Here is a 52448-nt window from a genome sequence, read left to right as displayed (position 1 = left end):
ATCCCGCGCGTCAGATCCCCGCGCGCGATCGCGTCCAGCACTCCGGCCACGTCGCTCAGCCCCGCCGACATGATGTCGAGCAGCCGGTTCAGTCCCTCGCTCAGCTGACGGAAGAAGCCCTCCTTGCCCGACAGATCCAGCCGCGACGCGAAATCTCCAACCGCCGCCCCCTCGACCAGACCCGCGATCTCGCGCTCCGCCGTCACCTCCGCCGTGCGATCCTCCCACTGGGTGACGCGGCCGCGATAGATCCCCATGTCGTCGGACACCGGGCTCGCTGTCAGACGCAGGCTGCGGCCACAGAATTGCATGTCGAAATCGCGGGTCGAGGTAAGTTTTTCCCGATAGGCCGCCGCGACCTCCTGATCCTCGAAATAATCGGCGAGCGCCGATCCAATCATGCGCTCGAGATTGAAGCTCGGCGAACGACGCTGGATCTCGGGGGTCATGTCGCGCCACAATGCCTCGGCCGCCCGGTTGAGATAGAATAATTGGTTCAGTTCGTTGGAGAGCGTGACCGGAAGCGAGACGCTGTCGAGCCCCGTGCGGATGGTCATGTTCTCCAAGGCGATCCGCTTGGTCTCCTGCATGTCGAAATCCAGTCGCGCCTGGACGGATTTGAGAGACATGAGCATGTTGCCCAGCTCATCCCGATTGGGTGCAACGATGGATGTGCTGTAGTTGCCCTCGGCCAGCGCCTCGAGATGGCTGGAGGTCTGTTTCAGGGGACGCGCGATCTTGCGCACCAGCCAGGTGCCGAGTACCGCCGCGCAGAGGACGGCGAGCGCGGAGAAGAGAAGCACCTGCAGCCGAGCCGCATGCGCGGCCGTCTCCATCGATTTGCGCTCCTCCTCGAACATCCCCTTGACCCGCCGCGCCGAGTCCGTAATGAGGATCTTGTAGGAGCCCCAGGCCGGGTTGCTCTCGACATTGTAGATCCGCTTGGCCTCCACCAGGTCCCCGGCGGCCAGGGCCTCCAGGATCCGATCGCGAATGGCGCGATTCTGCTCGAACCCCTGGGAGATGGCTTCGAGTGCATCCAGCGCTTTGGAGTCGTCTTTCGAGAGCGCCTGGGCCTTCAGCAAGGCGACACGGAACTCGGCATCGGACGACTCCAGATTCTCGCGCGCCTGGACAACCTCTGGCTCCAGAAGCACATAGCGCATCGCGGCGACCATCTGCAGACCATTCGCATACATGTCATTGAATGCCTGGTCCAAGACCAGGGTCTTCTCGGTCATATGGGCCGTGCGGTCGGTCGTCCGTTGCAGGCTCAGCAGAGACATGGCCAGCGCCAGGATGAAAAGGAGCGAAATGAGGACCAGCCCCCCGGGCAAGGCGCGGGTGATATAGAGATCGTTGATCCGCGACAGCAGCCTGGCATGAAGCGGTTTGATCGGTTTTCCGGCCCTCAAGCGGGCATAGACCGACTCGGCCTCGGCGATCTGGCCCCGCGTCGGTTTGCGCCGTACCGAGATGTAGCCGACGATCTGACCCTGCTCGCGTAGCGGCGAGACATTGGCCTCGACCCAGTAGTAATCGCCGTTCTTGCAGCGATTCTTGACCATCCCCGTCCAGGGGCGCCCCGACTTGACGGTTTGCCAGAGATCCTCGAACGCCGCGGAGGGCATATCCGGATGTCGTACGAGATTGTGCGGTGCGCCGATCAGTTCGGCCTCGGTGAAGCCGCTGATCTTGATGAAATCGAGATTGATCTGGGTGATCCGGCCTTTGAGGTCGGTGCGGGAGACGATCAGCTGATCGTCTTCCATCACATGCTCGATCTGGGTGACAGGCAGATTGGTTCGCATCTTCTTAGGGCTCTCGCAACGACCGGTTTTTGCGATTGGCGGAACGAGCATCACCCTAGGACGATGCCTCGGCAGCGGCCATGCCGCGACGCGTCCAAGATGAGGATCGCGTCTGCCAATCACCACCGAGTGGCATGGAAAATCTCACACGAATCGCGATCAATTTACAAAAACGCTCGGATACAAACCGGTGAGCGGGTCACATTTGCACCCTCTTCCCTATCCGCCTTGGTATCCATATCGGCGCGTCCGGCCGGATCGGCGCCTCGCCCTTGCCTCTGCGCCCCTAATTCTCAGGATCGAGGGTGTCCCCGTCCTGGAAACCGCGTCATGAAGCGTCCCGCATTGGCCAGTTGGCGGCGAAGCAGCGTCCAGTTCTCATCCCGGCGCGTATCGTCCCAGCCGAGCATCAGGCGTGTCCGCTGGGCACGATCCATCTGTTCCAGGATAGCCGCCCAGAGCGTATCGTCCACGTTGTAGATACGCCCCTCGGCGAGACACACGGGAATGACCGAGGCGATCGGCACCTCGAAATCGGCCGCGAATGCCGTCACCGCGGCCTGGATGCTCATCGCCTTGAGGTCGCCTGGATCGGTGAGATCGTATGGCGGCTGCCATTCGCGCAGCGGGCGCAGCCGATCGATGTGCGTCACCACCACCAGCATGGGTGGCGGCCGCCGATCGACACGGCTCGTCTGCGCCGTTCGCAAGGCGTCCAGGATCTGGCGCTCCGAATGGCGCTCCGGACTGTGCGCCGCGCTCACCCAGAGGATGATGTCGGCGGCGTTCGCCACCTCATGCAGGCTTTTGTAGGCCAGCCGCTCGGAGCCCGGGGTATCGTAGACGATGGCCAGTTCCTGTCCGTCGCGCTCCAGACGGTATGGCGTCAAGGCACGGTTGGGATCCGGTGTGAGGTCGATGGCCGCTCTGAGCCTGCCGAAGAGCGCGCCGATGAGCGTGGATTTTCCCGAGCTCGAGCAGCCGAGGAAGAGGATGCGCAATGGACAGGGACTGGTGTGAAGAGGCCGGGGCATCGAGGGCGGCGAAGTCGGGACAGGCTCCTCGGCCGGAGCCGTCTCGATCGGCCGCAACGACTGCTGGACCTGGAGAGGGATCCTCGCTGGCGGCGTCCGGCGAGGCTCGACATGGCCGCGGCCCTGCTCTTCCATCCATGCGTTCAGCCAGGATGCCGCCCCGGCGCAGAGCACGAGCATCCCGGCCCAGGGCCAGAACAGACCTGTCTTCAGCAGCCACAGCAAACCCAGCGGGACAAGGACGGCGACCGGCAGCACCCATAGGAGTAAAGGTACCGCACCCTGGCGTTCGACGTTCTTGAGGATCGAATCCAGGATCCCGATGACTCGACGCCGGCCGATAATCGGCATCCAGTCCTGGAGCACGCGCCTTGGATGCGTGCGGGGCTTGCGATAGAAAATCCTCATCTCCCAGACATCCTCGTGCACTCCATCCCATTGTAAGCCCTGCCTGGATCATACGCCTTGCAGCGATCACCACCAGGCCGAGCGTGGCATGATCGCGAAGGATTCCATCGGGGCATCGCGTTCCGGCACGGGTATGCGATAATCCGTGTTCGCATCCGGTGCCATTCAGTACCCAATCTATATCCCCAACTCCCGAAGGTCCTCTTCGCTATGCCCAGGTCGCGTCCAACAGGCTCCACCATCCTTCCAGCATCCGACCATCCAGGCAGGGGACTCGGCCGCAGGTTGTTGATGGTGCTTTTGCTCGCCCCATTGATTCTGACCGGCGCCGCCTGCGCCGGGAATCAGGAGCCCTCACAGGCACCCGTGATCTCGAACCGGCCGGCGACGATCAAGCAGAGCCCGACGACCACCGCGTGGGAGACGCCCGGGTATTGGGCCTCCAAGGCCGATTCGCGGTCGGCCGACGTTTGGGGCGAACTCGATCGCAATGCGCTTCATGTCCAGGTGGCAAGCGCCATCGTCGTCGACGAGAACGGCCGTCAGCTCTATGCCAAGAACGCCACCATGGTCACCCCGATCGCCTCGGTGACCAAGCTGATGACGGCCATGATCGTGCTCGACACCGGTGTATCGCTCGATCGCAGGATCACGATCGTCGATCAGGATCGGGATCGGCTCCGCAACAGTCGCTCGCGGCTGCGTATCGGGGAGGCGCGACTGAGCCGCGCGGATCTGATGCGGGCGGCCTTGGTCTCCTCTGACAATCGGGCGGCCCATGCCCTCGGCCGTACCACCTATCGTGGCGGCATGCCGGAATTCATCAAGGCGATGAACCGCAAGGCGCGGGCGCTGGGGATGCGCAATACCTATTTCGCGGACTGCAGCGGTCTGGACGCCCGCAATCGTTCCACGGCGGAGGATCTGGTCAAGATGGTCCGTGCCGCGGCGCGCTATTCCTTCATTCGCCAGGCCGCCGCGACGGGCGAAATGATGCTCTACCCCTTCTCCGGCCGGCCGCCGCTCACCTACCGCAATACGAATCCACTGGTACGCGATCCGGACTGGACCATCGAGGTCAGCAAGACGGGCTTCATCAACGAGGCGGGGCGCTGTCTGGTGATGCAGACCGTCATCAACGACCGCCGCGTCTATATCGTCCTGCTCCGCGGCTCGGGCCGGATGACGCCCTTCGGCGACTCCAAGCGGATACGCGACTGGCTATTGACCGCAACCCAGACGGTTTCGAGGTAATCATCCATGTATGCGGGCGAATTCTTCAACAGCATTTCACACCTCGTCGGCGCCTTCCTGGCATTGATCGGGGTCACCGTGATGGTCACGCTCGCAGGCACGGAAGGAGGAGCGCTCCGTATCACCAGCCTCACCATCTACGGTGTCACGCTTTTCCTGCTCTATCTCTTCTCGACCCTCTACCACAGCCTGCGAGGGCGGGCGAAACGGATCTTTCAGGTTCTGGATCACCACGCCATCTATCTGCTGATCGCCGGCACCTATACGCCCTTCACGCTGCTGGTCCTGAAGGGAGCGACCGGCTGGTGGATGTTCGGTGCCGTCTGGACCCTCGCGCTGATCGGCATCGTCATCGACTCCTTCCCCAAGAAAGGACCGCGATTCCTGTCTCTGGCCATCTATCTCGGCATGGGATGGCTGATCGTGTTCGCGCTCGATCCGCTGATCGGCGCCCTGTCCCCGGCCGGCTTCTGGGCCCTTCTCGCCGGCGGACTCTTCTACACGTTCGGCGTGATCTTCTACGTTCTCGACGACCGCTACCCATGGTGCCATGGGATCTGGCACCTCTTCGTGCTCGCCGGCAGCGTCAGCCATTATTTCACCATACTCCTCTTCATCTGACCGGATCGCCGCAATGGACACGACAGAATCGGGCATTGCCGATCTACAAATGCGCCAGACCTATCAAGAAGAGGATTTGGCGCAGCTCAACCTCAGCGTCCTGCGCCAGCAGCAGGAAATCGACGCATTGCGACAGGAACTGCAGCGCCTGAAGGAAATGATGGCCACGCTGGTTCAAAACGCCCCTGGAGCGCCGCCGGTCCAAGAACACCCTCCGCACTATTGACCCGATCCCATTCGGCTTTCCACTCCAATGAGCCCACGATCAAGCAGCTCGCCGCACTGGCGCAGATCCTGAATGCCTGGCAAGGCAGGGGCCAAGCAGACACCGGAGCGCGGCGACCGCGCCTTGCGCAAGCGCATTCATGGCCGCATTGTTTCACCGGCGACATCGAGCCAAGGAGCACCAGGATGAAGAACGGCCTCGCAAGGCTCCTGCCTGCAATCTGGCTGACCCATAGCGCACTGTTTGTCTCCGTTCAATCCCAAGCGAGCGATTCCGACTTCTCGCTCCACGGCTTCGGCACACTGGGCATCGCGCGCTCGACCGACGACTCGGCCGAATTGGTTCGGGACCTGTCGCAGCGCAATGGCCTGACCGAGCGCTGGAGCTTCGAGACGGACTCGCTGTTCGGCCTTCAGGCCAATCTGCAATTCCATCCCGAATTCGAAGGGGTCGTTCAGGCGGTCTCGCGCTACAACCCTCAAGGCGATTTCAAGCCGGAGCTCACCTGGGCCTTTCTCAGTTACACGCCCTCCCCCTACATCAGCCTGCGCACGGGGCGGCTCGGCAACGAGTTCTATATGCTCGCCGACTCGCGCCTGGTCAGCTATTCCTACGTCACGGTGCGACCGCCAATCGACTACTATGGGACTCTGCCTTTCTCTTACATCGACGGCATGGATGTGGCGCTGGTCACGCCCTTTGCCGGCGGACTCCTGAAGAGCAAGATCTACGCTGGTCTGAGCCGCGAGCAGTCTCCCTGGGAGGACCTGCAGCTCAATATGAGCGGATCGCTCTTGGTCGGCGGCTATCTCGACTTCGCCAAGGGGGCTTGGCAATTCAGGCTGGGGCACGCCGGTCTCAGATTCGACCAGGATCTGCCCGTGGAGGATTTCTACTCGGCATTGCCGCCGGAGACCGCCGACGAGCTGCGGATCGCGGGCAACTGGTCCAATTTCACCTCGCTCGGGGCCGTCTACGATTCGGGTCCCCTGCAGACCCAGCTCCTGCTCAGCAAGACCCTGAACGACCATGGGGCCTTTCAGGACACCTGGGCCGGCTATCTGATCGCGAGCTACCGGATGCGCGACTTCACGCCCTTCATCGGATTCTCGGCGACCAAATCCGCCCCCAAGGATCTCAAGCATCCGCTTCCCGGCTACAGCGACGCCTATCAATCCGAATTCTACAACGACCAACGCACCCTGTTTTTCGGCAGCCGCTGGGACTTCATGGAGAACATGTGCCTGAAGGCCCAGGTGGACCTGGTTCGCGGCAAGCCGGATTCCTACTTTCTGTATCGCTGGGAAGACAAGAGCGAATGGGACGGAAGCATGACGGTCTTCAGCCTCGCCCTGGATTTCGTCTTCTGATGATCGCGTCGAAATCCAATCCGCTCGTTCCGATGCTCTTCGTCGGCATCCTGATCGCCGCATCGCCCTCGATGTCCGAGGAGCTCCCGCTGGTCGTCGTCGTCAATGCGAGTACCGGGATCGAAACACTGACGCGCGATCAGGTCATCAATATCTTTCTCGGACGCTTTCGTCAGCTGCCGAACGGCGAAATCGCGATCCCGATCGATCAGCCCGCCGAACTCCCGATCAGAGAGCAATTCTATCGGCGCCTGGTGAATAAGAATCCTGCGGAGATTCGGGCCTATTGGGCACGCCTCATGTTCTCGGGCAAGACGACCCCACCGCATCAGGCAGACAGCGAGCAGGAGGTGCTCGAGACGCTGATGCGCGAGCCGGGCAGCATCAGCTACCTGATCGAGAACCGGCTCCAGGCCTCGCTCAAGGCCGTTTTCAGGCTCGAGCCCTGATCCATGCGCAAGCTCGGCTGGCATCGCAGCATACTGTTCCGTACGGCAGCGGTCCTGGTGCTTCTGTTCGTGCTGCTCAGCACCCTCGCCTTGACCCTGAGCTTCGAATACAACCTCGATCGCGCGAAGAAAGCCTCGGACGCCAGACTCGCTCAATTGCTGGATACGGTCGAAAGCACCGCCAGCGTCGCCTGCTTCGCCAACGACGATGTCCTTGCCGCAGAGCTGGCGAATGGTCTGCTCAAGAACACCGAGGTGCTGGCGGTCGACATCCTCGCCGGCGACCAGCCGCTGGCCTCCGGGCGCCGGAGCATGGAGACGCAAGCCTCCCGAATCCATGGGCCGCCCCTGGTTCGAGACGTCTATTCGCCCTTCAGTCCGGATCTGCGGGTCTGTCAGATCCGTCTGACCCCGAACCGGGCGCTGATCGAGCGCTCGATGGAGCAGGAACTGCGGTTCGCCACGCTCCAAACGGCGATCCAGCTGGCACTGGTCGCGATCGCGGTCGTCACCCTGGTGCTGCTGCAGGTGGTTCGGCCGATCAAGCAGATCTCGGACGGAATGCATCGCATGGATGCCACCCGGGGCGATCGTCTTCCGAGTCCGGTCGGGCATCGCCAATCCGAGATCGGCCTGCTGGTGGAGGACGTCAACCTGCTGGCCGACCATTTGGTACAGGCTCTGGACGATGAACGCGCCTTGCGCATCCAGCGCGAGATCGACGAGCGTCGCTATCACGCCATCTTTCAGAATGCCGAGACCGGGATCTTCATCATGGATGCCCAGGGTCTGCTGACCTCATGGAATCCCGCCTTCGAGCGGCTCATGCATCTCCCCGACGGGAGCGCGCCCAAGACGCACACCTCACTCCTGGATCTCGGCTGGAAGGACCCGCTCAGGCTGGCCGAGGCCGTGCTCGGATGTATCGACAAGACCCGCAGCTTTTCGACAGATCTCGCCTATGAGGGAGAGGACGGACGCGACATCTGGTTCAACATGGTCCTGACCCCGATCGGCGACGCCTCCTTCCAGGGCGTCATCCACGATGTCACCGGGCACAAGGAGGCCGAGGAATCGGCCAAACGCCTGGCGGTCACGGATCCGCTCACGGGCGTCGCCAACCGGCTCGGCCTCGAGCGGCGTCTCGCGGACCTGATCGAGGGCTGTCGACAGGAACAGGTTACCGGGTTCTCGCTGATCCTGATCGATGTCGACGACTTCAAGCGGATCAACGACGGCTTCGGGCTCCCTGTCGGCGACGAGGTGCTCAAGGAGGCGAGCAGGCGTCTATCGGCGTGCGTCAAGAGCTCCGACCTGATCGCCCGTCTGGGCGCCGACCAATTCGCGCTCGTCCTGCCCCGTCTCCAGCGCGGACTCGACATCGAATGCGTGGCCCGCCGGATCCGGGAGCGCCTCCAGCCGCATTTCATGGTCGCCGGATCGCCTATCATGCTGCGCGTCAGCCTAGGGATCGCCATCTATCCGCAGGACACCAAGGGGGGCATGGCCGATCTGCTCCATCACGCCGAGCTCGCCCTCACGCATGCCAAGGAGCTGGGCGGCAATTCGGTCCAGTTCTTCGACCCCTTGCTCGCGATCGCGATCGAGCAGAGACGCAAGCTGGAGAACGATCTGCGCAATGCGATCCGCGAGGACGAATTCGTGCTCTACTATCAGCCGATCGTCGACCTGGTCGCGGGCGATCTGGTCGGCGCCGAGGCCCTGATCCGCTGGCGTCATCCCGAGCGCGGCCTGGTGCCGCCAGACGACTTCATCCCGCTCGCCGAGGAAAGCGAGCTCATCAACGAGATCGGGCTCTGGGCGCTGGATGTGGCCGTGAAGCGTCTGGCCTTGTGGCGCGAGGCGGGGAACCGCCTCTATCTCTCGCTCAACGTCTCGGCGCGGCAGATTCCGGACGGCCTGCCACCCAAGGTGATTCTCGATGCCACCCGGCGTCACGGCATCGAGCCCGGCACGCTGGCGCTCGAGATCACCGAGGGCGTCCTGCTGGCCGATCTGGGCGACGCGGCCCGGTGGCTGAGCGAGATCCGCGCGCTGGGATTCCCGGTCTATCTGGACGACTTCGGAACCGGCTATTCGTCCCTGTCCTATCTGAAGCGCTTCGCCGTCGACCGGCTCAAGGTGGACAAGAGCTTCGTACGCGACATCGCCCACAACATCAGCGACCGGGCGCTGGTCGAGGCGGTCGTCGCGATGGCGAAGAGCCTCGGCATCGAGGTGGTCGCCGAGGGTGTCGAGGACCCGGAGCATATCCAGCTGCTGCGCGGCATGGGCTGTCGATATGCTCAGGGCTACTACTTCTCGCGTCCGCTGCCGGTCGAGGACTTCTGCGCCATGTGCGAGCGGATTCCGCTGATGCTGCGGAACGCCGAGCGGTGAGGATTCCGCCTAACCCCGACGTTTCGGCCTGCCCCATTTGGAGCGCGGCTCGCTCCCGGGTTCGAGATCGGGCATAGGCATCCGGGGCCGCGCGATCGGACGCCGATCCGCCGATCGGCCGGGTTGCGACAGACCGGCCAGGTCCATCAGAGTCGCTCGCTCCTCTTCGGTCAAGGGGCGCCAGTTGCCTGGAAAATGCCGTCGTCCCAGCTCGACATTGCCGTAGCGAACCCGGATCAGCCGGCTCACGGTGCAGCCGGCGGCCTCCCACAGACGGCGGACCTCGCGGTTGCGTCCCTCGCGCAGCACCACATGGAACCAATGGTTGGCCCCCGATCCGCCCCGATCCACGATGGAATCGAACCTGGCCGGGCCGTCCTCCAGCTCGATCTCCTCGGTCAGACGCGTCAGGGTCTCGGGCGACACCTCGCCCAGGATGCGCACCGCATACTCGCGCTCGACCTCGCGCGAAGGATGCATCAGCCGATTGGCCAGATCGCCGTCGGTGGTGAAGAGGATCAGGCCGGAGGTGTTGATGTCCAGCCTGCCGACCGCGATCCAGCGGCCCTCCTTGGGGCGCGGCAGGCGCCGGAAGACGGTCGGACGCTCCTCCGGGTCGCGCCGGGTGACCACTTCGCCCTCGGGCTTGTGATAGGCGATGATCTGGCGCAGGTCCTCGCGCGGCCGTCTCACCCGGATCTCGCGTCCATCGACCCGAATACGGTCGGCCGAGGTCGCCCGATCGCCCAGCTTGGCGATCTCGCCATTGACTCGGACCCGCCCCTCGCTGATCCAGGCATCGATCTCGCGGCGCGATCCCATCCCGGCCTCGGCGAGCAATTTCTGAAGCCGCACCGGCTCCTCGGTCGTATTGAATCGCCCTGAGCGGCGTTGATTCTTCATATCGGGATCCTGGGGACGAATCGATTGGTTCGACAACCGATTGGGTTGGATGAAAGCCGTTGGCTAGTCGTTGGCGGCCGGTCGCTGATGGCCGATTGCCGGAAACCTGTCCTCCACGGGCGTCTCCAGCGCGAGTTGGTCGTCGAGCAGGACCTCGGGGTCGCGGATCTCGGCCAGCGGCGGCAGGTCGTTGAGCGAACGCAGGCCGAAATAGTCGAGGAACTTGCGGGTAGTCGCATAGAGCGCCGGCCGGCCGGGCACGTCGCGATGCCCGACCACTCGGACCCACTCTCGCTCGGTCAGGGTCTTGACGATGTTGGTGCTCACCGCGACGCCGCGGATCTCCTCGATCTCGCCACGGGTGATCGGCTGACGGTAGGCGATCAGGGACAGGGTCTCCAGCAGGGCGCGCGAATAGCGCGGAGCCTTCTCGTCCCAGAGCCGCGCCACCCAGGGGGCTACCATGGATCGCACCTGGACCCGGAAGCCCCCGGCCACCTCGGCGATCTCGATGCCGCGATCGGCATAATCCAGCTGCAGCTCGCGGACTGCCCCCGTCACCTCGGCGCGGTCGGGCCGCTCATCCTCGGGGAAGAGCGCCAGGATCTGATCGAGCGTCAGCGGACCGCCGGCGGCGATGAGCGCGGCCTCGACGATGAGCTTAAGCGACGGCGATGTCATCGGACTCCTGATTGGATTCGCGCAAACGCACGTGGATCGGGGCGAAGGGTTCGTTCTGGACCAGCTCCAGCACGCTCGACTTGGTCAGCTCAAGCGTGGCCAGGAAGGTGACCACCACCCCGGCCCGTCCTTCGGCGACATCGAAGAGCGCCGTGAACTCGGTGAAGCTGCGGCCGCGCAGACGCTCCATGACCTGGGACATGCGCTCGCGCAGCGACAGCGACTCCTTCTCGACCCTATGGCTGGTGAAGAGCTGGGCACGGGCCAGCACGCCGCGCAGGGCAACCAGCAGCTCGCGCAGGTCCACATCGGGGGGCGTGCGCTGGAGGAAGCCCGGCGGAATCCCGGCATGCACCGGGAAATGGTCGCGCTCCAGACGCGGCAAGGCGTCAAGATCCTCGGCCGCCTGCTTGAAGCGTTCGTATTCCTGGAGCCGGCGAATCAGCTCGGCGCGCGGATCGCCGCCCTCATCGTCCTCCGACTCGACGCGCGGCAGCAGCATGCGCGACTTGATCTCGGCCAGCATGGCGGCCATGACCAGATATTCGGCGGCCAGATCCAGACGCAGCTCGCGCATCAGTTCCACATACTCCATGTACTGATCCGTGATCTCGGCGATCGGGATGTCGAGGATATCCAGATTCTGGCGCTTGATCAGATAGAGCAGCAGGTCGAGCGGTCCCTCGAAGGCGTCTAGGAACACCTCCAGCGCGTCCGGCGGAATGTAGAGATCCTGCGGCAGCGTCAAGAGCGGTGCCCCCTGCACGACGGCGAACGGCATCTCCTGCTGGAGCCCCGCGGAGGCGGTCTCCAGCGCCATCGCCCCATCCTCCTGCGAGGATGGGTTCTCGCGCTCCTCGCTCGGCCGTCGCGGGCGCGACGGCCGAGCGAGGGTCTCGGTCTCTTCCTCCCTGTGTTCCATCCCCGCGGGCTGCTCTCCTTGCGAACGGACGATCGCCGGACCGGACCGGGCGGTCCTGGTCAGGCCATCACCAGCGACATGGCATGACGGACCTCTTCGATGGTCTCGCGCGCCACGTCGCGGGCCTTCTCGCAGCCCTCGTTGAGCACGCTGCGCACCAGATCCGGCTGCGCCTCGTACTCCTGGGCGCGCTGCTGGATCGGAACCAGCTCGGCCAGCACGCCCTCGATGACCGGCTGCTTGCACTCCAGACAACCGATGCCGGCCGAGCGGCAGCCTTCCTGTACCCAGTCGCGCACCTGATCGTTCGAATAGACCTGATGGAACTGCCACACCGGACATTTCTCGGGATCGCCCGGATCGGTGCGGCGCACCCGCGCCGGGTCCGTCGGCATGGTGCGCAGGGATTTCTCCACCTCCTTGGGGGAGTCCCGCAGTGCGATGGTGTTGCTGTACGACTTGGACATCTTCTGTCCGTCGAGCCCGGGCATCCTCGACGCCTTGGTCAGCAGCGCCCGGGGCTCGGGCAGGATGATACGGCCACCGCCCTCCAGATAGCCGAACAGGCGCTCGCGGTCGGCCAAGGTGATGTTGCCCTGCCCCTCGAGGAGCGCGCGCGCCACCTCCAACGCCTCCTGATCGCCCTGTTCCTGATAGCGTCGCTTGAGCGAGTCGAACAGCTTTGCGTTCTTCTTGCCCATCTTCTTCTTGGCCTCTTCGGCCTTCTGCTCGAAGTCCGGTTCGCGGCCGTAGATGTGGTTGAAGCGGCGCGCCACCTCGCGGGTCAGCTCGACGTGGGCAACCTGATCCTCGCCGACGGGGACCCCTCCAGCCTTGTAGATGAGGATGTCGGCGCTCTGCAGCAGCGGGTAGCCGAGGAAGCCGTAGGTGGAGAGGTCGTGCTCCTTGAGCTTGTCCTGCTGATCCTTGTAGGTCGGCACGCGCTCGAGCCAGCCGAGCGGCGTGATCATGGACAGCAGCAGATGCAGTTCGGCGTGCTCGGGCACGTGCGACTGGACGAAGATGGTGGCCGAGCCCGGATTGATGCCGGCCGCCAGCCAGTCGATGACCATCTCCCGGGTGCTGTCCGGGATGATCGAGGGATCCTCATAGTGGGTGGTCAGGGCGTGCCAGTCGGCGACGAAGAAGAAGCACTCGTATTCGTGCTGCAGTTCGAGCCAGTTCTTGAGCACGCCATGATAGTGACCCAGATGCAAACGGCCGGTGGGTCGCATGCCGGAGAGCACGCGCGCATTTTGTGTGGAGACGGAATTCAAGGATGGACGTCCTCGCGTCGAGCTGAAAGGATTTCGGACTTGGACAAGTCTGGAAACCGTGAGAATGATGTCAGAGGAGAATGCGTCAGACCAGAAAGAGTTCCTTCACGATCCCGGAGCCGGGCAGCAGGCCGACCGTGGCGATGACCAGGGGCAGCAGGATGGCCCCCAGCAGGCCGGTGACCAGCAGGGCCAGAAGGATGATCAGTCCATAGGGCTCGAGTCTCGAGAAAGTGTAGGCGATTCGTGGCGGCAGCAGCGCGTTCAATATGCGTCCACCGTCGAGCGGCAGCACCGGGAAGAGATTCAGCACCATGAGGAAGACGTTGATCAGGACCCCGGCGGCCCCGGAATAGACCAGTGGCAGGGCGACCCACTGGCTGACGGGCATCAGGATCAGCCCGAGATGGATCGTCAGCCCCCAGAAAAGCGCCATGAGCAGGTTCGCGCCCGGACCGGCGGCGGCGACCAGCGCCATGTCGCGACGCGGATGGCGCAGATTGCGCCAGTCGACCGGAACCGGCTTGGCCCAACCGAAAAGAAATCCGGCGAGCAGAAAGGTGACCACGGGAACCAGGATGGTCCCGACCGGATCCACGTGACGCAGCGGATTGAAGGTGACCCGCCCGAGCATGAAGGCCGTGCGGTCGCCCAGCCGATTGGCCACCCAGCCGTGCGCGGCCTCGTGGACCGTGATGGCGAAGAGCACCGGGATGGCGAGTACCGCCAGCAGCTGCAGGTGATTGAGTGCGTTCATCATTCCTCGAGAAGGCTGGCGTCGCCCTTGCCACGGCGGATCAGCACCGGAGGATCGGAGATCATGTCGATCACCGTGGTCGGCTCCAGGCCGCAGAAACCGCCGTCGATGACCAGCTCGAGATGCTTGTCGAGGATCTCGCGCATGTCGTAGGGATCCGTCATCGGCAGATCCTCGCCGGGAAGGATCAGCGTGGTGCTGAGAATGGGCTGGTCCAGTTCGCTCAGGAGCGCGCGGCAGATCTGGTTGTCCGGAACCCGGATGCCGATCGCCTTGCGCCTGGGATGCTGCAGACGACGCGGGACCTGCTTGGTCGCCTCGTGAATGAAGGTATAGGGACCGGGGGTCAGGGATTTCAGCAGCCGAAATGCCTGGTTGTCGATCTTGGCGTAGGTGGTGATCTCGGACAGATCCCGGCACACCAGGGTGAAGTAATGCTTATCGTCGACCCGGCGGATACGGCGGATGCGTTCCATGGCCGACTTCTCGCCGATCTGACAGCCGAGCGCATAGGAGGAGTCGGTCGGATAGACGATGACTCCACCCTCCAAGAGGATCTCGACCGCGCGACGGATGAGCCGCGGCTGCGGATTCTCGGGATGAATCTGAAAGAATTGGGCCATGGATGGGGTTGATCAGCCAAGGGCGATACGAGGCGCAGGCTCGGCATCCGCCATCTCGGGCCAGTCATGCCAGATCGGGGTGCAGCCCTCGGGCAGCGGAGACAGCCGGCCGAGTTCGAGCCAGGGGTAGATGGGACCGTGGTAGTCCGAGCCGGCGGAGGCCAGCAGGCGCTGCTCGCGGGCGTGACGGGCGAAATTGAAGGCATCGTCGCGCGAGTGGCTGCCGGTGACCACCTCGACCCCGGCGCCGCCGAGTTCGCGAAACTCGCCGAGCAGGCGCTGCATGCGGGTCCGTGTCAGCCCATAGCGGGCAGGATGCGCGACGACCGCCTGGCCGCCGGCTCCGCGAATCCAGCCGACGGCCTCTTCCAGACTCGCCCAGCGTCCGGCCACGTGTCCCGGTTTGCCGCTGGTGAGGAAGTGTCTGAAGACCTCGGCCGTATCGGCAGCGAGCCGGCGGCTGACCAGGAAACGGGCGAAATGGGTGCGGCCGATCAGGGTCCCGTTGGAGAAGGCACGGGCGCCCTCGTAGGCGTTCTCGATCCCGTGCTTGGCCAGCCGGCGCCCCATCTCCTCGGCACGCCAGGCGCGGAACTCCAGCAGTCTCGCCAGACCTTGCTGCAGGTCCGCATTGTCCGTGTCCAGATTCAGGCCCACGACGTGAACCGTGCGCGCGCCCCAGGTCACCGAGATCTCGACGCCGGGAATCAGATGGATGCCCGCGTCGACCGCCGCCCGCCGGGCCTCTTCGACGCCGTCGGTGTTGTCGTGATCGGTAAGCGCCATCAGGGTCACGCCGGCCGAGGCGGCACGCGCCACCAGCTCGGCCGGCGTCAGGGTGCCGTCCGAAGCGGTCGAGTGCGTATGCAGATCTGGAATCCGGGTCATCCGTCTAGTTTAACCGAAGGCGCGACATCGCGTGAGACGAGAAGCAACACACGAACCAATCTGGTTGCTATGCTTGTCGGTTGCAAGGTCCGGAACGCACCGAAAGGGTGCGTGGCTCACCCCCAGATTGCGTCGAGGGATGATTGTCCGACATGCTGCCACCGATCGATATCAGCTACATCGCAGACCGACTCAGCGAGGTCGGTGAAGAGGTCCAACGGGTCTTCGAGGAGACTTCCGACACCCCGGATCCCAGCCCGCAGGTGCTTCTCGGCGGGCTCCAACGACTCCTCGACATCCTGCGCGCCGCCGAGCGGGATACATTGGCCGCCTCCGCGGCAACCCTCAAGGATCTCACCGGATCCGATCCGGAAAGCCTGCTCGATCACGGGCTCGACCTGCTCTCGCAGTGTTCCCAGCTCGCCAAGCGGCTCGGCCTGCCTCAACAGGCGCGCGCCATCCAGATCCTGACCCTTCCCCTGTGCTGCTGGATGCTCAGACGGGGCGCGGAGATACTGCGTCCGGAGCCCGTCATCGACGCCGCGGCCCTGCTCGCCAACCAGTCCAGCGATCCGGAGGAACTGGCCGAGCTGTTCGTGCTCATGACCGAGCTCATGAATGGAATCGGTCTGGAGCGCGCACTGGAATTCGAGGCGAGCAATTCTGGACGCCCCTGGCGAGTGCTGCTGTTCAATCGTGCCATCGTGGCCACCCGTACCCATCAGACCGTCCTGATGGAGGCCGCCTTCGATGCCATCGGCGAGCATTTGCCGAGCGATGCGCCCGATTTCTTCCGCGAGGGGATGGGGCAGATGGAGATGCACGACTACCCGGCCCATGTCCGCCAGGTAATGCAGCGCTATTTCGAACGCTGGTGCAGCGGTCAGCGGCTGCATTGACTCAGGCAGCGCGCCTGTGCCGGGTCGAGCGCCCTCGGGCCGCAATCTGGAGCCCCCGCCAGCCCCCGTCAGTGTAACGATCTCTCTCCAGCCGGTCCGGGATGGGAAGGGTTCCAGCACCTGGCACGAACGGTTAGAGTGGTCGAACGAGCGGATCGCCTCGATCCGGTGGATGCGGAGAAAACGCTCGCCGATGCGCAAACCGATGCCGACACCAGAGGAGGAGAGATTGGCGTGGAATTCCTGAAGTCCAACCTGGACCTGGGGGTGGTGGGCATCCTCGGATTCATGAGCTTCATCATGATCGCCTGCGTCATCGAACGCTATCTCTATTACGCCAGGGTCGATCTGAGCGCCTTCGAGGATCCGGAGGACCTGGATCTCGCCCTCACGCGCAACCTCACCGCCATCGCCACCATCGGCGCCAACGCGCCGTACATCGGCCTGCTCGGAACCGTGCTCGGCATCCTCATCGCCTTCTACGACATCGGTCTCCAGGGCAAGATCGAAACCGCCGCCATGATGATGGGGCTGGCCCTGGCGCTCAAGGCGACCGCGCTGGGCCTGGTCGTCGCCATCCCCTCCCTGGTCTTCTACAACGCGCTCCTGCGCCGCACCGAACGGCTCAAGGCGCGCTGGCGCCGGGTCAGGCGCGCATGAAGCGGATCGACCAGATCAATGTGCTGCCCTTCATCGACATCATGCTGGTGCTGCTCGCCATCGTCCTGACGACGGCGACCTTCATCGGCGAGGGACGCCTGGAGATCCGGCTGCCCGATTCGACGAGCCAGCCGGCTCCCCCTCCCCCCGGGGCCGTCGAGATCGGGGTCGACGCCGACGGCAGCTACTATCTGGACGCGGAGCCGGTCACCACCGAGCGGCTGGCCACCGAGCTCGACGCACTGGATCGGTCCACCCCGATCCTCCTGCGCGTCGACGCAGCGGCCCGATTCGAGCATTTCGTCGCCATCGTCGACCAGCTCAAGGCGCGCCGACTCGAGCGCCTGACCATCCTGACCCGCAAGTCATGATTCAGGCGAATCGCTGCCGACGCTGCGTATGGGTCGGAATCGCTCTGTCCGCCGCGATTCATGCCGCGGGTGCCGCCGTCCTCCTGCATTTGGGAACGGACGCCCGATCGGGCACCCAGGAGCGGGAGGTCGCGATTTCGCTCGGCATGTTCGGCGAGCCGGACTCACCGGCCACAGAGGACCGAGCCACGCCGGCAGAGAATCCGGATGGTCCGCAACCGCCTCCCGATTCGGCCATCGCCGAACGGGAACCATCTCCGGCCGACGATGAGACGCCCTCCCCGCCCCGGCCCGCACCGCCGGTACCTGAGCCGGTACCGGAGAAACCCATTGCCAGCCTGGCCGAAGCCGCTCCATCCCAGGATCCCGTCCAGCCGCCTGTCGCCTCACCGAGCGGAAACCGGAATCTCCGCTCGAACGAGTCGGATCCACCCGACAGCCCCAAGGTCGCCCCGAGGCGGACAGTCAAATCCAAGCCGCCCCCCAAGCCCCGCGCGGAACCGCGCCCCAAGGCTACCGCTCAGGCATCCAGGGAGCCGGGCCGACCGCCGAGAACCGGTTCGACCCGCCGAGGATCTCCGTCGGGACAGGCGGCCATGGATCGTAGCGCCCAATCGGGCGAATCCGGCACCAAGACGACCAAGGCCGCGCGACAGGCCGCCGAACGCGCCTATCTGGCCGCCCTGCAACGCGCTATCGCCCGCCAGCAACGCTATCCGACCAGCGCCAGACGCCGACAGCAGACGGGTGTCGCCACGGTGGCCTTCGTGCTCCAGGCCGATGGCCGTATCGGCGGAATCCGCATCGCCAAGGGTTCCGGTCACGGATCGCTCGACCAGGCATCGCTGGATGCATTGCGTCGGCTGGGCCGATTCAAACCCATTCCGCCCGAAGTGGGGCGCACATCCTGGCCCCTGCGGGTCCCGATCCGCTTCGACCTGAGATAGCGACAGCCGCGCATCCGGCATGACGGCCAAAGCGCACCATAATCGCCCAGCCGCACCGGAGCTTGGTTATCATTGGTTCGGCATCCGCTGAAATACCGAATAACGAGGACATGAAGATGGCATCACTCGACCTTGAATCCCTGCGTCCGCTCCAGGATCAGCTCGCCAATCACGAGATCTATGGCGCGATCGGGACGCTCGAAGATCTGCGGGTCTTCATGAAACACCATGTCTTCTCGGTCTGGGACTTCATGTCGCTGATCAAGTATCTGCAACGGTCGATCGCGCCCGTCCAGGTCCCCTGGATGCCGACCTCGGATCCCAGCCTGCGCTATTTCATCAACCAGCTGGTGCTCGAGGAGGAGTCGGACGCCATTCCGATCGCCGGTGAAGGGACCCGTTTCGCCAGTCATTTCGAGTTCTACTGCCGCGCCATGCAGGAGGTCGGCGCCGACGCCGATATGCCCCAGCGCTTCCTGACCCTGGTCGCCGAGCAGGGCATCGACAAGGCGCTCTACTCCGATCCGGTGCCCCTGCCGGCGCGCTATTTCAGCGAGACCACATTCTGCTTCATCCGCGAGGACAAGCCACACATGGTGGCCGCTGCGCTCGCGCTCGGACGCGAGAACCTCATCCCCTCCATGTTCCGTCGACTGCTCGAACGCATGGGCATCGGTCCCGAACAGGCGCCTGCCTTCCATGCCTATCTGGAACGTCATATCCATCTGGACCAGGATTTCCATGGGCCACTGTCGATGAGGCTGCTGGAAACACTGTGCGGGGACGACCCCAAACGCATCGAGGAGGCCGAAACGGCCGCGGAAGAGGCGCTCTGCGCCCGCATCCGCTTCTGGGACGGCGTTCTGGAGGCGATCCGGACGAAATAACCAGGCGTCTTGATATGTTTTTCTCCGCCTCCAGATTGATCTGCGACACCACATCGATCAACAGACGAGGAACAGATGATGCAAGCAGCGATCGAAGTCCCCCTGGACAACGAAGGCTTCCTGCTCGACCGTGACGATTGGAGCGAAGAGGTCGCGGTCGAACTGGCCCGATCGGACGATTTCGAGATGACCGAGCAGGTCATGGGCTTCATCCGCGAGGCACGCTCCATGTACGAGGAGGACGGCGTGGTTCCGCCCATCCGTATCTTTGCCAAGAAGCAGAAGGTCTCGACCAAGGAGCTCTATAACATCTTCAAGAAGGGCCCCATGAAGCTGATCTGCAAATGGGGTGGCCTCCCCAAGCCGACGGGCTGCGTCTAGGGAAACGCCGATCGATTGCGTTTCCCGTTCAGGCCAATCAGCCCCTCGATAGAGAGGCATTGAGCGCCGGGGAGTCGCCGGTCGAATGCCTATCCGGCATCCGACCGGCATCGAGATGCTCGAACGCACCACCATTCATGGCCGGAGCGCCAAGCGCTTGGATCAAACCTCGCCGCGATTGTAATCGGGCTGGGCCGTGATCTTGTGGATGCTCAGGTCGGCGCCGACGTACTCCTCTTCCTCGCTCAGCCGGATTCCCAGCACCGCCTTGATGATGCCGTAGACGATCGCACCGCCGACGAAGGCCAGCAGGACACCGATCAGGGTCCCCGACAGCTGGGCCATGAAGGTCACGCCGCCGACGCCGCCCAGCGCCTCCAGGCCGAAGATCCCCGCCGCGATTCCGCCCCAGAGACCGCAGAGCCCATGCAGCGGCCAGACGCCGAGCACGTCGTCGATACGCCATTTGTTCTGGGTCAGGGTGAAGGCGTAGACGAAGAGTCCGCCAGCGACCGCTCCCGTGAACAAGGCACCGAGAGGGTGCATGAGGTCCGAGCCGGCACAGATGGCGACCAGACCCGCGAGCGGACCGTTGTGCAGGAAGCCCGGGTCGTTCTTGCCCGCGATCATCGCCGCCAGGATGCCGCCGACCATGGCCATCAGCGAATTGACCGCCACCAGCCCGTTGACTGCACCAACCGTCTGGGCCGACATCACGTTGAAGCCGAACCAGCCGACCGTCAGTGTCCAGGCCCCGAGCGACAGGAAGGGGATGGACGAGGGCGGATGCGCCGTCATGGTGCCGTCCTTGCGATAGCGCCCGGTCCGAGCCCCGAGCAGCAGCACGGCGGCCAACGCGATCCAGCCTCCCACCGCATGCACCACCACGGAGCCGGCGAAGTCGTGGAAGGGTGCGCCGAACAGCCCCTCGATCAGGGATTGCATGCCGAAATTGCCGTTCCAGGTCATGCCCTCGAAGAGCGGATAGAGGAAACCGACGATCAGGAAGGATGCCAGCAACTGAGGATAGAAGCGTGCGCGCTCGGCGATGCCGCCCGAGATGATCGCCGGAATGGCGGCCGCAAAAGTGAGCAGGAAGAAGAATTTCACCAGTTCGTACCCGTTCTTGGCCTGCAGGGCCTCGGCGCCGGAAAAGAAGTCGACGCCGTAGGCGAACGTGTAACCGATGAAGAAATAGGCAATGGTCGAGATCGCGAAATCGCTCATGATCTTGGCCAGCGCGTTGACCTGGTTCTTGGCGCGCACCGTCCCGACCTCGAGGAACGCAAAGCCTGCGTGCATCGCCAACACCATCACGGCGCCGACCAGAATGAACAATACGTCTGTACCTGCCTGCAATGACTCCATAGTCGAATCTCTTGTGCAATTTTGGTGCGACCCATAAGCAGATATCAGGCCAATTGCTCTCGCCCATGACCGTCTCCGGACCTTGCAATCCCCTGAAATAGGCGACTGCCGACACGATTAGGGACTCGCGATCAATATCTTGCGATCCCGGTCGTCGCAATGAACACATGTAGAGCAAGCGCTCGTCGAGCGGGCGCGCCCGGCGAGTCGCCCCCCTTCTACCAGACATGGAGAAAGCGAATACGCACCCTTGCAGGGCGCTGCGACAGGAATGTCGCACCATACTGGATCGCCGATCGGACCGAGCCACGAACGGCATCCATCGCGACGCCAGCGACGCTTGGTCTACACTAGGGCGCAACCAGACCAGAAGAGTCCGCCGCCGATGCAGCCCCGCCATCCGAGCGCGACACGGGATTCGATGGGCGCAAGGCTGGTGATTGGAGAGCACCATCATCCCACCTGACGGACATTCAGATCATGACCTCCAGGGACAGCGCGGTTCATTCCGTCCACGAGACGACCGGATTGCAGGAAGGGATCTTCGCCGTTTATTCGGAGCTCGCGTCGGAACACCAGGCATCGTCACCCTATAACGAGCAATTCAACTGTCGAGTCGCTGGAGACCTGGATCCCGAATTGCTCTTGATGGCTTGGTCGTCCCTGTCCGAGCGGCACCCTGCCTTGAGAACGGCCTTCACCCGCACCAAGGAAGGCAAGGTCGTACAGGCCGTACTGACATCGCGCCCGCCTCATGTGCTGATGATTCGGGACGGCGCCGCCGTCGACCTGGAGGAGATCGCCCGTCGCGAGCGCTCCCACCGCTTCGATCTAGCCCGCGATCCACTGCTGCGCGTCGTGCTGATCGGGCAGGCGCCGGGGACCTGGCGGATGCTGGTCACCTTTCACCATCTCATCGCCGATGCCTGGTCCGCCCCGATACTGATCGAGGATCTGGTTGCACTCTACGAAGCCGCATCGGGTCTAGGGCCGACCCTGCCAGCACCCCCGCGGACGACCCCCGGCGCCTTCGCCGACGCACTCTACGCCAGCCGGGGTCCGGCCAATCGCGCCTACTGGGGCGAAACCCTCAAGGGCGGCGAGATCCCGCGGCTGCCCTTTCTGGACAGATCGCGGCCCGCCGGCACCAGGGAGTGCCTCAAAAGCTTCGTCCCGGAACCGACCGCCAGGGCGCTGACGGCCCTCGCCCAAGGGCTCGAGATCTCCGAAAGCGCCGTCCTTCACGCCCTCTGGGGTCTGCTCCTGGGGCGCCTGACCGGCATCCAGGAGCCGATCTTCGCGACGGTATCGGCCAACCGAACCCACGACATGCCCGACATCGAGCGCGCGCTCGGCATGTTCATCGTCACCCTGCCCGTCAAGGCATCGCTGTCCGGCGGACGGACCTTCGCCGAAATGTGCCGTTCCATGCACGAGCAGCTCGCCCTCGCACCGCTCTGGTCTTCGCCGACCCTGGCGGACATGCTCGCCGCCACCGGGCTCCAGGCATCGGAGCTCGACCACACCATGAACGGCCGGCCCTCCGGGCTGGCCTGGGGAGACATCGAGCACCTGTCCTTTCCCCGGTCGGGATTGGCGATCGACGAATACCAGGCCGAGAGCTGGGATCATTACGACTTCCAGATCGGCTTCACGCTCGGCCGCCGCCCCTTCATCGAGGCCCGATTCGACACCAGCCGGGTCGAGCGGGACCAGCTGTCCGATATTCTCGATGCCGCTCTGGCGCTGCTCGCGAACTGTCTCGACGCCCCCTCGGCCCCCGCCACCTCGCAACCGCTGGCGACGAGCCGGGGTCCCGAGCTCTCGATGCTCGAAGGCCCCGCCGCCAAGCTCGACAGAATCCTGCCCGAATCGATCGCGGAGGTGCCCGGCGAGCGTCTGGCGACATGGGATCCGCGCGGCCCGCTCTCCTATTCCGAACTCGGATCGCGGGCGGAGCGCCTCGCCGCGGAGATGGCCGCGGCCGGCGTCGCACAGGGTTCGCGGGTCGCCCTATCGGCCCTGCCAAGCACCCACGTCCTCGTCCAGGTCCTTGCGACCTGGATGCTCGGCGCGAGCTTCGTCCCCGTCAATCCGGCCTGGCCGGCCGCGCGACGGTCGCGCATCCTGGAGGCCGCCCGTCCGAGGATCCGACTCGGACTCGAGGGCGGGATCGAAGCGGCCGAAGGCGACGAGGCGCCAATCCCAGGCATGGCCTATCGGATCTTCACCTCGGGCTCGACCGGCACGCCCAAGGGCGTCGACGTGGGCATGCGGGCGCTCACCAACTACTGCGTCAGCGCCATCTCCCGTCTCGGACTGAGAGAGACGGACCGCGCCCTGCAGGTGACCTCGGCGGCCTTCGATCTCGGCTATACGACCGCCTTCGGCCTGCTCGCGGCCGGAGGGTCGGCCTTCTGGGCCGCCCACGAGGACCTGGTCGACCCGAACCGGGTCCTGCGGCTGATGGCGGAGCAGGAAATCAGCGTGCTCAAGACGACGCCTTCCTTTCTGACCCTGATGCTCTCCGCCCCGGATCCGAGTCTCTTCGCGGACCTGAGGCAATGGCGGCTCATGATCCTCGGAGGCGAAGCCCCGGATCTTGGCAAACTGGCCCAGCTCCGGGAGCTCTGTCCCTGGCTGCAGCTGGCCTTCCACTATGGTCCGACGGAGGCCACGATCGGCTGCACCATGACCGCGCCCTTCCCCATCACGAGCGTCGGGGAGATGGATGGCGCCGACATCGGGACGCCGGTCCTGAATACGGGGATCAAGATCCTCGACCCCTTCGGACAGGCTCTGCCAAGGGGAGTCCCAGGCGAGCTGACGGTCTTCGGCGATGCCTTGGCCGAGGGATACGTCCAGGGTGGCGGCGGCTTCGTGGAGATCGGGGGAGAACGCGCCTATCGCACCGGCGACAGGGCCCTCGTGGGCCGGGACGGCGTCCTGCGGCTGCTCGGGCGCATGGACGAGCGGGCCAGGATCCGGGGGCATTGGGTATCGCCGTCCGAGACCCGGAAGGCCCTGATCGGTCTGCCCGAGGTGGAGGATGCCGCGGTGTCGATCCGCGAGCACCAGGGCGAGACCCGGATGGTCGCCTTCGTGGCGGTCGGGGATCGGATGGTTTCGCCGACCCAGCTGAGGTCGAGGCTGCGCGAGACGCTTCTCGACGCCCAGATCCCCTGCCAGTTCTATTTCCTGTCCCGGCTCCTCATGACCGAGAACGGAAAACTGGACACCGCCAGCATGATCGCCGCGGCCAAGCCTGCGCCCGGCGCATCCGGCTCGGAAGGGCCGGCCACCGAGACGGAGAGACTACTGGCCCGAATCTGGTGCGACGTCCTGGGCGTCGAGCGCGTCTCGCGGCAGGACGATTTCTTCGTCATCGGCGGCCACAGCCTCAAGGCCATGGAGGTCTCCGCCCGTCTCGCCCGAAACGGCCGTTCGGCCATTCCGCTCCGCACCTTCTTCGAGGCGCCGAGACTCATGGATCTGGCGCGATGGATCGACGACGAGCCCACCAGGAACGATGAGAGAGGCATTTTCCCATTGCTGGATCGGGGCGCCTCCGCAAACGTCCTCTGTTTTCCTGCTACTATCGGCAGTGCAAGCATCTATCGCGAGGCACTGGATCTCATGGAGCTCGGTTGCTCGGTCGATGGCCTCGATGATGCGAACCGCTTCGACCAGGCCGAAACGCTCGAGGACATGGTCCGCGAGATGCTGGCCTGCGCGACCGCGACCGGCAAGGATTACAGGGTGCTGATGGGATGGTCGTTCGGCGCCAGCCTGGCCTTCGAGGCCGCACGGCAATTGGAGCCCCTGGGGCAGAGACCGCTGCTCGTCATGATCGATGGTCATCCCGCCGATCCCGATGCCTGTCGAAGGGAGACCCCGGATGATCTGCGATCGCTCGCGACGCAGCGCTATTGGTCGACCCTCCTCCGCAAGATGACCGAGAGTCTCGACGCATCCGGTCTGGAGCGATATCAGCGACAGCTGCATGGTCGTCGGGACAAATCGATGCGCTATCGCTTCAAGGGTCCGCTCAGGAACGATCTCCTGTTCATCGCCGCGGACCCGAGCGGGGCCATCGGGCCGGATACGAGAACAAAAATCGAGGCATCGACCACCGGCAAGGTGCAGATCGAGGTCGTTGCCGCCGATCATTTCAGCCTCTTCCACCCGCCTCATGTCCAAGACTGGGTTGGCGAGGTTCGGCGACGGATCCACCGAAGTCTTTGAGCCCGGCCCCCCGCGGATCGTCCGGACTCGCTGAAAACCAGTGTCGGCGGCTCGCAGAGCACAGCCAGATCTTGCTTCGAAAGACTCAGGAGGAGGGACGCAAGTGCTCGAGCCAATCTCGTTTCCCGATGTGCGCGCGGCCTTCCTCGCCCCAGGCCCGCGAGACGGTGCCCTCGTCCGCATCGACGGCAAGGGCGGCGAAACGACCCTGTCGCCCGCCGATCTGCGCGAGGCCGCCACCCGCATCGCCCGACAGCTCGCCCGTGCAGGGATCGGCCGAGGCAACTGCCTGATGCTGGTGATGCGCGACCCGCTGGCCTATGCGACCGGGCTCTGGGGCTGTATCGCGGCGGGCTGCACGGCCGTGCCCATGCCGCCCATGGACAATCCCACCCAGCGCCAGCGCACCCTGGCGGCGGCGGGCGTCATCGGTTCCTGCATCGTGCTGACAGACGATGAGGAGACCAGGTCGGCGCTGGAGGGAACCGAGACCATCGCAGGCGCCTACCGCCTGGCCGGCGACCGTTTCGACCGGATCGCCGAACTGGACGATGCCCCGTCGGCGACGCCCCCGGCGGAACCCGAGATCCATCCGGAAGACATCGCCATCATTCAGTTCTCGTCCGGCTCCACGGCCGCGCCCAAAGGCGTCGAGCTGAGCCACCGCGCGGTGCTGGCACAGATCGATCTGCTGAAACGCCACCTCGCACTGACGGCGGACGACAGATTCCTGAGCTGGATGCCGCTGTCGCACGACTTCGGTCTCTTCCACTTCCATATCCTGCCGCTGCTCGCGGATCTGCCCCAGGTGCTGATGTCGCCCGACGACTTCGCCCGGCGCCCGATCGCCTGGCTGCGGGCGATGGACGCACACCGCACCACGCTCACCGGCGCCCCGAACTTCGCGCTGCAGATGGTGACGAGCCTGATCAAGCCGAAGAGCGCCGCTCAGCTCGATCTGAGCGCCCTGCGCAGCATCAGCAACGGGGCCGAGCCGCTGAACCCCGGAACCATCGCGGCCTTTCTCGACGCGCTCGCACCGAGCGAGCTGAGCCGCATGGCGATCACCCCCGCCTACGGTCTCGCCGAGGCGACCCTGGTCACCACGATCCGCATCCCGGGGGAGCCGCTCGCCGTGGTGGCCGTCGACCGCGACAGCCTCTCGATCGGCTCCAGGGTCGTCGAACGCGAACCCGACGCCCCAGGCGCCGCACACCTCTGCCTTCTGGGACGCGCGGCACAGGGCTTCGAGATGCGCATCCTGGACGACGCGGGAGCCACCCTGCCCGCGGGCACGGTCGGCCGTCTTCAGGTCCGCGGCCCCTCGCTCATGCGGGGCTATGTCAACGACCCCGAGCAGTCGCGCGCGGCCCTGCAGCCGGACGGCTGGCTGGAGACCGGAGACATCGGCTTCATCTGGCGCGAGGAACTGGTCCTGGCGGGCCGGCACAAGGACGTCATCATCGTGGCCGGCCTCAACTATCACCCCTCGGACCTGGAACAGGTGGCCCAGGAGTCCCCTGGGCTCTCGGCCGCCAATCCGGTCGCCATCGTGCAGGCGCGCTGTCCGCACAGCGACGAGATACGGACGCTCTGCTTCGTCCGCTTCCGTGGCACCGCCGAGAAGGCCCGGGCACTGCAGACATCCATCGCCGATCACGTCCTGGCCCGAAGCGGACTGGTACTGGATCGGGTCATCCCGGTGCATCAGCTGCCCCGCACTACCAGCGGCAAGCTGAAACGCTTCGAGCTCGGCCGCGCGTTCGAGGCCGGCGAGCTGGGCGCGGAGGGGAACGCGGGACCGGACGAGAGTCGGTCCGACTCCGCGGCATTCCGCGCGGCGGTCGCGAGCGGCCATGTCTCGGAGGTCGCGCATCGGCTCTGCCGCCTGGCATCCCATCTGAGCGGCACGCCGATCGAACCGGATTCGGGCCTGATGGACCAGGGGCTCGGCTCGCAGCAGGCCGTGGCACTGACCGCGCGGATCGGCGACTGGCTGGGTCGCCGTCTGGATATCGCCGAACTCTTCGACCACCCCACCCCAAACGGGCTCGCACGCGCGCTGATCGCCCGACGCGCCGACGCCGTCCCAACAGAACCGGCCAGATCGACGAAGGACCGGCAGGGCATTGCGGTCGTCGGACTCGGCTGCCGCTTTCCGGGCGCCGAGAACCCCGAGGACTTCTGGGATCTCCTGATCGGCGACCGGGACCCGATCCGCCCCATCCCCGAGGACCGCTGGCCCGCCGCCGCCTGGCCCGAGGAGGGCCCCTGCCCCCCGGCCGCGCTGCTGAACGACATCGACGGCTTCGACTGCACACTGTTCGGGATCGCGCGCGGCGAGGCCGAAGGCATGCAACCCCTGCAACGGCTCCTGCTGCGGGTGATCTGGCAGGCGCTGGAGCACGCAGGTCTCGACCCGGCGGCGCTGCGCGGCCGGCGGGTCGGGCTCTTCATCGGCCTGAGCGAAAGCGGGCTCGGTGCCGGGGACAGACGTCTGATGGACGACGCCGAGCGTCTCGGCGCCTACAGCGTGACCGGACAGGCCGCCAGCATCGCCGTGGGCCGCATCGCCCATCTACTCGACCTCCGAGGCCCCGCCATCGCCGTCGACACGGCCTGCTCCTCGTCCCTGGTCGCACTGGACATGGCTGTGCGCGACCTGCGTCAGGGCGGCTGCGATCTCGCCATCGCGGGCGGGGCCAACCTCATCGTCTCGCCCGAACTGCACGCCGGTCTGGTGCGCATGGGCGTCCTGTCGCCCGACGGCCGCTGCAAGACCTTCGCCGAGGAGGCCGACGGCTATGGCCGCGGCGAGGGCGCCGGGGTGCTGGTGCTGAAGCGGCTCGATGAGGCACGCCGGTTCCAGGACCCGATCTGGGCCGAGATCCTCGGCAGCGCCGTCAATCACGACGGTCAGAGTCAGAGCGTGACGGCGCCGAACGGCACGGCCCAGCGCGATCTGCTGCGGCGCGCCCTGGGCGAGGCCGGGATCGGCGGCAAGGACGTCGACTGGGTCGAGACCCACGGCACCGGGACCCCGCTCGGCGATCCGATCGAGCTGGCCGCGCTGCGCCATGTGCTGCGGCCCGACGGGGGTGAGATGCTGCCCCTGGGCGCGGTCAAGAGCCGGATCGGCCATCTGGAGGCCGCGGCCGGGATCGCCGGCGTCATCAAGGCGATCCTGGCCATGGCCCATGGACGTCTCCCGGCGAACCGGCCGCGCCGGGCGCCGAACAGCCGCTACGACTGGTCGGACAACCCCCTGACCCCGCTGGATCGTCCACTGGACTGGGACGGCGCCAAGCGCAGGATCGCCGGGATCAGCTCCTTCGGCATGAGCGGTACCAACGTGCATGTCCTGATCGGACAGGGACCGGACCAGGAGGCAACCGATCCCCTACCGCACCGCATCCCGGTCCTGCCGCTCTCGGCGCATACCCCGGAGGCGCTCGAACGGCTCCACGGCCTCTGGGTCGCCCGACTGTCCGAGCGTCCGCCCCAGGAATGGCCGTCCCTGTGCGCCGGACAGGCCACCCGGCGCTGGTCCGGCGGCACCCATCGTATGGCCCCGTTGGTCCCGGATTCCGGGCTCGGCTCCCCGCCCCCATCCGGCATCGAGGCCAGGACCGCCGCGCGCATCCTCTTCTGCTTCACGGGTCAGGGGGCCCAATTCCCCTCGATGGGCGCGGAGCTCTTCGCGCAGGAACCCCTGTTCCGCGATGCCCTGGTCGAGGCGTCCGAGGCGGCCGGCCCCATCGCCGGCCGGGACCTGATCGCATGGCTCTACGGTCCGGACCCGGCGGACGCCGTGCGCATGAACCAAACCGATCTCGCCCAGCCGGCGCTGGTGGCCGTGGCGCACGGCCTCATGCGTCTGTGGGCGGACTGGGGAATCCTCCCGGACGCCGTCATCGGCCACAGCGTCGGCGAGATCCCGGCCGCCCTGGCGGCCGGTCAGCTGGATCTGCAGACGGCCATGACCCTGGCGGTCCGGCGCGGCCGGGCGATGCAGCATGCCGCGCCCGAGGGCGCCATGCTGGCACTCCGGGCGGACGAGGACAGGGCGCGGGAACTGCTGCAGGGACTCGACGCGGTCGTGATCGCCGGCTACAACGCACCGGCCTCCCTGACCCTGTCCGGCCCGATCGCGCAGATCGAGATCCTGCTCGCCCGAGCCGAGGCAGCCGGACTGGCCGGACAGCGGCTGCAGGTCACCCGCGCCTTTCATGGACCCTGGATGGACCGCGCCGCGGCGGAGCTCGTCGAGGGTCTGAACCTGCCCGAACGCTCGGGTGCCATCCCCGTCTATTCCACGGCGACCGGCACCGTTCTCGGCAACGCCGAGATGACGCGTCCCGCCTACTGGTCCTCGCAGATGCTCTCGCCGGTCCGCTTCCGGCAGGCCGTGTCGGCCGCCGCCGGGTCGGGCGACCTCATCTGCATCGAGATCGGACCGCGCAACGTACTGGCCAAGCTGGGTCCGGCCTGCGCGCCGGATGCCGCCTGGATCGGCGGCGGCGACCGGCGCGAGGATCTCGCCCATGCCGCCGGTCTGGCCTGGTCACATGGCGCCCCATTGGACTGGCTCCGCTATTTCGGATCGCGCGGTGCGCCGGGCCAGGATCTGCCGCGCCTGCCATTGGCCGAGATCCCCATTCCACGCCGCGCCTGGTCGGGCGCATCGGTCGCGGCCGGGGATCGGGCGTGTCCTCGGCCGGCCACGCCCGCATCGAGCGAAGGGCCCCCGCGCGGCCGTGCCCTGGACGAGATCCTGCGGCCGCTGATCGCCCGCGTCTCGGGCATCGATCCCGGCCGGATCGACCCGGACCGGCCAATGGTGACACTGGGCCTGGACTCTCTGGGCATGGTGCAGATCCAGCGCTCGCTGGCCAAGACCTGCGGCATCGAGATCGAGCTGGCCGCCCTGTTCCAGACGCTCGACACGCCGCGCAAGCTCGCCGATCACATCGATGCACAACGACCGCCACCGGCACCCGAACCCGCGCCGGCCGCGAATCCGACCGGCCCGACACCAGCGCACGCCTCCCCCGACGTCGTCGCCCTGATGCAGGAACAGCTGCGCACCCTGCAGCAGGTCATGGATCGGCAGCTGAGCGTCCTGGGAGCCCAGGCGGGCGCTTCGAACGCATCGGCCCAGCCGCCCCAGACGCCGTCCGTCCGGCCGCCAGCACCGCGTCCGGACGCAGGCGGGATCAAGGGGCTGTTCCGCCGCCCGAACGGCTCGGGGACCGGACTCGACCCGCGACAGCGAGCCCACGTCGCCCGGCTGGCCCGCGACTGGAATACCCGATCCGCCGGGTCCAAAGCCGGGGCCGAGCGCGCCCGCAAGCGGGTCGCCAACAGCCGGGCGGTCTTCGGCTTCGCCCCCGACTACAAGGAGGTGACCTACCCGCTCATGGCCTCGCGCGCCCAGGGATCCCAGGTCTGGGATCTGGACGGCAACGCCTATATCGACGTGACCATGGGATTCGGGGTCTATCTCTTCGGTCACAATCCGGACTTCGTCGCCCGCGCGCTCCGAGACGAGCTCGATCGGGGCGCCCCTCTGGGGCCGGCCTCGCCGCTGGCGGCGGAGGTGGCCGAGCGCATCCATCGGCTCACGGGCGTGGACCGCTGCGCCTTCTTCGCGACGGGCACCGAGGCCGTCATGTGCGCCGTCCGCATCGCCCGCGCCGTCACCGGACGGGATCGCATCGTCCTCTTCAAGGGCGCCTATCACGGCAGCTTCGACGGTGTACTCGCGACCGGCTGGGTCGAGGAGGACGGCAGCCCCCAGTCCGCCCCGCTCACCGACGGCACGCCCCAGGGGATGGTGGATCCGGTGATCGTCCTCGACTATGGCGACATGGCCGGGCTCGACCTCATCGCCCGCCATGCCTCCGAGATCGCGCTGGTCCTGGTGGAGCCGGTGCAGAGCCGCAACCCCGGAAACCTGCCGGTCGATTTCCTGCATGCCCTGCGGTCGCTCACCAGGGAGCGCGACATCCCGCTGCTGTTCGACGAGATCATCTCGGGCTTCCGCTTCGCCCCGGGCGGCATGCAGGCCCTGCTCGGGATCGAGGCGGATCTCGTCACCTACGGCAAGGTGCTCGGCTGCGGCCAGCCGATCGGCGTGCTCGCCGGCGACGCCAGACTGATGGACGCGATCGACGGCGGGGACTGGGCCTACGGCGACGACAGCGGACCGGGCACCCGGACCGCCTTCGTCGCGGGCACCTTCAACGCGCATCCGCTCGGACTGGCCGCGGCGCGCGCCGTGCTGGACCGGCTGATCGAGGACGCGGGCGCCCTGCAGCACACGCTGGCCCGACGCACCGAGGAGATGTGCGTCCAGCTCGACCGCATCTTCGCGGAGGCCGGCGTCCCGGTGCGCATGGAGCGGTTCGGATCCCTGTTCCGCTTCGAGTACGGGCCCGGAATGGAGATCCTCAACACCCATCTGCTGAACGGGGGCATCTTCGTCTGGGAACAGCGCAACTGCTTCCTGTCCACCGCCCACGGCGACGCGGACATCGCCAAGATCATCGAGGCGGCACGGCGCGGGGTCGCCGCGCTGCAGGGGGTCGGCTGGCTCGGCGGGGATCGGACCGCGACGGCCGAGGCCGGTCTGCTCCGGCCCACGGTCAGCGAGACGGCGATGCGGCGTCACGCGGGGGCCGTCCATCCGGGAACCTGGACCGATCTGCTGATTCTGCGTTTCGGCGGCGACCGGCTCGACCCGGATCGCCTGACGCGCGCCTGGTCCGCGCTCTGCCGACGTCACCCCGCCCTGCGGGCCTGTCTGGCGGCCGACGGCACGCGACGCATCGCCGATCGCATGGCGCCGGCCCTGGAACGGACCCGCCTCCCGGCCGAACCCGAGTTTCGCCGGATGCTCGACGACTGGGCGCGGAACGCCCTGGAGCGGCCCTTCCGGCTCGATCGCGCCCCCATCGAACCGGTACTGCTCGAAACGGAGACCGGCGAACAGGCCCTGGCCGTCCGGAGCAGCCACCTGGGCTTCGATGGCTGGTCCGTCGCACTCCTGCTGCGCGAGCTGTTCCAATTGTTCGACGGGATTCCGCTGCCCGACGCCGATTGCTGGGATTCCTATCTGGACTGGGAGGCGCGAGCCGAATTCACCCGTGCCTCCATGCCGGCCCGGCCGATGCGCCTGCCGTGCGACGCCGATCCGGAGGCCGTGACGGGCGCAGGCGGGCGCATCACCCGCACGGACATCGGCGACCTCTTCGCCCGGGTGTCCGAGACGGCGCGGGCCGGGGGGCAGACCCCATTGGTCGGCATGCTGGCCGCCTTCGCGCTCCTGGCCCGCGGACTGACGGGCGAGACGCGCGTGACCGTCGGACTGCCCGTCGCCGGGCAGGCCCTGTCGGGCCATGCCGGCCTGGTCGGCAACCTCTCCTTCATCCGGCCGGTGACCCTGGACATCGAGGACGCGATGACGCTCGCCGAGCTGCGCCGCGTCCTGCATCAGCGGCTCCTGGAGCCCGGATCGCATCCACCGGCCGACGCGATCCCCGAGCGGCATCTGCTCTTCAACCTCGACGGTCCGATCCGGTTCGGGGGCGCCTCGCGCCGGGTGGAGCTGCATTCGGTACCGATCGTCGGGGCGCGGGCGGATCTCTTCGCCAACATCCTGCTGCTCGACGATCAGGTCATCCTGGATTTCGACTGGAGATGCGACCGCTTCTCCGAGGCGCGCGCCCGATCCTGGCTTGCCGCCTTCCTCGAGATCGCCGAGCGCAGCTGCGCGGACGGGACGACCGTGGCCCAGGTGCTCGCGGATCTCGTCCGGCCCGACCCAGAGCCGTCCGCCCGGGAGATCCCCTCCCCGCCCCTAGCGCCCGACCGTCCCCAGACCGAGACCGAAGGGACGCTGGCCGGGCTCTGGCGCGAGATCCTGGGGACGGGCCCCGATCCGAACGCACGGGACTTCTTCGAGCTCGGCGGCGGCAGTCTGCAGGCGGTTCGGCTGGCGGCCCGGATCCGCGAGACATTCGGGGTCGAGCTGCCCCTCTCCCGGATCTTCGGCGCACCGCTCCTGGAGGACATGGCGCGACAGATCGAGACCGCCGGGGCGGACGACAGACAGCTTCTCCCCGTGCGCCCGATCCCGGACCGGATCCCGGCCACGCGACAGCAGCAGCAGCTCTGGCTCCTGGAGCAGATGAGCGAGGCCGGGCCCGCCTACAACCTCTGTCTGCGGCTGAATTTCACCTGTCCGCTCGACCCCGTGGCGCTCGATGCCGCACTGCGCTGGGTCGGCGAACGCCATGCGAGCCTGCGGACCCGACTGGGCATGGACAGCGAGTCCATCCTGCAGTCCGTCGCGACGGAACCGACCGTCTCGCTGAGCGTTCTGGATTCGCCGGGGCCGGAATGGCTCGCGGCCTTCGTCCATGAGCCCTTCGACCTGACGGAAGGTCCGCTATGGCGCGCCGGCCTGGCGTCCCACGGCGAGGGCTGCACCCTGGCCCTGGCCGTCCATCATGCGATCGGCGACGCCTGGTCGATGGAGATCCTGACGCGCGACCTCCTGGGCGCCTATCAGCGCATCCTCGTCGGCCAGGACGGGGCCTCGGCGCCGCTCGGGATCGACTACCCCGACTATGCCCAGGCACTGGCCTCGGACAACGAGCGCCGGAACCGGGACCTCGATCACTGGCGAGACGTCCTGCGGGATGCGCCCGGTCTGACGACCCTCGCTGGCGATGCGCCGAGACCGGCCTCCAAGTCCTTCGCCGGCGATCAGGCCGTCCTGACCCTATCGTCGGCACTGCAGCAGGAAATGCGCGACCTGGCGAGGAGACTGCGCACCAGCCTCTATCAGCTGGTCGTGGCGGCCATCGCCCAGCTCGTCGCCCGGCGTAACGGGACCGGCGATCTGGTGCTCGGCTGCGTCGTCGCCGGCCGCGACTGGCCCGGCCTCGATCGGCCCGTCGGCTTCTTCGCCAATACGCTGCCGCTGCGTCTGGTGCTGCGCGAGGATTGGCGTGCCATGGATCTGGTCGCGGCGGTCCGCGCGGCCCTCATGGACGCCGCCGAACATTCGGGTTGCGGACTGCAGGACATCTGCGCCGCGCTCGGACGGCCACCGGATCCCGCCGCAAACCCGCTGTTCGAGATCTGCGTCACCCACGACGACCGCCGCGGTCTCGCCCAGCTGGGCGCCGAGCTGGGGTTCCGGTTCGCCGAGCCGCCGCTGCCGACCTCGCAGTTCGACCTCTCCTTCTATGTCGTGGAGACGGGCGGCGAGACGCGCCTGGAGCTGAGCTACGCGACGGACATCTTCCAGTCCGACACCATCGACGCGATCCTCGGCGAGATCGAGCAGATTCTGAAGGACCTATGCCGGGACCCCGAGTCGCCGATCGCAACCTGGACAGCGGAGTCCACCTTCCACGAGCCCTCTGCATTGCAGAAACGTCTCTGGTTCGTGGATCAGTTCGAGAATGGCGAGCTCTACGCGACGGCGCCGACCTACTACAACATGGCCGCCGCCTTCGATCTGGAGTCCGGCACGGATCCGCAATGGCTGCAGCATCGATTCGAGGAACTGCTGGCCGAGGTCCCGGAGCTGAAGGCCGCATTCGAGACCCATGAAGGCCATCCAAGAATCACCAGCGCAAGCCGCCGAGTGGCACCCTGCGTCTCCATCTCCGGCGAGGCGATCGATGTACAGATCCGTCGCTTCATCCTCGACCCCTTCGATCTGGAGACCGGCCCACTGTTGCGGATGGCGGTCGTGGACCGCCCAGATGCTCGGCGCGAACTCTTGCTCGTCGGGCATCACATCCTCGTCGACGAGGCATCCCTCGCCTGGATCGCCGATCGTCTGAGGTCCGACGCCGAGATCCCCAGTCACCTCGCGCCCGGCGGGGATCTCCCGACGGATGCGGCGGATCTGCAGCGGGAACGCGATTTCTGGCACGCCTATCTCGGCCCCAATCCGCCACGGCTGCTGCTGCCGGTCGACCGGCCTCGGGCCGCGGTTCATGTCTTCGGCTCGGGCTTCAGCCAGGTGTCGATGACCCCAGCCGAGCTTGCGGGGCTCCAGAGACTCGCGGCCGAGTCGCGGATCGCGCTCGACGACCTGATCCTGGCCGGCTTCGTCGGACTGCTGAGCCGGCTCAGCGGCCAGGAGGAGATCGTGCTCGGACAGACCGTGCCGCGCCGATCCGGAGACCCGGGCGGCCATGCCAATCTGGTCACGCTGCGCATCGCTCTGACCCCGACCCAGATCGCGCGCGAGGCGATCGGTACGATCGCAGGTCACTCGGCCGAGACGCTCGCCCACGCGCGGACCGATTTCGATCGGGTCGTCCTGGACCTGAAGCCGGACAACGACATGAGCCGCACGGCACTGTTCGACGTCCTCTACGTGCGCAGCGCGGAGCCCGTGCCGGGTCGGACCGCGCCCCCCGCCATCGGCTGGGGCAAATACGACCTGACCCTGGCGGCGAATCGGACGGCGGACGGCGGGCTCGACCTGATGCTGGTCTTCAACAGCGAGATGTTCGAGGCCGCGACCCTCGATCATTGGAGCCGGCTCCTGTGCCGACATCTCACGGCCATGTGCGCGCATCCGGACCGTCCCTTCCTGAGCCTGCCCCTGGCGACGGAGACCGAGATCGAACATCTCCTAGACGCCGGCGGACCGCGCCGGACGCAAGAGACCTGGCCATACCCCAGCCTGCCGGACGCGGTCTCCGAGATCGCGCGCCGGATGCCCGAGGCTGTCGCCGTCTCCGACCCGGCCGGCGCGCTCACCTATGCCGAGCTCGAGATCCGGGCGAACGCCCTGGCGCGGACGCTGATCGCCCTCGGCGTGCGGCGCGGAGACCGCGTGGCCCTGATGCTGCCCCGAGATCGCGATACGGTCGTGGCCATGCTGGCGGTGCTTCGTGCCGGGGCGGCCTTCGTGCCGATCGACCCGAGCGCGGCCCCGGAACGGACCTCGCGCATCCTCGACGACGCCGGGGCGGTCTCGGTCATCGTCAAGGGCGACACGGGCGGAGATCGGCTGCCCCCGGACCTGCCCCGCGTGGAGATGACCGGGCTGCCCGAAGCCCCCGTGGACGCGGCCGACTGGCCCGAGCTGCGGCCGAGCGACGCCGCCTACGTCATCTTCACCTCGGGCTCGTCCGGACGGCCCAAGGGGGTCCTGGTCGAGCACCGCAACCTTCTGGCGCTGGTGCTCGGACAGGGCGATCTCTTCCCCATCGCGGCCGGCGACCGCTGGAGCTGGTTCCACTCCCCGGCCTTCGACTTCTCGATCTGGGAGATCTGGGGCGCGCTCCTGACGGGAGGACGGATCGTCGTGATCCCGGAGGCGGCGCGGAACGACTTCGCCCTGCTGCGAGACCATCTGAAGCAGGAGGAGGTGACGGTGCTGAGCCTCACCCCCTCGGCCTTCAAGGTACTCTCGGATCGGGAGATGGACGAACCCCGGGCCGATCTGGCCGTGCGATCCATCTGGTTCGGCGGCGAGGCCCTGACGCCGACCCTGCTCCGTGCCTGGTCCGAACGCTATCCCGGCTGTCGGCTGATCAACCTGTTCGGGATCACGGAGACGAGCGTCCACACGACCTTCCGCCTGCTCGGCGCGGAGGATCTGGACCGTACCGACAGCCCGATCGGACGTCCCCTGCCGAGCTACGGGGTCACGATCCGCGATGCCGAGCTGCGGCCCGTTCCGGCAACCGTGCAGGGCGAGATCCTGGTCTGCGGCTCGGGCGTCGCCCGCGGCTATCTGGGCCGGCCGGATCTGACGGCCGAGCGCTTCGTCGAGGATCCCTATCGCCCCGGGTCCCGTCTCTACCGTTCGGGCGACCTGGGCCGCTACGACCTCGCGGGCGAGCTGACCTATCTCGGCCGGGCCGACAGCCAGGTCAAGATCCGGGGCTTCCGTATCGAGCTGGGCGAGATCGAAACGGCGCTGACCGGATTTCCGGGCATCCGCAAGGCCGTGGTGGGGACGCGGGAGACCGCCGGGGACGAGCGGGAGCTCGCCGCCTGGACGATCGCCGACACGCCGCCGGACGCGGATCGGCTCAGCGCCCATCTGGCCCGGGTCCTTCCCGCCTACATGATCCCCAGTCATCTCTATCTGGTGGACCGGATCCCCCTGACCTCGAACGGCAAGGCCGATCTGCGCGCGCTCGCGGGCCTGTGCGAGCACCGGATCGGCGCCCCGAGCGACGACGACGCCCCACGCCCAGGTCTCGAGACGGAGATCGCCGCCATCCTCTGCGAGCTCCTGGGACGCGCGGAGATGCCGCGCAGCGCCAGCTTCTTCGCCCTGGGCGGCCACAGCCTCATGGCGAACCAGGCGGTCCTGCGATTGAGGAAACGCCTGGGCCTGCAACTGACCCTGCGCGATTTCTTCACCGCCCAGACGGTCGCCGCCCTCGCCGCCTCGGGAGTGGATCGGCAGGGCGTCGAGACCGCCGGCATCGCGCGTATCCCGGATGCGGACAGCTATCCGCTCTCGTCCGCGCAGCGGCGTCTGTTCGCGATCCAGACCGCGCGCCCGGAGAGCTCGGCCTACAACATGGTCGGAGGCTTCATCGTCCTCGGTGCCCTGGATACCGACGCACTTGCCGCCGCGTTCGCCGATCTCGCAGACCGTCACGAGATCCTGCGGACCCGGTTCCTGATGCTGGCCGGCGAGGCCCGGCAACGGGTCGATCCCCCGGGCCGGACGGTCGCGATCGAGGTGACCCGCGACGACGACGCGGCGGACGAGCAAACGGTCATCGATCGCGCCCTGGACGCGGAGTTCGCGCATGTCTTCAAACTTGCCCTGGGCCCGCTGTTCCGGGTCCGCCTGACGGCCCTGGGTCCGGAGCGCTGGCTCATGGTGCTCAACCTCCATCACATCGTCTCGGACGGATGGTCGGTGCCCATCATGATCTCGGACCTGTCGCGCTGCTACGCCGCCCGCGCCGCCGGCGGCCCGCCGCCGCTCGCACCCCTGGCGATCCAGTATCGCGATTTCGCCCACTGGCAGCAGTCGATGTGCACCGGACCAGCGGCCGAGGAGGCACTGGCGCATTGGCGTTCGCGACTGACGGGTGGCGCACGGCTCCGGACCGCACTGCCCACGGACGCGGCGCGCCCCAGGACCCGCGCCGGACGCGGGGCCATCGCCCGCCGGCTGCTCGACGAGGGGCGCAGCCGCGCATTGCGCGACGCCCTGGCGCGATCGGGTCTGACCCTCTTCTCGCTCTTCGCGTCCATGCTCCACATCCTGCTGACGCTGCGCGCCGAGGACGGAGACGCGACCGTCATCGGCACGGCGGACGCCGGCCGGGATGCACTGGAGACCGAGGATCAGCTCGGCTTCTATCTCAACCTGCTGCCCCATGTCCTGAACGGCTCGGCGGATCGGTCCATCCAGGACTGGGCCGAGCTCGGCCGCGACGAGACCATCGCCATGCTGGCGCACAAGTCCTATCCCTTCGACCGTATGCTGGACGAGCTGGCGATCGACACCCCGTCCGGCCACAGCCCCGTCTTCGACATCCTGCTGCTGGTGCAGAACAATGCCGACCCGCAGTCGCGGCTCGGCGATCTGGAGCTGCGGATGCTGCCGGACCAGAGCCGCACCGCGCGCTACGATCTGATCCTCATGGTGGAGGACCGGCCCGCGATCGAGCTCCTGCTCGAATACGACACCGATCTCTTCCGCCTTCAGACGGTCGAATGGCTCCTCGCGGATCTGGTATCGCTGCTCGATGCCTTCGTGGCGTCGCCGGATCTCTCGCCGATCCAGGTGCTGGCGCGGACCGAGACGGCCTCCGATCCCAACCTCGGCCTGCTGGACCTGGCCGACCCGCTTCTGGAGGTCTGAACGGGCCATGTGCGGCATCGCCGGAATCTATGAGCACGGGGGGCTCGGCCCGGAGGCGCGGACCATCCTCGAATCCATGATGGCGCGGATCCTCCATCGCGGCCCCGACGAAGCGGGCCTGTCGGTCGGCGACAAGGCGGCCCTGGGCTGTCGGCGCCTGGCCATCGTCGACATCGCGGACGGGCACCAGCCCATGTACGCCGATGGCGGACGCATCGTCTCCGTCGCCAATGCCGAGATCTACAACCATCGGGAGCTGCGCGCCGAGCTGCGGCTCGACGGGGCCGAACTCTCGACGCACTGCGACGTGGAGGTCTTGCCCCATCTCTATCGGCGCGACGGGCTCCAGCTCGCCGAGCGCCTGAACGGACAGTTCGCCTTCGCCGTCTACGACGCCCCCCGCGACCGTCTGGTGCTCGGACGCGACCAGACCGGGATCGCCCCCCTGTTCTGGACCCGAACCGCGCGTGGCATCGCCTTCGGCTCCGAGATCAAGGCCCTGCTGGCGCACCCCGAGGTCGAGCGCCGGCTGGATCCGGCGGGACTGGACCAGATCCTGACATTCCCCGGACTGGTGAGCCCGCGCACCCTGTTCGCGGGAATCCATGCGCTCGCGCCCGGACACCTGCTGGTGGTCGAGGGCGACCGCTGCCGCGAGATCCGCTATTGGGACTACGATTTCCCGACCCGCGCCGATTCCGCCGCCACCGAGGCCGACGAGGCCGAGCTGATCGACGCGCTCGACGCCGCCCTGACCCAGGCGGTGCGCCGCCGGCTGATGGCGGACGTACCCGTGGGTCTCTATGTCAGCGGCGGACTGGACTCCTCGCTGATCGCCGCCCTCACCCACGCGATCGATCCCGAGCAGACCCGACACAGCTTCTCGATCACCTTCGACCGCCCCGAGATCGACGAACGACGCTGGCAGGCGCTCATGGTGGATCGTCTGGGCAGCGTCCATCACGCGGTCGAATTCGACGAGGACGAGGTGCTCTCGAGTCTCCGGGACGTGGTCTGGGCCGGCGAGACCGCCCTCAAGGAGAGCTACAACGCCTGTACCCTGGCGCTGGCCAGACTGGTGCGCCGAGAGGACATGCGGGTCGTGCTGACCGGTGAAGGGGCCGACGAGCTGTTCGGGGGCTATGTCGGATATCGGCTCGACCAGGCGCGGTCGGACGGCGGGGGATTCGATCTGGAGGCCCTGCTGGAGGAGGAGACCCGCGCCCGGCTCTGGGGCGACGGCGGCTTCTTCTACGAACGCGACTACTCGGCCAATGCCGAGCTGACCCAGGCTCTGCTCTCGCCCGATCTGGCGGCGCGCCGCCCCGGCTTCTCGGCGCTCGCCGCCCCGCCGGTGGATCTCGGACAGCTGGCCGGGCGCTCGGACTTCCACAAACGCTCCTATCTGGATCTCAAGCTGCGTCTGCCGGACCATCTTCTGGCGGACCACTCGGACCGGGTCGCCTACGCCGCGAGCGTCGAGGCCCGCTATCCATTCCTGGATCCGGACGTAATCGACGTCGCCCGCCGCATCCCGCCGGAGCTGATGGTGCGCGGAGGCGAGGAGAAATATCTGCTCAAGGCCCTCGCGCGCCGGTATCTGCCCGCCGAGCTGGTCGCGCGGCGCAAGTTCAGCTTCGTCGCCCAGGGCAGCCCGCAACTGCTGCGCAGGGGCCAGGACTGGATCCTGGACCTGCTCTCGCCCGAGACCGTCGCGCGGCGCGGCGTCTTCGATCCCGCAGCCGTGGCGCGGCTGCGGGCGCAATACGAGAAACCTGGATTCGACATCAGCCAGACCTACGAGGACGACTATCTCATGATCGTCCTGACCACGGAGCTGCTGATGGACATGTTCGATCTCTCTTCACCGTGACAGACCGCTCGATCGAGGCGGCACAAGCGACCTGGGGACACGCATGACGATGCTCGATTACAGGACAGCCATTCTGCAGGCGGCGACCGATCACAGTACCGACATCGCGGTCGCGGATGCGGTGCGCTCACTTACCTATGCCGAGCTCGCCGGGCTCGCCGGCGGTCTCGCCGAGGCGCTGCGCCGGATCCCGAAGCCGTCGCAGGGACCCGCCATCGCCGCGATCCTCTGCCGGTCCGGCAGCGCGCAGGTCGCCGCGACGCTCGGGACCGCCGCGTCCGGACTCGCCTTCATGCCGATCGACCCGGACCTTCCGCCCGCCCGCATCCGGGCCATGCTGGAGAAGGCCCGTCCATTCGTCCTGGTCCATGTCGGCGCCACCGGGGAGGCGGCCGGATCCCTGGCCCCCGAGATCCCGAGCATCGACCTGGAGACCCTGACGCCCGAGACGCTCCAAGTCGATACCCTGGCCCCCAATGCAGCCAGCTACCTCATGTTCACCTCGGGCTCCACCGGGGTTCCCAAGGGGATCCTGGGGCGCCACAAGAGCCTCGACCACTTCCTCCGGTGGCAACGCGCGACCTTCGAGCTGACCGCCGACACCATCACCGCCCAGCTCGCGCCCGTGACCTTCGATGTCAGTCTGCGCGATATCCTGCTGCCGCTGACGCTTGGCGGCCAAGTCACCATCCCCCCGCGCGAGACGATCGCCGATCCGCCCGCCCTGCTGCGCTGGATCGAGGCCCGGGGCGTGACCCTGCTGCATTGCGTTCCCAGCCTCCTGCGTCTGCTCGCCCAGGCGCGTGCCGCGCAGCCCGAGCCCGAGCGCGCCTCACTGGAGCGGCTGACCATGCTCTTCCTGGCCGGGGAGCCGCTGTTCGGACGCGATCTCATGGACTGGCGGGCGGTCGCCGGGCGCGAGCAGCGCATCGTCAACCTCTACGGCCCCTCGGAAACGACCCTGGCCAAGCTCTACGAGGAGATCGATGCAGGAACGCCGATCGCGGACGGCATCCTGCCCGTCGGACGCTGTCTGCCCGACACGGCGGCATTGGTGCTCAAACCGGACCGCCCGGCCCTGACCGGCGAGATCGGCGAGATCTGCATCCGCACCGCCTTCCCCTCCCTGGGCTACGTCAACGACCCCGAGGCGACGCGCGAGGTCTTCCAGAAGAACCCCTTCGGCGAGCAGCAGAACGACCTCATCTACCGCAGCGGCGACCTGGGCCGCATGCTGCCCGACGGACGACTGGAATGTCTCGGCCGCCGCGACGCCCAGGTCAAGATCGCCGGCAACCGGGTGGAGGCGGGCGAGGTCGAGCTGGCCCTGCGCACGGCGCCAGGCATCGATCTCTGCGCCATGGTCGTGGATCGCGAGGATCCGGCCGATCCCTTCCTGATCGCCTATCTCGTCGGCCCAGGCAGCCGCGACGCCGATCGGCTGCGGGCGCATCTGGCCAGCCTGCTGCCGGCCTACATGACGCCCAGATTCATGGTGCCGCTCGACGAGCTGCCGCTGCTGATGAACGGCAAGGTCGACAAGCGCTCGCTGCCGCGGCCCGATGCGCTGGTCCACGGGGCCGCCGGCCCGGTCGCCGCGGCGAACCCGACCGAGGCCCTGCTGGAGGGGCTGTGGCGCAAGGTCCTCAAGGTCGAGCGGATCGGCGTCGAAACCCCCTTCGCCGATCTCGGAGGCGACTCGCTGAAGGCCATCAAGCTGGTCGGCGAGATCTTCCGCGCCACCGGACAGGATCTCAAGATCGCCGACTTCTTCGAGGCCCGGACCATCCGCCGACTGGCCGAGCTCATGGGCCCCGGAGAGACCTCGGCGGCCCCGGCCGGGATCCCTCAGGCCGTGCCGGCACCCCAGGACCCCTTATCCGACACCCAGGAACAGCTGTGGGCCATGCACCGGATCGGCATGAGCCCGGTCGCCTACAATCTCTGCTACGGCTTCCGCGCCGGACCCGGACTGGATCTCGACCGGCTCGAACGGGCCTTCCAGTCGGTGATGGAGTCCTACGACATCCTGCGCACACGTATCCTCGAGATCGACTCCGTCCCCTGCCAGAGGGTGGACCGGAACCTGGAATTCCGGATCGAGCGCCGCGTCCTGGCCGATGCGTCGGATGTCGAGACGCTGGCGGAGAGTCTCCTGATCGAGGAACGGGAACGCCCCTTCGACCTGAGCCAGCCGCCGCTCCTGCGCCTCGTCGCGGCGGCCGCCGCGTCCGGCGCCGAGACGATCCTGGTCGTCACCTTCCATCACGCCGTCTGCGACGGCGAATCGCTCGACATCTTCGTCCAGCGGCTCGGCGATGCCTACGCCACGGATGGCCCGACGCCGGCGCCCCGGCTCCAGTACCGCGATGTGGTCGCCTGGCAGGCCGAGCGTCTGCGTAGCGAGACGGCCCAAGGGCTCGACGACTATTGGCGGAGGGTCCTGAGCAGGGCACCCGAATCGGTCGAGCTCCCGGAGGCCAAGGCACGCCCGGCCCGCCAGGCATTCGAGGGCCGCACGCTCCACCAGGAGCTGCCGCCCGCACTCGCCGACACCCTGTCCGCCCTGGCCCAGGCACGCGGCACCAGCCTCTTCGCCCTGCTGCTGTCCGGTCTGGCGATCGCCATGGAACAGCGCTCCTGCCAGTCCGACATGGTGATCGGGACGCCCGTCCTGGGCCGCAACCATCCCGACCTGGACAATCAGATCGGCTTCTTCGCCAACACGTTGCCGTTGCGCCTGCGTCTCCACGACCAGGAGACGGTCGCCGAGCTGATCGATCGCACGACGCGCGACCTGAGAGAGGCGCTCGACCATCAGGAGTGGCCCTTCCAGCGCATGATCGCGGGTCAGGGCCGGGCGCGGGACCTCTCCCGCAATCCCATCTGCAACCTGCTGCTGGTCTTCTACGACGCCGATCGCCCCGAGCTGCAGCTGCCCGGCGTCGCGCTGTCCCCCCTGGGCCGCGACACCGAATGGCGCTTCAGCCGCTTCGACCTCGTCTTCCATGTCACCCACGACCGCCGGCGCGGCGCCTTCACCCTGGCATTGAACTACGACACCGCCCTGTTCGACGCCGAACAGGTGGTGCGCATCGCCCGCCATTACGGGGCGATCCTGGAGCAGCTCATGCCCGGTTGCGAGTCGCCCGTCGCGGATCTGACACCCTATGACGCCGACCAGGCCGCGCTCGTGGCCCGGCTGGACCGAAGCCATCAGGGGCGCCCGGCCCGGAGCCTGACCCGGATCTTCTCGGACGTCGTCGAGGAGCGCGCGGACCGCATCGCGGTCTCGGACGAGACCGGCAGCCTGACCTATGCCGAGCTGGACCGGCTCGGCAACGGCATTGCGCACGACCTGATCGCGCGCGGTCTGCAGCCCGAGGAGGCGGTCGCCGTGCTCGGCGTCCGCTCGATCCTAGGGATCGCCGGGATCCTGGGAATCCTCAAGGCCGGCGGGGCCTATGTGGCGCTCGACGAGCGCTGGCCGCGGACCCGGATCGAGGCGACCCTGGACTGGGCCGAGATCCGCCATGTGCTGACCGCTCTGCCGATGGCCGAGCTGCCCGCCTCGCGGACCCGGATCGATCCGGGCCAGATCGCCCCGGTCCGGGATGCCGTGGATCGGGCGCGCCCCGAGGGGCTGGCCTACATCCTTTTCACCTCCGGATCGACCGGCGAACCCAAGGGCGTGCTGATCGAGCACGCGGGCGTCGCCAATATGATCCGCGAGCAGATCGAGACCTTCGGGATGACGGAGAACAGCCGTGTGCTGCAATTCGCCGCCCCCGTCTTCGACGCCTCCATCTCCGAGATCTTCACCGCGCTCCTGTCCGGGGGACGGCTGGCGATCCCCTCGCAGGCGACGGTCGAGCATCCATCCGAGCTGCGCCATTTCATGGAGCGGACGCGCGTGAGCGTCGCGACCCTGCCGCCGAGCTACCTCGCCGTCATCGGGGACCATCTGCCCGACAGCCTCGCAACCCTGGTCTCGGCCGGAGAACCGGCGCGCGTCGAGGACGCCCGCCGCTTCGGCGCCAGACTGCGTCTCTTCAATGCCTACGGTCCCGCCGAGAACTCGGTGTGCTCGACCATCTTCCGGACGCGGCCCGAGACGCCTGGGCCCCGAATCCCGATCGGCCGCCCCATCGCGGGCTGCGGTCTCGCCATTCGCGACCCCAAGGACCGTCCCTGCCCGATCGGGGTGCCCGGCGAGATCCGTCTCCATGGCCTGGGGCTGGCCCGGGGCTATCTGAAGCGCCCCGACCTGACGGCCGCCGCCTTCACGAAGGGGCCGGACGGTGCCGATACACGGGTCTATCGCACCGGGGACATGGGGATCCTGCGCGACGACGGCGAGCTCCTCTTCGCCGGACGCAACGATGGCCAGATCAAGGTCGCCGGTCAGCGCCTGGAGCTCGACGAGGTCGCCGAGACCCTGAGGGGGGCGCCCGAGGTCGCCGAGGCGGTCGTGACCCCATTGGGCGACGAGGGCCGCTATACCTCGGTCGGCGCCTGGATCCTGCGCCGGCCCGGAAAGGTCGGCGTCTGGCCGTCCATCGCCGAGCTCTTCGTCTACGACGACATCCTCTATTCGGCCATGGCCACCGACCGCGGCCGCAACCTCCGCTATATGGAGGGATTCCGCCGCTATCTGCCGGGCAAGACCGTGCTCGAGGTCGGCCCGGGACCCTATGCGGTCCTCTCGCGCATGGCCGTCGAGGCGGGGGCGCGATACGTCTACGCCATCGAGATCAATCCCGAGATCGCCGACCGGGCGCGCGCGACGGTCTCCGAGCTGGGACTGGAGGAGCGCATCCGCATCGTTACGGGCGACGCCTCCAGCATCCAACTGCCGGAGAAGGTCGACTGGTGCATCTCGGAGATCGTGGGTTCGATCGGCGGCTCGGAAGGCGCGGCGGTCATCCTGAAGGCGGCCCGGACACTGCTGAAGTCGCCGGAGAACATGCTGCCGCGCCGCACCGAGACCCGCATCGCCGCCCTGGAGCTGCCGGCCGACGAAATCGAGCCCGGGTTCTCGCCACTGGCGGCGCGCTACGTCACGAGGATCTTCGAGCAGCGGGGACGGCCCTTCGATCTACGCCTCTGCCTCCGGCGTCTCGACCGCGAACGCCTGCTGACCGGATCCGACGTCTTCGAACGTCTCGACTTCACGCGGGACTGGCCGCTGGAGGACCGCCACCGGATCGCGCTGGAGGCGCTGCGCGACGGCCGCTTCACCGGCTTCCTGCTATGGCTGACCCTGGATGTCGGGGCGAACCGCGAGGTGGACATCCTCCAGACGACATCGAGCTGGCTGCCGATCTACGTTCCCATCTCGCTGGAGGGATTCGCGCTCAGGACGGGGGACCGGATCGAGGGAACCCTGACCCGCACCCTGGATACCGACGGACTGCACCCGAACTTCCATCTCTCCGCCGCGATCCTGCGCGAGGGCGAGCCGATCCAGGCGTTCGAGGTGGCGATGCCCCACACGGCAGGGGACCTTGGCGGCAATCCGCTGCGCGACCATCTATTCGACGACCAGGGCGCGCCGCGCGAGGTTGAAGACAGCTTCCTGGAGGATGTCAGGGCCCATGCGCTCCGGCATCTACCGCGCTATGCCGTGCCCAGTCTGCTGCGCGAGATCGAGACCCTGCCGCGCACGGTCAGCGGCAAGCTGGCCCGGGACGAGCTGCCCGATCTGGTCCCCACGGCGACCGAGCGGCACGACGAGGAACCGGGCGAGGTCACGGAGACCGCGCGGACGATCGCCCGAGTCTTCGCCGAGATCCTCGGACAGACAGGGATCGATCCGCATCGCTCGTTCTTCGGGCTCGGCGGGGATTCGATCGCGGCCATTCGTGCGGTCGGCGCCCTCGGTAAACTGGGGATCGGCATCACGGCGACCGATATCTTCCAGTACCAGTCCGCCGTCGCGCTCGCCGCTCACGCACGCGACGCGAGCCCGAGCCTGGCCGAGGCGCAGACTGGCCCGGCCGCCCTGCACCCGATTCAGCACTGGTTCCTGTCGCGCTGCGACGGCGGCCCCATCGGGCGCTTCAACCAGTCGATCCTCGTCGATCTGCCCGAATCCTCGACACCGGACCGCGTCGAACGCGCGCTGGCCGCGCTGACGGCGCGTCATCCGGCACTGAGCTTCCGGCTGGATCGGCAGCAGGCACGGCTCGAACCATCCGGGACGCCGTGCGCCCTGGAGCAGCACGATCTCCGCACCCATGGGGCAAGGGAGGCGGAAGCCTATCTCGAACGGCTCGCCGAGCAGGTGCATTCCGGTTTCGATCCCGAGACCGGACGCCTCCTCGCCGCCCATCTCCTGCGCCTGTCTTCGGGCGACCGTCTCTTCCTCGCCGCGCACCACCTGGCCGTCGATCTCCTGTCCTGGCGGATCCTCCTGGACGATCTCGCGGCACTGCTCGAAGAACCGGAGACCGCCCTGCCCTCGCCCGCGACCAGCTATGGCGCCTTGACCGCCGCGCTGGCCAGGGAGGCCCAATCGCCGACCACGGTCTCCGAGCGGCACTACTGGAGCCGGGTCGCGGCCGTCTGCAGGACCCTCGGTCTGCCGATCAAACCGAACGGCAGCGCGCGCAACGCGACGCACCGCTTCGAGATGACGCTGATCCATGACCAGCTGAGCCCGGATCTCCTGGGGCGCGGGAACGGACGCGAGCCGCTCGCCAGCGGACTGCTGCTGGCAATGGCCGAGGCGGCCCAAGAGGTGTTCGGCTGGCCCGAGAGCGTCATCGACGTCGAGACCCATGGACGCGACCTGCCGGCGCACCTGCCCGCCGCCGGAGACCTCGTCGGCTGGCTCACCCGCATCACGCCGGTCCATGTGACCGCCGGATCCCGGGAGGATCCACTCGCGGCACTACCACGGGGCGGTCTGGGACATGCGCTACTGGCCTGGATGCGCGAGGACGGACGGGATCTGCGCGACGCACAGGCACCCTTGGCGCTCAATTATCTGGGAGATCTGTCCGGCGATGGCCCGGCGGATCGGCTGCGGGTGGACTGGAACGGCCTGGGCAACCCGATCGACCCGAGTTTCCGGACCGGACACGCCCTCGCCTTGCTCGCCCATCGGGTCGCGGAGGGTCTCTACCTGTCGGTCACGGCGGACCTCGCCCTCATCGACGAGGAGCAGGGACAGCACTTCGTCGAGGCGCTGCGCCATGCGCTCGATCGATCCAGCGGCATACGCCACGCGCATCGGGCGAGCGAACTCGATATGGACGATCTGGCGGATCGGCTTGGTTTGTGACGGGATCAGAAGCACCGATCGATCAATCCTTACCGTGAAACGGCCGACTCGTAGGTTGGGCCGAGGTACGAGGCCCAACAAGACGTCACACGTTGGGCCTCCTTTCGTCGGCCCAACCTACCGCCCGTTTCATCTTTCGAGGCGGCCGTCCGCCATGTGCGTCAGCCGGATTCCGAAAAGCCGGACTTTGGCCTAATCTGCAAGCTAAGGGTTTAATTTGCATAGGTATCGAGCATGGAACTGGTGAAGCTCGGAGCGAAGGGCCAAGTGACCATTCCGCAGGCGATTCTTCGCTCGGTTGGCCTGACCCGGGATGCCCCCCTGCTGGTTGAGACGACACCAGAGGGCGCGATCCTGCTGCGGCCGGCGGCGGTCTACCCCATCGAGATCTACTCCGGGGAGCGTGTCGAAGAGTTCGAGCGAGAGAATTCGGTCCCCAACGAGCTGCAGGTGCGGATCCGCGCCTCTCTAGATCGGGGCGATTGATTTGCGGTTGTTCCTCGACGCCAACATCCTGTTCAGCGCAGCCTACCGCGATGGCAGCCCTGCGCTGCTGCTCTTCGAGCTGGCTTCAGCGGGCCGATGCCGTCTGGTGACCTCGGCATTCGCCTGGGACGAGGCTTATATTAACTCTGTAGTTTGGTCGCCTGATGAAACATAAGCGAGATTAACTGGCGCATCCAGTTCATATGCTGCTACTCGCGCAACGTCATCTATCGACCTTTCCAAGAACTCCGGTTCCAATTCATTGCGAATAGCGCCACGAACTTCACTGAATTCGATCCCGTTCAGACTTTGACTAAAAACAATTTCTATTTCTTGTTGCTCTAACGCTTCTGCAACAGAAAGATTACTTACCGCAGTGCCATACTGCTGAAGCATCCCAACGCAGAGTAGGATTAGCAAGGGTTTCGCGACCAGCCCAAAATCGATGTCGAACCCTCCATAGTTGGATCGAATATGTCTAATAATTCTACTTGCAACGTTTCCGCCCAATTCAATATAAGCACCCTTTCCAACATCTAGAGCATAGCCAGGTACCTTTGTTGCCCAATCATCGTCAGACAGCATCATGACCTTGATGTCAGTACGCCATGCTTTAGGGAAATCAAACTCGGCTACTGCGTTTTCCCAAAGAGTTTGAAATCTACCCTCAATTTTTCCACCAACGATCCATTCCTTACTATGCACCCGTACATCAAGCTCGCTTAATCGACCAAATACTCTTGGGTCCATTTCACGGACTGGTGCCAGCGTTTTTTCCTGATAATTTAAGCGCCAGTCGGATTGAGCCGCTACCTCCTCTGAATATTCTCGACATTTTTTGGCTCGCTCTAATGCCTCTTCAAAGTAAGATTCGATTTGGGATAAACAAAAACACAAACTGAATAAATTGGCCACAACAGGATATTGGTTCTTATATTTTTTGGCTTTTCCGTATTCGACTGCTTTCGACAGCAGTTCTGCTGCTTCGCTATAACGCCATTGCAAAATAAGGAATTGCGCCTCAAGAGCAAGAATCGAGGGATGCTCCTCATTAGGAGGGTTATCTTCACCAAAACCTTTTGCTTTGCGACTATCTTTTAGGGATTGCAAGAGCGCCAACCCATCCATGAGATCATCCTCTTCATAAAACTTGTCTCTGCGTATGTGTTTAGCAAGAAAGTTACCCACGTCCCTGAGAATTGTCTTTTGCTCGTTTGGTTTTTCCTTCTTATTTGCAGCTTTAATTGTCCGTTCGAATTCTCCCCCCCCATTCAACTGAGAGATCAGTGAGAAGCCTTTTGTATTCGCGATCCACATTCTTAAGCAGAGGGCCAAGTAATGTATCAGCACTTATCATCTTATTTCCTCTTAAGCTTGAGTTTTGATTGGGATAACGACCAAGCTCAGCCGACGAGAAACCGTACATACGTTGAGTGATCGGCTGGAGCGCTTTGTTGGCGCATTAGTCAAGATCGCGGTCGTATCCAATACTTTCCGCAACCGACCTGCGCAGTTCTCTTTCATACGGAATTCTTTTAAGCTCGGAAATAAATCTTTTGCAGTCATCCAATTCTTCGGGATTAGCTAATCGTTGTCGAACGTGATACATCGTCTGTTTTCTGTATAGATACATGGCGTCTGGCCATTGAAAATCAGTATGCCCTGCCACTCGCCAAAAATCGATCATGTTGAATTTTAGATATTTCCGAATTTCAATATTTGCGAAGAACTGTCGAGCAATTGGATAAACATTTCTCAAGTCTTCGTGCGAAAGGGATCGGTTTTTTAGCAATTGACCAGCGACAGAAAAACGATAAAGCAGAGCATCGATTTGTTGTTCTTCTTCCGAGTGCCGGAAACTGTGCAAATCGAATTTCCAATCTTCGTAGTCCAGCCTGTACCAGAATTTTCGTGTTAAAGGATCCTTTATGAATGAGTCAGTCAAGTCAAAAATAAACTTTGATCGATTAGTCTTGGAATTATAACGTAATGTAGCAACAGCAATGCTCCCTCCGATGATCACAAATAAACCGCTCACTGCTCTAAAACAATCCAGGATATCTTGTGAAATCATTGTTAATTGTTCTGCGCTGCGGCATTTCTGGTGCCAACGTTGAGGCTATAGCCCGATCCAAACCTGCGCCCCGCCAGAGCTTGAAGTCTCGCGCAGAAATCGCACGCAGTTTTGGGTCGAGCTGAGCCGCTTGTTGGCTTTTATCGGTAGTTAAAGGTCGCAATCATGGCGCGACATTCAGTGAATACTTCCTGGAAATCCTTCGCCCAAATTTCGCAAGTGATCAAGTAAATGCGGCCGTTGTGAATGCCAAAAACCTGGAAAGCAACGAAATCAACGCTGATATCCAAGTTCGATATACTGTAGGAGACGAATAAATAGTATCCAGGAAACGAGCCTAGGTAAGTGTCACCGTGTTCAATCACTTCCGCGTCGGGAAAGCGTGTCTGGAACTTCTCGAAGTAGGCAGCAGGTGTTTCCTTCATTTGCCTGAAAAATTCATCTGTATCGCCGGTGAAGTTGGCAACGTTAACGTGCATCACTGAAAGCTGTTCTTTCCCTTTGCGCTTCAGAAATAGCGTTGATTCGCCTGGTCCATCGGCGGGTTCCCAGTTGCTGAGGAAAGATATCTCATACCCGAGTTGAGTGTCGCGGTGCGTCTTGATGGGTAATCCCGTTTGGAGCTTGAGAACGGAATTAGCCAAACGAGTGCGTTTAATTTTGTCGAGGACGAGTTGCGCGAACTCTTCAGGCACTTTACGGCGCAGATCTATGTATCCGACCGTGTCACGAAGACCAGGTATTGCGGTGTCATCGAAACGGGCGGGCAAAATATACTCGGAGTTTTCTTTGAATGCTCTTTCTTGAGCGCTTTTTCGCTCGTGATTGGTCCACAATTTTGCCGCGTAGTGCTTCGATACGAACATTACGCAAAACCGAGCGGAATCCTTGTAGATGTGATCTAAGTGCTCGTACAAATCTTTTCCCCAAAGATCAACTTCCTCATATTCATCGTAGAAGATACGTGCGTCGCTCGCTTGGAGGCGTTGCGCAACTGCGGACACATATTCCCGATCCTCTCCGGCGAAGGATAAGCAGACGTCGTATTGGTAAGCCTCAAGCGGTTTCGTGGCCATGTTTCCCGGTAAGTGTGTTTCCCAAAGCCAACAATTGATTATACCGTTTCCGTGTAAATTAACACGTTTTGTGAGACGTATGACGCACATACCCTCACGTAGCATCATATCTTCCGTTTATCCTGCTTCCGACACTGTGACAAACAGAAGGGCGGATATCTGCCCGCCCCCTCCCGCCCTAGCTTTCGTCGAATTTCGAAGAAACCCTATTGCGGAAAATTACCCGCGCAGTCTATGCAGATCGTGACCTATGCACCGTCCACTGTCCAGGCGAGTCCGGATTCCAACGGACAATACTCCACCACCGAGCCGTGCAGGTCGTCTCTCAGCTTTACTCGTTTACCATTCATCAGGCGTCGGCCCTCAATGAATCGGTGTGTTTCACAGGGC

31 protein-coding genes (1 of these 31 only partly in view) are annotated in these 52448 nt (G+C 65.6%); 17 read left to right on the top strand and 14 right to left on the bottom strand.

Annotated features, from left to right (window positions below):
- Positions 1 to 1811: PAS domain-containing protein (locus D779_RS05370; RefSeq protein WP_043750557.1), on the bottom strand; the 1811-nt coding region annotated here is incomplete at its 3' end.
- 293 nt (positions 1812 to 2104) lie between these two features.
- Positions 2105 to 3253: a GTPase family protein gene (locus D779_RS21540; RefSeq protein WP_081763344.1), complete on the bottom strand. Its 1149-nt coding sequence runs from the start codon at positions 3251 to 3253 to the stop codon at positions 2105 to 2107.
- 291 nt (positions 3254 to 3544) lie between these two features.
- Between D779_RS21540 and D779_RS05360 the strand changes: the two genes are divergently transcribed.
- The 6 genes from D779_RS05360 (at position 3545) to D779_RS20955 (ending at position 9573) form a co-directional block, all read left to right on the top strand.
- Positions 3545 to 4507, top strand: coding sequence for a serine hydrolase (locus tag D779_RS05360; RefSeq protein ID WP_232424071.1), 963 nt, complete (start codon positions 3545 to 3547; stop codon positions 4505 to 4507).
- Positions 4508 to 4513: 6 nt separating this feature from the next.
- Positions 4514 to 5128, top strand: coding sequence for a PAQR family membrane homeostasis protein TrhA (trhA, locus tag D779_RS05355; protein ID WP_043750551.1), 615 nt, complete (start codon positions 4514 to 4516; stop codon positions 5126 to 5128).
- Between the two features lie 13 nt (positions 5129 to 5141).
- Positions 5142 to 5354, top strand: a complete 213-nt coding sequence (locus D779_RS05350) for a SlyX family protein (RefSeq protein WP_043750548.1) — start codon at positions 5142 to 5144, stop codon at positions 5352 to 5354.
- 185 nt (positions 5355 to 5539) lie between these two features.
- Positions 5540 to 6724 carry a hypothetical protein gene (locus D779_RS05345; protein ID WP_043750545.1) on the top strand — a complete coding sequence of 395 codons (1185 nt, stop codon included), beginning with the start codon at positions 5540 to 5542 and terminating at the stop codon, positions 6722 to 6724.
- Positions 6724 to 7173 (top strand): type 2 periplasmic-binding domain-containing protein, encoded by a 450-nt coding sequence (locus tag D779_RS05340; protein WP_052347858.1) that lies wholly within the window; start codon positions 6724 to 6726, stop codon positions 7171 to 7173. Before D779_RS05345 ends, D779_RS05340 begins: the two co-directional genes overlap by 1 nt.
- Positions 7174 to 7176: 3 nt before the next feature.
- Positions 7177 to 9573 carry a putative bifunctional diguanylate cyclase/phosphodiesterase gene (locus D779_RS20955; protein ID WP_052347857.1) on the top strand — a complete coding sequence of 799 codons (2397 nt, stop codon included), beginning with the start codon at positions 7177 to 7179 and terminating at the stop codon, positions 9571 to 9573.
- 9 nt (positions 9574 to 9582) lie between these two features.
- On the opposite strand, the gene rluB is transcribed toward D779_RS20955, so the two are convergent.
- The 7 genes from rluB to D779_RS05300 all read right to left on the bottom strand — a co-directional run bounded on the left by rluB (position 9583) and on the right by D779_RS05300 (position 15624).
- A complete protein-coding gene (gene rluB, locus D779_RS05330) occupies positions 9583 to 10476 on the bottom strand; it encodes a 23S rRNA pseudouridine(2605) synthase RluB (protein WP_052347862.1) in 894 nt (297 codons plus the stop codon).
- A 63-nt stretch (positions 10477 to 10539) separates the two neighbouring features.
- Complete coding sequence (gene scpB / locus D779_RS05325) at positions 10540 to 11157, bottom strand: SMC-Scp complex subunit ScpB (RefSeq protein WP_052347856.1); 618 nt, start codon at positions 11155 to 11157, stop codon at positions 10540 to 10542.
- Entirely contained in the window at positions 11138 to 11977 is an 840-nt protein-coding gene (locus tag D779_RS05320; protein WP_043750611.1) for a segregation and condensation protein A, read from the bottom strand. The genes scpB and D779_RS05320 overlap by 20 nt, the downstream gene beginning before the upstream one ends.
- Positions 11978 to 12138: 161 nt before the next feature.
- Positions 12139 to 13356, bottom strand: a complete 1218-nt coding sequence (locus tag D779_RS05315; protein ID WP_081763342.1) for a tryptophan--tRNA ligase — start codon at positions 13354 to 13356, stop codon at positions 12139 to 12141.
- Positions 13357 to 13441: 85 nt separating this feature from the next.
- A complete protein-coding gene (locus tag D779_RS05310) occupies positions 13442 to 14113 on the bottom strand; it encodes a site-2 protease family protein (protein WP_043750609.1) in 672 nt (223 codons plus the stop codon).
- A complete protein-coding gene (locus D779_RS05305) occupies positions 14113 to 14736 on the bottom strand; it encodes an L-threonylcarbamoyladenylate synthase (protein WP_043750539.1) in 624 nt (207 codons plus the stop codon). The genes D779_RS05310 and D779_RS05305 overlap by 1 nt, the downstream gene beginning before the upstream one ends.
- Positions 14737 to 14748: 12 nt before the next feature.
- Complete coding sequence (locus tag D779_RS05300; RefSeq protein WP_043750536.1) at positions 14749 to 15624, bottom strand: PHP domain-containing protein; 876 nt, start codon at positions 15622 to 15624, stop codon at positions 14749 to 14751.
- A gap of 152 nt (positions 15625 to 15776) precedes the next feature.
- Here D779_RS05300 and D779_RS05295 point away from each other — a divergent pair, with 152 nt between their 5' ends.
- The 6 genes from D779_RS05295 to D779_RS05270 all read left to right on the top strand — a co-directional run bounded on the left by D779_RS05295 (position 15777) and on the right by D779_RS05270 (position 19769).
- Positions 15777 to 16523, top strand: coding sequence for a hypothetical protein (locus tag D779_RS05295; RefSeq protein ID WP_043750533.1), 747 nt, complete (start codon positions 15777 to 15779; stop codon positions 16521 to 16523).
- 234 nt (positions 16524 to 16757) lie between these two features.
- A complete protein-coding gene (gene exbB, locus D779_RS05290; RefSeq protein WP_043750607.1) occupies positions 16758 to 17183 on the top strand; it encodes a TonB-system energizer ExbB in 426 nt (141 codons plus the stop codon).
- Positions 17180 to 17554 (top strand): biopolymer transporter ExbD, encoded by a 375-nt coding sequence (locus D779_RS05285; RefSeq protein WP_043750526.1) that lies wholly within the window; start codon positions 17180 to 17182, stop codon positions 17552 to 17554. The genes exbB and D779_RS05285 overlap by 4 nt, the downstream gene beginning before the upstream one ends.
- A 596-nt stretch (positions 17555 to 18150) precedes the next feature.
- Entirely contained in the window at positions 18151 to 18501 is a 351-nt protein-coding gene (locus D779_RS22110; RefSeq protein ID WP_043750522.1) for an energy transducer TonB, read from the top strand.
- A 116-nt stretch (positions 18502 to 18617) separates the two neighbouring features.
- On the top strand, positions 18618 to 19388 hold the full coding sequence (locus D779_RS05275; protein WP_043750604.1) for a DUF3050 domain-containing protein: 771 nt from the start codon (positions 18618 to 18620) through the stop codon (positions 19386 to 19388).
- 78 nt (positions 19389 to 19466) lie between these two features.
- Positions 19467 to 19769, top strand: coding sequence for a TusE/DsrC/DsvC family sulfur relay protein (locus tag D779_RS05270; protein ID WP_043750601.1), 303 nt, complete (start codon positions 19467 to 19469; stop codon positions 19767 to 19769).
- 162 nt (positions 19770 to 19931) lie between these two features.
- Here the strand turns inward: D779_RS05270 and D779_RS05265 are convergent, their stop codons facing one another.
- Positions 19932 to 21137 (bottom strand): ammonium transporter, encoded by a 1206-nt coding sequence (locus D779_RS05265; RefSeq protein ID WP_043750519.1) that lies wholly within the window; start codon positions 21135 to 21137, stop codon positions 19932 to 19934.
- 480 nt (positions 21138 to 21617) lie between these two features.
- Between D779_RS05265 and D779_RS05260 the strand changes: the two genes are divergently transcribed.
- The 5 genes from D779_RS05260 to D779_RS05240 all read left to right on the top strand — a co-directional run bounded on the left by D779_RS05260 (position 21618) and on the right by D779_RS05240 (position 48908).
- Positions 21618 to 25382 carry an AMP-binding protein gene (locus D779_RS05260; protein WP_043750516.1) on the top strand — a complete coding sequence of 1255 codons (3765 nt, stop codon included), beginning with the start codon at positions 21618 to 21620 and terminating at the stop codon, positions 25380 to 25382.
- Between the two features lie 103 nt (positions 25383 to 25485).
- Positions 25486 to 39261, top strand: coding sequence for a hybrid non-ribosomal peptide synthetase/type I polyketide synthase (locus D779_RS05255; RefSeq protein ID WP_043750513.1), 13776 nt, complete (start codon positions 25486 to 25488; stop codon positions 39259 to 39261).
- A 7-nt stretch (positions 39262 to 39268) separates the two neighbouring features.
- Positions 39269 to 41134, top strand: a complete 1866-nt coding sequence (gene asnB, locus D779_RS05250; RefSeq protein ID WP_043750510.1) for an asparagine synthase (glutamine-hydrolyzing) — start codon at positions 39269 to 39271, stop codon at positions 41132 to 41134.
- Between the two features lie 43 nt (positions 41135 to 41177).
- Entirely contained in the window at positions 41178 to 48422 is a 7245-nt protein-coding gene (locus tag D779_RS05245) for a non-ribosomal peptide synthetase (protein WP_043750508.1), read from the top strand.
- Positions 48423 to 48656: 234 nt separating this feature from the next.
- Positions 48657 to 48908, top strand: coding sequence for an AbrB/MazE/SpoVT family DNA-binding domain-containing protein (locus D779_RS05240; protein ID WP_043750506.1), 252 nt, complete (start codon positions 48657 to 48659; stop codon positions 48906 to 48908).
- A gap of 135 nt (positions 48909 to 49043) precedes the next feature.
- Here the strand turns inward: D779_RS05240 and D779_RS22105 are convergent, their stop codons facing one another.
- The 4 genes from D779_RS22105 to D779_RS05225 all read right to left on the bottom strand — a co-directional run.
- Positions 49044 to 50258, bottom strand: coding sequence for a hypothetical protein (locus D779_RS22105; protein ID WP_157726322.1), 1215 nt, complete (start codon positions 50256 to 50258; stop codon positions 49044 to 49046).
- Between the two features lie 112 nt (positions 50259 to 50370).
- Complete coding sequence (locus D779_RS22100; protein WP_157726321.1) at positions 50371 to 50982, bottom strand: hypothetical protein; 612 nt, start codon at positions 50980 to 50982, stop codon at positions 50371 to 50373.
- Between the two features lie 140 nt (positions 50983 to 51122).
- On the bottom strand, positions 51123 to 52058 hold the full coding sequence (locus tag D779_RS20950) for a toll/interleukin-1 receptor domain-containing protein (protein WP_052347855.1): 936 nt from the start codon (positions 52056 to 52058) through the stop codon (positions 51123 to 51125).
- A 381-nt stretch (positions 52059 to 52439) separates the two neighbouring features.
- Positions 52440 to 52448: the end of a thioesterase II family protein gene (locus tag D779_RS05225; protein ID WP_043750499.1), read on the bottom strand. It continues 723 nt past the right edge of the window; the window shows 9 of its 732 coding nt (coding positions 724-732); its start codon lies beyond the right edge, outside the window; its stop codon occupies positions 52440 to 52442.

Origin of the sequence: Imhoffiella purpurea (assembly GCF_000585215.1) — a bacterium.
Classification (GTDB): domain Bacteria; phylum Pseudomonadota; class Gammaproteobacteria; order Chromatiales; family Chromatiaceae; genus Imhoffiella; species Imhoffiella purpurea.
The sequence above is the reverse complement of the archived record's forward strand: the minus strand, read 5'-3'. Positions and strand labels throughout refer to the sequence as shown.

What these genes read in the sequence shown, in the direction of transcription:
- D779_RS05350 (WP_043750548.1), top strand. Translation starts at nt 5,142, where the DNA reads ATGGACACGACAGAATCGGGCATTGCCGATCTACAAATGCGCCAGACC.
- D779_RS05295 (WP_043750533.1), top strand. Translation starts at nt 15,777, where the DNA reads ATGCTGCCACCGATCGATATCAGCTACATCGCAGACCGACTCAGCGAG.
- D779_RS05270 (WP_043750601.1), top strand. Translation starts at nt 19,467, where the DNA reads ATGCAAGCAGCGATCGAAGTCCCCCTGGACAACGAAGGCTTCCTGCTC.
- asnB (WP_043750510.1), top strand. Translation starts at nt 39,269, where the DNA reads ATGTGCGGCATCGCCGGAATCTATGAGCACGGGGGGCTCGGCCCGGAG.
- D779_RS05245 (WP_043750508.1), top strand. Translation starts at nt 41,178, where the DNA reads ATGACGATGCTCGATTACAGGACAGCCATTCTGCAGGCGGCGACCGAT.
- D779_RS20950 (WP_052347855.1), bottom strand. Translation starts at nt 52,058, where the DNA reads ATGGCCACGAAACCGCTTGAGGCTTACCAATACGACGTCTGCTTATCC.
- D779_RS05265 (WP_043750519.1), bottom strand. Translation starts at nt 21,137, where the DNA reads ATGGAGTCATTGCAGGCAGGTACAGACGTATTGTTCATTCTGGTCGGC.
- D779_RS05240 (WP_043750506.1), top strand. Translation starts at nt 48,657, where the DNA reads ATGGAACTGGTGAAGCTCGGAGCGAAGGGCCAAGTGACCATTCCGCAG.
- trhA (WP_043750551.1), top strand. Translation starts at nt 4,514, where the DNA reads ATGTATGCGGGCGAATTCTTCAACAGCATTTCACACCTCGTCGGCGCC.
- scpB (WP_052347856.1), bottom strand. Translation starts at nt 11,157, where the DNA reads ATGACATCGCCGTCGCTTAAGCTCATCGTCGAGGCCGCGCTCATCGCC.
- D779_RS05285 (WP_043750526.1), top strand. Translation starts at nt 17,180, where the DNA reads ATGAAGCGGATCGACCAGATCAATGTGCTGCCCTTCATCGACATCATG.
- D779_RS05310 (WP_043750609.1), bottom strand. Translation starts at nt 14,113, where the DNA reads ATGAACGCACTCAATCACCTGCAGCTGCTGGCGGTACTCGCCATCCCG.
- D779_RS22110 (WP_043750522.1), top strand. Translation starts at nt 18,151, where the DNA reads ATGGATCGTAGCGCCCAATCGGGCGAATCCGGCACCAAGACGACCAAG.
- D779_RS05340 (WP_052347858.1), top strand. Translation starts at nt 6,724, where the DNA reads ATGATCGCGTCGAAATCCAATCCGCTCGTTCCGATGCTCTTCGTCGGC.
- D779_RS05305 (WP_043750539.1), bottom strand. Translation starts at nt 14,736, where the DNA reads ATGGCCCAATTCTTTCAGATTCATCCCGAGAATCCGCAGCCGCGGCTC.
- D779_RS05360 (WP_232424071.1), top strand. Translation starts at nt 3,545, where the DNA reads ATGGTGCTTTTGCTCGCCCCATTGATTCTGACCGGCGCCGCCTGCGCC.
- D779_RS05320 (WP_043750611.1), bottom strand. Translation starts at nt 11,977, where the DNA reads ATGGCGCTGGAGACCGCCTCCGCGGGGCTCCAGCAGGAGATGCCGTTC.
- D779_RS05300 (WP_043750536.1), bottom strand. Translation starts at nt 15,624, where the DNA reads ATGACCCGGATTCCAGATCTGCATACGCACTCGACCGCTTCGGACGGC.
- rluB (WP_052347862.1), bottom strand. Translation starts at nt 10,476, where the DNA reads ATGAAGAATCAACGCCGCTCAGGGCGATTCAATACGACCGAGGAGCCG.
- D779_RS05260 (WP_043750516.1), top strand. Translation starts at nt 21,618, where the DNA reads ATGACCTCCAGGGACAGCGCGGTTCATTCCGTCCACGAGACGACCGGA.
- D779_RS21540 (WP_081763344.1), bottom strand. Translation starts at nt 3,253, where the DNA reads ATGAGGATTTTCTATCGCAAGCCCCGCACGCATCCAAGGCGCGTGCTC.
- D779_RS20955 (WP_052347857.1), top strand. Translation starts at nt 7,177, where the DNA reads ATGCGCAAGCTCGGCTGGCATCGCAGCATACTGTTCCGTACGGCAGCG.
- D779_RS22100 (WP_157726321.1), bottom strand. Translation starts at nt 50,982, where the DNA reads ATGATTTCACAAGATATCCTGGATTGTTTTAGAGCAGTGAGCGGTTTA.
- D779_RS05345 (WP_043750545.1), top strand. Translation starts at nt 5,540, where the DNA reads ATGAAGAACGGCCTCGCAAGGCTCCTGCCTGCAATCTGGCTGACCCAT.
- D779_RS05275 (WP_043750604.1), top strand. Translation starts at nt 18,618, where the DNA reads ATGGCATCACTCGACCTTGAATCCCTGCGTCCGCTCCAGGATCAGCTC.